General features: G+C 74.5%; 51 protein-coding genes (2 of these 51 only partly in view). 30 read left to right on the top strand and 21 right to left on the bottom strand.

Features of this window, described 5'->3' with window-relative positions:
- Both OP18_RS25010 and OP18_RS25005 read left to right on the top strand, forming a co-directional pair.
- Positions 1-41: the final stretch of a condensation domain-containing protein gene (locus tag OP18_RS25010; RefSeq protein WP_033361425.1), read on the top strand. 1,306 nt of this gene lie to the left of the window's left edge; the window shows 41 of its 1,347 coding nt (coding positions 1,307-1,347); the start codon falls outside the window, past its left edge; it ends in the stop codon at positions 39-41.
- Between the two features lie 3 nt (positions 42-44).
- On the top strand, positions 45-1,388 hold the full coding sequence (locus tag OP18_RS25005) for a condensation domain-containing protein (RefSeq protein ID WP_033361424.1): 1,344 nt from the start codon (positions 45-47) through the stop codon (positions 1,386-1,388).
- 60 nt (positions 1,389-1,448) lie between these two features.
- On the opposite strand, the gene OP18_RS25000 is transcribed toward OP18_RS25005, so the two are convergent.
- The 3 genes from OP18_RS25000 to OP18_RS24990 form a co-directional block, all read right to left on the bottom strand.
- The gene (locus OP18_RS25000) at positions 1,449-2,849 is read right to left on the bottom strand and encodes an FAD-binding oxidoreductase (protein ID WP_081971071.1); all 1,401 of its coding nucleotides are present in this window, start codon (positions 2,847-2,849) and stop codon (positions 1,449-1,451) included.
- 12 nt (positions 2,850-2,861) lie between these two features.
- The gene (locus OP18_RS24995; protein WP_033361523.1) at positions 2,862-3,839 is read right to left on the bottom strand and encodes a DNA topoisomerase IB; all 978 of its coding nucleotides are present in this window, start codon (positions 3,837-3,839) and stop codon (positions 2,862-2,864) included.
- 71 nt (positions 3,840-3,910) lie between these two features.
- Positions 3,911-5,488 carry a CYTH and CHAD domain-containing protein gene (locus tag OP18_RS24990; protein ID WP_033361422.1) on the bottom strand — a complete coding sequence of 526 codons (1,578 nt, stop codon included), beginning with the start codon at positions 5,486-5,488 and terminating at the stop codon, positions 3,911-3,913.
- Positions 5,489-5,874: 386 nt separating this feature from the next.
- On the opposite strand from OP18_RS24990, the gene OP18_RS24985 reads away from it, so the two are divergent.
- A complete protein-coding gene (locus OP18_RS24985; RefSeq protein WP_063745578.1) occupies positions 5,875-8,103 on the top strand; it encodes an alkaline phosphatase family protein in 2,229 nt (742 codons plus the stop codon).
- A 26-nt stretch (positions 8,104-8,129) separates the two neighbouring features.
- Here OP18_RS24985 and OP18_RS24980 read toward each other — a convergent pair whose 3' ends face one another.
- Both OP18_RS24980 and OP18_RS24975 read right to left on the bottom strand, forming a co-directional pair.
- Positions 8,130-8,741, bottom strand: a complete 612-nt coding sequence (locus tag OP18_RS24980; protein ID WP_052387265.1) for a DedA family protein — start codon at positions 8,739-8,741, stop codon at positions 8,130-8,132.
- Complete coding sequence (locus OP18_RS24975; RefSeq protein ID WP_033361421.1) at positions 8,738-9,490, bottom strand: MBL fold metallo-hydrolase; 753 nt, start codon at positions 9,488-9,490, stop codon at positions 8,738-8,740. The genes OP18_RS24980 and OP18_RS24975 overlap by 4 nt, the downstream gene beginning before the upstream one ends.
- 100 nt (positions 9,491-9,590) lie before the next feature.
- Here OP18_RS24975 and OP18_RS24970 point away from each other — a divergent pair, with 100 nt between their 5' ends.
- A complete protein-coding gene (locus OP18_RS24970) occupies positions 9,591-10,370 on the top strand; it encodes a class I SAM-dependent methyltransferase (RefSeq protein ID WP_033361420.1) in 780 nt (259 codons plus the stop codon).
- On the opposite strand, the gene OP18_RS24965 is transcribed toward OP18_RS24970, so the two are convergent.
- Complete coding sequence (locus OP18_RS24965) at positions 10,349-11,788, bottom strand: condensation domain-containing protein (protein WP_033361419.1); 1,440 nt, start codon at positions 11,786-11,788, stop codon at positions 10,349-10,351. The two genes, OP18_RS24970 and OP18_RS24965, sit on opposite strands and share 22 nt — an antisense overlap.
- Before the next feature lie 433 nt (positions 11,789-12,221).
- Here OP18_RS24965 and ileS point away from each other — a divergent pair, with 433 nt between their 5' ends.
- From ileS to OP18_RS24940, 5 genes are all read left to right on the top strand, one after another.
- Positions 12,222-15,341 carry an isoleucine--tRNA ligase gene (gene ileS, locus OP18_RS24960; protein WP_033361418.1) on the top strand — a complete coding sequence of 1,040 codons (3,120 nt, stop codon included), beginning with the start codon at positions 12,222-12,224 and terminating at the stop codon, positions 15,339-15,341.
- A 363-nt stretch (positions 15,342-15,704) separates the two neighbouring features.
- On the top strand, positions 15,705-16,160 hold the full coding sequence (locus tag OP18_RS24955; RefSeq protein ID WP_033361417.1) for a hypothetical protein: 456 nt from the start codon (positions 15,705-15,707) through the stop codon (positions 16,158-16,160).
- A gap of 78 nt (positions 16,161-16,238) precedes the next feature.
- Positions 16,239-17,639 (top strand): ferredoxin reductase family protein, encoded by a 1,401-nt coding sequence (locus OP18_RS24950; RefSeq protein ID WP_033361416.1) that lies wholly within the window; start codon positions 16,239-16,241, stop codon positions 17,637-17,639.
- A 14-nt stretch (positions 17,640-17,653) separates the two neighbouring features.
- The gene (locus OP18_RS24945; RefSeq protein ID WP_033361415.1) at positions 17,654-18,148 is read left to right on the top strand and encodes an FMN-binding protein; all 495 of its coding nucleotides are present in this window, start codon (positions 17,654-17,656) and stop codon (positions 18,146-18,148) included.
- Positions 18,145-18,972 carry an FAD:protein FMN transferase gene (locus OP18_RS24940; RefSeq protein WP_156089749.1) on the top strand — a complete coding sequence of 276 codons (828 nt, stop codon included), beginning with the start codon at positions 18,145-18,147 and terminating at the stop codon, positions 18,970-18,972. Before OP18_RS24945 ends, OP18_RS24940 begins: the two co-directional genes overlap by 4 nt.
- Here OP18_RS24940 and OP18_RS24935 read toward each other — a convergent pair.
- Complete coding sequence (locus OP18_RS24935) at positions 18,947-19,894, bottom strand: Lrp/AsnC family transcriptional regulator (protein ID WP_156089748.1); 948 nt, start codon at positions 19,892-19,894, stop codon at positions 18,947-18,949. The two genes, OP18_RS24940 and OP18_RS24935, sit on opposite strands and share 26 nt — an antisense overlap.
- 85 nt (positions 19,895-19,979) lie before the next feature.
- Between OP18_RS24935 and OP18_RS24930 the strand changes: the two genes are divergently transcribed.
- Positions 19,980-21,404 carry an MFS transporter gene (locus OP18_RS24930; RefSeq protein ID WP_052387288.1) on the top strand — a complete coding sequence of 475 codons (1,425 nt, stop codon included), beginning with the start codon at positions 19,980-19,982 and terminating at the stop codon, positions 21,402-21,404.
- On the opposite strand, the gene OP18_RS24925 is transcribed toward OP18_RS24930, so the two are convergent.
- Genes OP18_RS24925 through OP18_RS24910 form a run of 4 tightly spaced genes read right to left on the bottom strand, consistent with a single transcriptional unit; the run spans position 21,345 to position 23,393 of the window.
- Entirely contained in the window at positions 21,345-21,743 is a 399-nt protein-coding gene (locus OP18_RS24925; RefSeq protein WP_033361413.1) for a hypothetical protein, read from the bottom strand. The two genes, OP18_RS24930 and OP18_RS24925, sit on opposite strands and share 60 nt — an antisense overlap.
- On the bottom strand, positions 21,740-22,141 hold the full coding sequence (locus OP18_RS61935; protein WP_033361412.1) for a MarR family winged helix-turn-helix transcriptional regulator: 402 nt from the start codon (positions 22,139-22,141) through the stop codon (positions 21,740-21,742). The genes OP18_RS24925 and OP18_RS61935 overlap by 4 nt, the downstream gene beginning before the upstream one ends.
- Positions 22,142-22,179: 38 nt before the next feature.
- The gene (locus OP18_RS24915; RefSeq protein ID WP_033361411.1) at positions 22,180-23,079 is read right to left on the bottom strand and encodes a hypothetical protein; all 900 of its coding nucleotides are present in this window, start codon (positions 23,077-23,079) and stop codon (positions 22,180-22,182) included.
- Complete coding sequence (locus OP18_RS24910) at positions 23,076-23,393, bottom strand: PadR family transcriptional regulator (RefSeq protein ID WP_033361410.1); 318 nt, start codon at positions 23,391-23,393, stop codon at positions 23,076-23,078. Before OP18_RS24910 ends, OP18_RS24915 begins: the two co-directional genes overlap by 4 nt.
- 103 nt (positions 23,394-23,496) lie before the next feature.
- On the opposite strand from OP18_RS24910, the gene OP18_RS24905 reads away from it, so the two are divergent.
- Entirely contained in the window at positions 23,497-24,747 is a 1,251-nt protein-coding gene (locus OP18_RS24905) for an endo-1,4-beta-xylanase (protein WP_033361409.1), read from the top strand.
- 243 nt (positions 24,748-24,990) lie between these two features.
- Here OP18_RS24905 and OP18_RS24900 read toward each other — a convergent pair whose 3' ends face one another.
- The 3 genes from OP18_RS24900 to OP18_RS24885 all read right to left on the bottom strand — a co-directional run bounded on the left by OP18_RS24900 (position 24,991) and on the right by OP18_RS24885 (position 28,414).
- Positions 24,991-26,019, bottom strand: a complete 1,029-nt coding sequence (locus OP18_RS24900; RefSeq protein WP_033361408.1) for a hypothetical protein — start codon at positions 26,017-26,019, stop codon at positions 24,991-24,993.
- 380 nt (positions 26,020-26,399) lie between these two features.
- A complete protein-coding gene (locus OP18_RS24890) occupies positions 26,400-27,752 on the bottom strand; it encodes a sensor histidine kinase (protein WP_052387264.1) in 1,353 nt (450 codons plus the stop codon).
- A complete protein-coding gene (locus tag OP18_RS24885; protein ID WP_279327160.1) occupies positions 27,752-28,414 on the bottom strand; it encodes a response regulator transcription factor in 663 nt (220 codons plus the stop codon). Before OP18_RS24885 ends, OP18_RS24890 begins: the two co-directional genes overlap by 1 nt.
- Positions 28,415-28,618: 204 nt before the next feature.
- Here OP18_RS24885 and OP18_RS24880 point away from each other — a divergent pair, with 204 nt between their 5' ends.
- From OP18_RS24880 to OP18_RS24865, 4 genes are read left to right on the top strand one after another with little or no spacing between them, the layout of a single operon-like run.
- Positions 28,619-29,053 carry a hypothetical protein gene (locus tag OP18_RS24880; RefSeq protein ID WP_033361406.1) on the top strand — a complete coding sequence of 145 codons (435 nt, stop codon included), beginning with the start codon at positions 28,619-28,621 and terminating at the stop codon, positions 29,051-29,053.
- A 26-nt stretch (positions 29,054-29,079) separates the two neighbouring features.
- The gene (locus OP18_RS52975; protein ID WP_156089747.1) at positions 29,080-29,820 is read left to right on the top strand and encodes an SMI1/KNR4 family protein; all 741 of its coding nucleotides are present in this window, start codon (positions 29,080-29,082) and stop codon (positions 29,818-29,820) included.
- 29 nt (positions 29,821-29,849) lie between these two features.
- Positions 29,850-30,254 carry a hypothetical protein gene (locus OP18_RS52970; protein WP_052387262.1) on the top strand — a complete coding sequence of 135 codons (405 nt, stop codon included), beginning with the start codon at positions 29,850-29,852 and terminating at the stop codon, positions 30,252-30,254.
- Between the two features lie 46 nt (positions 30,255-30,300).
- A complete protein-coding gene (locus OP18_RS24865) occupies positions 30,301-31,155 on the top strand; it encodes a DUF4253 domain-containing protein (RefSeq protein ID WP_033361405.1) in 855 nt (284 codons plus the stop codon).
- A gap of 8 nt (positions 31,156-31,163) precedes the next feature.
- Here OP18_RS24865 and OP18_RS61930 read toward each other — a convergent pair whose 3' ends face one another.
- From OP18_RS61930 to OP18_RS24845, 4 genes are all read right to left on the bottom strand, one after another.
- A complete protein-coding gene (locus tag OP18_RS61930; RefSeq protein ID WP_052387261.1) occupies positions 31,164-33,539 on the bottom strand; it encodes an Hsp70 family protein in 2,376 nt (791 codons plus the stop codon).
- Positions 33,536-34,648, bottom strand: coding sequence for a glycoside hydrolase family 26 protein (locus tag OP18_RS24855; protein ID WP_033361404.1), 1,113 nt, complete (start codon positions 34,646-34,648; stop codon positions 33,536-33,538). The genes OP18_RS61930 and OP18_RS24855 overlap by 4 nt, the downstream gene beginning before the upstream one ends.
- Complete coding sequence (locus OP18_RS24850) at positions 34,645-36,648, bottom strand: glycosyltransferase family 2 protein (RefSeq protein ID WP_245635511.1); 2,004 nt, start codon at positions 36,646-36,648, stop codon at positions 34,645-34,647. Before OP18_RS24850 ends, OP18_RS24855 begins: the two co-directional genes overlap by 4 nt.
- A gap of 228 nt (positions 36,649-36,876) precedes the next feature.
- Positions 36,877-38,103 carry an MFS transporter gene (locus tag OP18_RS24845; RefSeq protein WP_052387259.1) on the bottom strand — a complete coding sequence of 409 codons (1,227 nt, stop codon included), beginning with the start codon at positions 38,101-38,103 and terminating at the stop codon, positions 36,877-36,879.
- Positions 38,104-38,136: 33 nt separating this feature from the next.
- Here OP18_RS24845 and OP18_RS24840 point away from each other — a divergent pair, with 33 nt between their 5' ends.
- Positions 38,137-38,907 carry an alpha/beta hydrolase gene (locus OP18_RS24840; RefSeq protein ID WP_033361403.1) on the top strand — a complete coding sequence of 257 codons (771 nt, stop codon included), beginning with the start codon at positions 38,137-38,139 and terminating at the stop codon, positions 38,905-38,907.
- Between the two features lie 25 nt (positions 38,908-38,932).
- On the opposite strand, the gene OP18_RS24835 is transcribed toward OP18_RS24840, so the two are convergent.
- Positions 38,933-39,511, bottom strand: a complete 579-nt coding sequence (locus OP18_RS24835; RefSeq protein ID WP_033361402.1) for a hypothetical protein — start codon at positions 39,509-39,511, stop codon at positions 38,933-38,935.
- Between the two features lie 149 nt (positions 39,512-39,660).
- On the opposite strand from OP18_RS24835, the gene OP18_RS52960 reads away from it, so the two are divergent.
- The 12 genes from OP18_RS52960 (at position 39,661) to OP18_RS24775 (ending at position 54,065) form a co-directional block, all read left to right on the top strand.
- On the top strand, positions 39,661-40,590 hold the full coding sequence (locus OP18_RS52960) for an AMIN-like domain-containing (lipo)protein (protein WP_052387258.1): 930 nt from the start codon (positions 39,661-39,663) through the stop codon (positions 40,588-40,590).
- A 198-nt stretch (positions 40,591-40,788) separates the two neighbouring features.
- A complete protein-coding gene (locus OP18_RS24825) occupies positions 40,789-42,147 on the top strand; it encodes a cytochrome P450 (protein WP_033361401.1) in 1,359 nt (452 codons plus the stop codon).
- Positions 42,144-43,811 carry a prenyltransferase/squalene oxidase repeat-containing protein gene (locus OP18_RS24820; protein ID WP_063745576.1) on the top strand — a complete coding sequence of 556 codons (1,668 nt, stop codon included), beginning with the start codon at positions 42,144-42,146 and terminating at the stop codon, positions 43,809-43,811. Before OP18_RS24825 ends, OP18_RS24820 begins: the two co-directional genes overlap by 4 nt.
- Before the next feature lie 188 nt (positions 43,812-43,999).
- Positions 44,000-46,585 carry a sensor histidine kinase gene (locus OP18_RS51415; protein ID WP_081971068.1) on the top strand — a complete coding sequence of 862 codons (2,586 nt, stop codon included), beginning with the start codon at positions 44,000-44,002 and terminating at the stop codon, positions 46,583-46,585.
- 33 nt (positions 46,586-46,618) lie between these two features.
- Positions 46,619-47,038, top strand: a complete 420-nt coding sequence (locus OP18_RS24810; RefSeq protein WP_033361400.1) for a roadblock/LC7 domain-containing protein — start codon at positions 46,619-46,621, stop codon at positions 47,036-47,038.
- Positions 47,035-47,415, top strand: coding sequence for a DUF742 domain-containing protein (locus tag OP18_RS24805; RefSeq protein WP_033361399.1), 381 nt, complete (start codon positions 47,035-47,037; stop codon positions 47,413-47,415). The genes OP18_RS24810 and OP18_RS24805 overlap by 4 nt, the downstream gene beginning before the upstream one ends.
- Positions 47,396-47,995 carry a GTP-binding protein gene (locus OP18_RS24800; RefSeq protein ID WP_033361398.1) on the top strand — a complete coding sequence of 200 codons (600 nt, stop codon included), beginning with the start codon at positions 47,396-47,398 and terminating at the stop codon, positions 47,993-47,995. Before OP18_RS24805 ends, OP18_RS24800 begins: the two co-directional genes overlap by 20 nt.
- Before the next feature lie 15 nt (positions 47,996-48,010).
- Positions 48,011-48,886 (top strand): terpene synthase family protein, encoded by an 876-nt coding sequence (locus tag OP18_RS24795; protein WP_033361397.1) that lies wholly within the window; start codon positions 48,011-48,013, stop codon positions 48,884-48,886.
- A gap of 89 nt (positions 48,887-48,975) precedes the next feature.
- Entirely contained in the window at positions 48,976-49,473 is a 498-nt protein-coding gene (locus OP18_RS24790) for an RNA polymerase sigma factor (RefSeq protein ID WP_052387256.1), read from the top strand.
- A 2-nt stretch (positions 49,474-49,475) separates the two neighbouring features.
- Positions 49,476-50,003 carry a hypothetical protein gene (locus OP18_RS24785; protein WP_156089744.1) on the top strand — a complete coding sequence of 176 codons (528 nt, stop codon included), beginning with the start codon at positions 49,476-49,478 and terminating at the stop codon, positions 50,001-50,003.
- Entirely contained in the window at positions 49,993-53,118 is a 3,126-nt protein-coding gene (locus OP18_RS24780) for a CHAT domain-containing protein (protein ID WP_033361395.1), read from the top strand. The genes OP18_RS24785 and OP18_RS24780 overlap by 11 nt, the downstream gene beginning before the upstream one ends.
- Positions 53,119-53,228: 110 nt before the next feature.
- Entirely contained in the window at positions 53,229-54,065 is an 837-nt protein-coding gene (locus OP18_RS24775; protein WP_052387255.1) for a PrsW family glutamic-type intramembrane protease, read from the top strand.
- 43 nt (positions 54,066-54,108) lie between these two features.
- On the opposite strand, the gene OP18_RS24770 is transcribed toward OP18_RS24775, so the two are convergent.
- A complete protein-coding gene (locus tag OP18_RS24770) occupies positions 54,109-54,846 on the bottom strand; it encodes a carbohydrate-binding protein (protein WP_033361394.1) in 738 nt (245 codons plus the stop codon).
- 352 nt (positions 54,847-55,198) lie between these two features.
- Between OP18_RS24770 and OP18_RS24765 the strand changes: the two genes are divergently transcribed.
- Both OP18_RS24765 and OP18_RS24760 read left to right on the top strand, forming a co-directional pair.
- Entirely contained in the window at positions 55,199-56,251 is a 1,053-nt protein-coding gene (locus tag OP18_RS24765; RefSeq protein ID WP_245635510.1) for a spore photoproduct lyase family protein, read from the top strand.
- Position 56,252: 1 nt separating this feature from the next.
- Complete coding sequence (locus OP18_RS24760; RefSeq protein ID WP_033361392.1) at positions 56,253-56,723, top strand: 2'-5' RNA ligase family protein; 471 nt, start codon at positions 56,253-56,255, stop codon at positions 56,721-56,723.
- 13 nt (positions 56,724-56,736) lie between these two features.
- Here the strand turns inward: OP18_RS24760 and OP18_RS24755 are convergent, their stop codons facing one another.
- Positions 56,737-57,671, bottom strand: partial view of an MFS transporter gene (locus OP18_RS24755; RefSeq protein ID WP_033361391.1) — the 3' portion only. Its footprint extends 238 nt past the window's final position; the window shows 935 of its 1,173 coding nt (coding positions 239-1,173); its start codon lies beyond the right edge, outside the window; the stop codon is at positions 56,737-56,739.

Here is a 57,671-nt window from a genome sequence, read left to right as displayed (position 1 = left end):
GGATCGAGGAACTGGTGGTCGCCGCCGCGCTCCAGGAGTAGCCGATGCATGTCGCCACGTCCCACCTCGCCGTGCCGTTCCTCGGCGACGACACCGGCACCGGCGACCCGACGGGCCCGCTGACGTGGGGGCAGGCGGAGATCTGGCGGACGATGCGGCGCACCGGCCGGACGATGAACATCGGCGGCACCGTCGCGCTCGCGCCGGGCGCCACCGTCACCCAGCTCGCCGCGACCCTGGGCGCACTGGTCGGCCGGCACCAGGCGCTGCGCACCCGCTTCGACCTCACCGCCGACCCGCCCCGGCAGACCGTGTCCACCGCGGGCACCGTCACCCTGGAGATCGTCGCGTCCCGCGCCGGCGACGCCGAGGCCGACGCCGAGACGCTGCGCCGGCGGTACGAGCTCACCCCGTTCGACCCCGCCGCGGAGTTTCCGGTCCGGTGGGGCGTGGTCACCACCGGCGACACGCCCAGCCACCTCGTCGTGCAGTACTCCCACCTCGCCGTCGACGGGTTCGGCATCGAGGCGATCGTGCGGGACCTGCCGCTGCTGGGCTCAGGTGCCCCGCCGGCCGCCGCGGTCCAGCCCCTGCAGCTGGCCCGCCGCCAGGCGCAGCCGGCCGAGCGCCGGCACAGCGCGAAGTCGCTGCGGCACTGGCAGGCGACGCTGCGGGACCTGCCGGCCGAGCGGTTCGGCGTCTCCGACGACCCGCGCACCCCACGCTTCTGGGAGCTGGTCTGCCGCTCCCCGGCGCTGCACCTCGCCCTGCAGGTCGTCGCCGCCCGCGGCGCCGTGGAGACCGGGCACGTGCTGCTCGCGGCCTACGGCGTCGCCCTGGCCCGGGTCACCGGGCGCCGGCCGAGCGTCGCGCAGGTGCTGGTCAGCAACCGCTTCCGGCCCGGCTTCGCCGACGCCGTGTGCCATCTGACCCAGCCCGGCATCTGCGTCATCGACCCGGACGGGGACCTCGACACCGTCGCGAAACGGGTCTGGCGGGCCGCGACGACCGCCTACCTGCACGGCTACTTCGACCCGGCCGACCACCGGGCGATGCTCGACCGGCTCGCCGCCGAGCGTGGCGTGCCGATCGACATCTCCTGCTTCGTCAACGACCGGCGCGGCGCGGCCGCCGCGCTGCCCGCGGTGCCGCCCACCGCCGAGCAGGTCCGCGCGGCGCGGCCACGCACGACGCTGCGCTGGGACCGGACCCTGCCGACCTACGACGGCACCTTCTACCTGCAGGTCGACGCCGTCGGCGGCCCCGAGCCGGCGGTCGAACTGGCGATCTGGGCCGACACGCACCGGCTGTCCCCGGCGCAGGTCGAGGCGTGCGCCCGCGGCATCGAGGCCGCCGCCGTCGACGCGGCGCTCACTGCGGGCGGGTGAGCGCCGCGACCCGGTCCGTCGGTCACGACCCGCGGCGAGCGCCGCCGTGACCGCCGCCCGCTACGGCAGCCGGACCGACTGCGGGGTGTGGAACACGTCCTGCGGGTCGTAGCGCTGCTTCACCTGCTGCAGGCGGGGGTAGTTCGCGCCGTAGTACGCGCCGGCCCAGTCGGTCAGGTCCCGGCTGGCGTAGTTCTGGTACACCTCGCCGGTCAGGTGCGGGGCGAGCCGCTCGACGAAGTCGTCGACCCAGGCGACGTTGCGGTCGGTCTCCTCGTCGCCCTGCCACTGCGCGATCACCGAGATGTAGTGCAGCGGCGCCCGGTGCACGAACGCGGTCGCGTCCGGGGCGACCCGGCCGATCGCGCCGCCGCCGAGCAGGTCGAACCGGACCATGGAGTACCCCGACGGCATCCGCCGGAAGCTGTCCAGGATCGTGGCGAACGCCGGCTCGTCGAAGCCGTCCGGGGTGAAGTAGCCACCGAGCCACTTCGACTGCAGCCCGTACACGATCTCCTCGCCCATGCCCTGCATGAGGTCGAAGTACGAGGTCTCGCCGATCGAGCTGAACAGCGGCTCGCCGAGCGCCTCGATCGGCTTGAGCGCCTCGGCCGCCTCCCCGGGAGGGCCGACGTAGAGGCCGTACATGACCACGACCTGCTCCCCGTCCGGGTACGGCTCCGTGGTCAGCAGCAGGCAGAACGCGAGCCGCTCGTCGGTGCGGCCGTCGTACAGGTCGCGGTAGGCGCGGAAGACCTCCTCGGCCCGGGCGACGGGCCACGCGATCACGCCGCCGACCACGGTCTTCGGCAGCGGGTTGAGCCGGTACGTCAGCGACGTCACCACCCCGAACCCGGCGCCGCCGGCCCCGCGCAGCGCCCAGAACAGGTCCGGGTGCTCGTCCTGGCTCACCGTGAGGACCGTGCCGTCGGCGTCGACGACCTCCGCGGCGACGATGTGGTCGCAACCCAGCCCATAGGTGCGGCCGAGCGGGCCGTAGCCGCCGCCGAGGCTGTAGCCGGCGTTGCTCACCGTCGGGCACTCGCCGCCGGGGCCGGCCAGCCCGTACTCCAGGCCGTCGTCGCCGGTGAACGAGTGCGCGACGTAGGTCACCTTGTCGATGTCGCGCCAGCCGACGCCGGGCCCGACCGTCACCGTGCGTGCCTGCGCATCCAGGCTGATCGACCGCAGACCGCCGACGTCGACCACGACGCCGCCCTCGACCAGGGACAGCCCGGCCGCGTGGTGCCCGCCGCCGCGGACCGCGAGCGGCAACCCGGCCGCGCGGGCGAACCCGATCGCGGCCGCCACGTCGGCGGTGTCGGCGCACTGGGCGATCAGGGCCGGGCGGGTCCGCACCCGGGTGTTGAACAGCACCCGGGCCGCCTCGTAACCGGGGTCGTACGGGGTCACCAGGGTGCCGTGGAACGTGTCACGAAGACCGGCAAGATCGAGTCGCACCCGCAGATACTGTCACCGACCCGAGGTGTCGGCAAGCAGCTCCAGCACCGCCGCCTCGCTGCGCTCACGGGTCGCCGTCGCGGCCTTCGGGATCGTGACGCCGCCGCTGTACAGGTCGACCACCCGCGGGTCCACATAGGACGCCCTGGCGACCGCGGGGGTGTTGCCGAGGAACTCCGACACCTCCCGCATGACCCGCGGCACGGCCCGTTTCGTGACCCGCGGCTCCCGCGCCAGCAGCCGGGCCGCCAGGACGGTGCCGTGCCAGGTGCGGAAGTCCTTCGCCGAGATCTCGATGCCGCCGACGTCGCGCAGGTACGCGTTGATGTCGCCGCTGCGCACGTCGGCCCAGCGCCGTCCGTCGCGGTACACCAGCAGCTCCTCCTGCCCGGTGTCCTGCCGCAGCAGCTTCCGCAGCACGGCGCCCACGTCGGGGTCGGTGACGTCGACGGACCGCTCGATGCCGCCCTTCGCCGGGTAGCAGAACCGGACCGTGCCGCGGGGCACCGCGACGTGCTCGCGCTGCAGCGTCGCCAGCCCGAACGTGCCCTCCTCGCCGGCCGCGTACGCCTCCCCGCCGATCCGGAAGCACCCGACGTCCAGCAGCCGCACCGCGACGGCCAGGATCCGGTCCCGGCCGAAGCCCCGGGTGTGCAGGTCGGCGTCGACCTGCTTGCGGATGTGCGGCAGCCGCTCGCCGACCTCCAGGACGTGGTCGAACTTCGCCGCGTCGCGCTTGACCCGCCACACGTCGTGGTAGCGGTACTGGCGCCGCCCGGCCGCGTCGGTGCCGACGGCCTGGATGTGGCCGCGGGGATCGTCGCTGATCCACACGTCACGCCAGGCGGGCGGGATGACCAGGGCCTTGATCCGGTCCAGCTCCGCCCGGTCGGTCACCGCCGCGCCGTCGGCGTGGTGGTAGCTGAAGCCCCTGCCCCGCCCCTTGCGCCGGTAGCCGCCCTTGCCTGGTGTGCTGCGCCGCAACCGCATGGCGTCACCCATTCCCAGACGCCGCTGCCCCAATCAATCGTCTTCGCCGCCGCCGGTGGACCCGCCCCGCCTCACCACAGCCAGCGGCGGACCTTCTGGCGGGTGGCGCGGCGGCGGGCCCGGGGCAGGCCGGCGAGGGCCACCCGGCCGTGCTCGGCCTGACGGGCGTGCAGCAGCCCGTAGGTGAACGCGTTCTCCCCTTCGGCGAACGCCCGCATCCCCTGCTCGCGCAGCAGCTCGGCGGTGACGATGGCGTCCTGGTGCGCGCCGAGCACGTCCTGCAGGTCCTTGAGCCGGTCGGCGAGCTTCGCCGCGGGCGTGCCGGCGACGGGGGCGGCGAGCTCGGCGGCATACCGGGCCCGCTTGTACGCCTTGCGCGCCTCGTGCAACGCGACGTCGGTGCCGGCGGTGCCGCCGGCGGGGGTGCCGGCCGTCACCGGCTCCGGCCGCGCGGTCGCGGCGGCCAGGCGGCGGTCGGCGCGGCGGACCGCCCGGCGGGCGAGACGGCGCATCCGCCCCTTGCCGGCCGGGCCGCCGGCGGCGGCCGCCGCGACCAGCGCGTCGATGTCGTTGAGCAGGGCGATGTACCGGTCGCTGTCCAGTCCCTCGATCAGCCGCTCACGGGCGGCCTGGGTGCGGGCGGCGAGCAGCTCCGAGACCCGCGCGGCGACCGGACCGACGACCAGCTCCGGCGGCTCGGCGGCCAGCAGGTCGGCGAGGCGCAGGGCCATGACGTCGCCGTCGCGGACCTCGCCGAGCAGGCCCGTCAGCCACTTGATCTCGTCGTGCAGGCGGTCGAGGTCGCCCTCGTACGCCGACAGCAGCGGGGCGAAGGTCCGCAGCGTCGAACGCAGCCGCCGGGTCGCCACCCGCATGTCGTGCACCGCCTCGACGTCGCCGGCGCGGGCCTGCGGGTCGTGGGCGACGACGGCGTCACGCTGCTCGGTGACGTACGCGACGAGCGCCCGCCGGCCCGCGTCCCGCTTGCCGTCGCCGGGCTTGGCCGGCCCGGTGGTGCCGCCGTCCCCGGCGGCCTTCGCGGCGGCGGCCGGGTGGTCGGGGCCGAGGGCCCGGGACAGCTTCGACGGCGAGGCCGACGGGCGGGCGCCGGCGGCGCGCAGCGCCTCGTCGATGAGGGTGAGGTCGTCGGGGGAGCCGTCGACCAGCTCGACCTCCAGCTCCCGCCAGCGCTGCGCGACGCGGGCGCCGATCAGCGACTCGGTCTCGACGGTGTCGTCGGCGACGAGCGCGACCGTGGCGCCGGCCGCGTCCTGCAGCCCCCGCTCGACGCGGTGGGTGCGGATGAGGGCGACCGGGTGCAGCGGCTCGCCGCGGGTCACCGCCCGGACCTGGGTGGTGATCCGCGGCGGCGGTGCCTGCTCGTCGTCCCCGGCCGGCACCTGCAGCTCGCTGCGCTCGCCGCCGGAGGGCCGTTTGAGGTGCCAGCCGGCGTCGTGTCCGCCGCTGCGGCGGCGCAGCGTCATCCGGCCGGAAGTGAGGCGCAGCCCTGCGGTGTCGTAGTAGGTCGCGTCCAGGTGTTGGTCATCGGGCTCTGTAACCCTGACCACATCAGCGATTCCGATCATCGAGGGCATCGTGAAGTCGTCGGGCAGCTCGTACTTCCGTTCCACCTCAAGCTTTTCGGCCATGTCGATACCTTACCGAGCGAACGCCCGGACGCGAAAAGGTAAACAGGAGCCCAAGAAAAGGTGAGTGATCCTCTGTCGCTCGGCGTGTCGTGAGGCTACGGTGTTGACAGCGCAACGATTCGAGCCCTGTTCGAGGGTCCGAAAGTCGCACCGTTCCCTGGGAAGGGGAGGCACCGATGGCGAAGAAGTCGAAGAAGGGCAAGAAGGACAAGAAGGACAAGAAGGGCAAGAAGAAGTAGCTCTGCCCGCTCTGTGTCGCCCCCGCGCCGTTCCGGTGCGGGGGCGACAGTGCGTCGGGGCGCGGGTCACCCTCCAGGATGAGCCTACGGTTTCCGGGGTGTTTCATTCGGAAATCCACGTGATCGGCGGGACGTAACCTTGGTCAGGTGAGCTGGCTGGTGCGCGTCGTGACCTCGTCCGTGATCGGGCAGCGGGTCCGGTTCGCCGCGCGGATGCTGCGCGACTGGCGGCTCACCGTCGCGTGGGGCAAGTCGCTGCTGCGCAGCGGCGTCACGTCCGTGGTGGTCCTCGCCGTCACCTTCTGGCTGCTGCCGGGCGTCACCGCCACCGGCGGCCCGGCCGCGCTGGTCGAGCTGGCCGTCCTGCTCGCCCTCATCGGCACCCTCATGCGCCTGGTGCTGTTCGGCGTGGCCGTCGTCATCGGCGGCCTCGGGGTCCTGCTCGTCGGGGTGCTGCTGCAGACCGGCGTCATGTTCACCGCACTGCGCGTCGCCGAGGGCGTCTCCGTCGGCAGCGTCCTGGACGCGTGGGTCGCCAGCTGGACCGCGGCCGTGCTCACCGCCCTGGTCAACTGGCTCGCCGACGCCGGCAGCGACGACGTGTTCCTCGGCCAGACGCTGCGGCAGATGGTCCGCCGCAACCACGAGCGGCCCGCGACCGAGCCGGGCGTGCTGTTCGTGCAGATCGACGGCCTGTCCGCGCCCCTGCTGTCGTGGGCGGTGAAGGCCGGCAACCTGCCCAACCTCGGCAAGTGGCTGCGCACCGGCACCCACGCGCTGGTGCCCTGGCACACCGGCATGCCCGCCACGACCCCGGCCAGCCAGGCCGGCATCCTGCACGGCAGCGAGTCGGAGGTGCCGGCGTTCCGCTGGTACGAGAAGGCGACGGACCGTCTCGTCGTCACCAACCGGCCGCGGGACGCCGCCGAGGTCGAGGCCCGCATCTCGACGGGGCGGGGGCTGCTCGCCGACGGTGGCGCCAGCATCAGCAACGTCTTCTCCGGCGACGCCCCGACCAGCCTGCTCACCTTCAGCAACGCCGGCCTGCCGGGCCGCACCGCCCGCGGCTACCTGGCGTTCGTCGCCAGCCCCTACGGCTTCGCCCGCGCGATCGTGCTGTCGGTCGGCGAGATGCTCAAGGAGATCCAGCAGGCCCGCCGGCAGCGCTTCCGCAACGTGTACCCGCGGGTGCCCCGCACCGCCGCGTACGTGGCCCTGCGGGCCGTCACCAACGTGCTGCTGCGCGACCTCAACGTCTCCCTCATCGCGGAGCAGATGACCCGCGGCGCACCCGCCATCTTCTGCGACTTCGTCGACTACGACGAGGTCGCCCACCACGCCGGCCCGTTGCGCCCCGAGGCCCTGCAGACCCTCGAGGGCCTCGACCGGGTCCTCGGCACCCTGCACCGCATCGCCCAGGTCGCCGGCCGCCGCTACGAGATCGTGGTGCTCTCCGACCACGGCCAGAGCCAGGGCGCGACGTTCTCCCAGCGGTACGGCCAGACCGTCGAGCAGGTCGTCGCCTCGATCGCCGGTCACGTGGCCGCCGCCACCCCGGACCCGAACGACGACGAGCGCGCCCGCGCCCACAACCTCCTCCTCGCCGTCGCCGGCCGCCCCGACCGCGCGAAACCGACCGCCGCACCGGCCCCGGTGGTCACGGTCGCCTCGGGCAACCTGGCGATGCTGTACCTGACCGAGCATCCCGGCCGCGCGACCGTCGAGGAGATCGGCGTGGCCCGGCCCGCCCTCATCCAGGGCCTCGCCGAGCATCCCGGCATCGGTCTCGTCGTCGGCCTGTCCTCCGTCGACGGCCCCGTCGCCTTCGGCCCGGCCGGCCGGCACCGCCTCCGCGACGGGCAGGTCGACGGCGAGGACCCGCTGCTGCCGTACGGTCCCCGCGCCGCCCGGGACCTCCTCGCCCACCAAGCCGTGGCCAACGTGGGCGACCTGGTCCTGGTCAGCCGGGTCGACCCGGGCACGGACGAGGTCGCCGCGTTCGAGGAGCTGGTCGGTTCGCACGGCGGCATCGGCGGCTGGCAGACCGAGGCGGTGCTGGTCTACCCGGCCGGCTGGCGGTGCCTGGACCGCACCCCGGTCGGCCCGGCCGCGGTGCACCGCCAGCTGGTCCAGTGGCTCGCCGACCTGGGCCTGCGCGACGACGCCGCGGACAGCCCGCCGGCCGCGGGAAGCCTGCCGGCCGCGCAGTGCCTGCCCACCGCCGCCGGCGCGGTCGCGGCGGACGCTGCGGTGGCGGCCGACGGTGTGGTGGCGACGGACGGTGTGGTCGCGGCCGACGGGAACGGTCCGGGCACGGACCTGCCCGAACCCCGCGAACCCGGGCGGCCGCTGTTACCGGCCGACAGCCCGCACTGACGCACCGGTTGGCGGGCCCACAGCGCTCAGGCGGTCTCCGACGGGGCGTGGCCCGTGGCGCGCCGGTCGCGGCGCTCCCGGCGGTGGCGCAGCCAACTGGCCAGCTGGGTGGCGCCGAGGGCGATCACCAGCGCCGCCACGACGCCCTGCCACGGCTGGGGGAAGACCGAGCGGCCGAGCAGGCCGATCGCCGCGTACGTCGAGGACCACAGCGCGCAGGCGGCCACGTTGGCGGTGGCGAAACGACGCCAGGACAGCCCGACGATCGCGGCGGTCAGCAGGACCGGGATGCGGCCGCCGGGGACGAGCCGGGACACCAGCAGGGCGCTGACCGGCCGGGCGGTCAGGCGGCGCTGGACGGCTTCGGCGAGCTGCAGCGGCTGGCGCAGCAACCGCAGCCGCCGGGTGAGGGCCTCGCCGCCGGCCCGGCAGATCGCGTAGGTGACCGCGTCGCCGCAGTACGCGCCGGCCGCGCCGGCGGCCACCACGGCGAGCAGGGCGAGCGGGCTGCGGTGCGCGGCGACGACCGCGGTCGCGCTCACGGCGGCGCCGGTGGGCAGGATCGGCACGGTGGAGCCGACGGCGACGACGGCGAAGAGCCCGGCGATCGCGGCCAGCAACGCCCCGAAGGTGGTCACGCGGCCACCGTGAGGGATTCGCCGGGCGCCAGGACCCGCACGTCGGTCTTGGGCGCTGCGGCGGCGGTCAGGTCGGCGAACTCGTCGCCGGGGCGGTGGAAGCGGTCGGGCCGGACCCGCCGGCAGCCGACCGGCCACAGGGTGCCCCAGTGGATGGGGACGGCCTGCGCGGGGTTGACGAGGCGCATCGCCTCGGCGGCACCCGCCGGGTCGAGGTGGCCGGCGCCGAGCGTCCAGCCCCACCCCCACACCGGTACCAGCGCCAGATCCAGCGGGCCGAGGGAGCGCATCTCGTCGAAGAGGCCGGTGTCGCCGCCGAACCAGGCCGAGCGGGTGCCCTCGATGACGTAGCCGAGCGCGACGGCCCGGATGCGGGACTTCGGGTTGCGGCGGCCGTCGTGGTTGGCGTGCACCGCCCGGACGCGCAGCTCGCCGACGTCGACGCAGTCGCCCGCGGCGACCTCGACGATGTCCCGGCCGGCGCCGAGGCGGGAGCGCAGGAACGCGCCGCCGCCGCGCGGCACGAGCAGGCGGGTGGACGGCGGCAGGGTCCGCAGCGACGGCAGGTCGCAGTGGTCGCCGTGCAGGTGGGAGATGACCACGGCGTCCGGCGCGGCGGCCAGGACCGGGCGCGGGCCGCGGCGGCGGTGCAGGTGCGCCAGCCGGTCGCGCAGCACCGGGTCGGTCAGGATCGTGGTGCCACGGTCGGCCACGGCCACCGTCGCATGCCCCCACCAGGTGATGTTCATGAGCCAATACTGCCCGACGGGCTGTCACGCTCCGCTCCTTGTGGGCCACTGCACGACATGTTTAGATCAATCAACTTTTCCGTGGAAGGACCGCCCAACGATGTCCACCGATGCAGCGGGTTTAGCCTGGGACTGGGAAGACCCGCAGGGGATCGAGGCGGTGGTCGACTCGTTCACCGCCGACCTCGGCAAGTGCGAGAAGCTGGAGCTGCTGCTCAGCACCGATCTCATCACCCGTGAGCAGCTCGACCAGCTGGGGATCACCGGTATCGAGTTCGCCGCGTTCAAGACCGACCACCCGCAGGCGCTCGGCACCGACCTGGTGTCGGTCAGCAGCCCGGAGCTCACCTCCGAGCGGGGGCACATCTACCGCGTCGACGGGTCGGCGTTCTTCGCCGAGATGGACATCTCCCAGCCGCTGCCGATCGTCGACGACGCCGTGGACTGGGTGTACGCGGAGCACCTCATCGAGCACGTGTCGATGAAGGTCGGCATCGCGTGGCTCAAGGAGGTCAAGCGGGTCCTCAAGCCGGGCGGATTCGTGCGGATCACCACGCCCGACCTGAAGATCTACGCGCAGAGCTACGTCAACGGCGACGGCTTCTTCGGCAAGCACCGCCGCCGGGTCGACCGGGCGCTGACCGGTGTCGCGCCGAAGATGCCGCCGCGCGGCGCCTTCATGTTCAACCAGCTGTTCTACGTGTACGGCCACCGCTGGATCTACGACCTGGAAGAGCTGCGGCACGTGCTCACCACCGCCGGGTTCGACCCCGACGGCATCGCGGTGCGGGCCTACCGGGAGGGCGCCCGGCAGGACGTGGCCGACCTCGACCAGGTCCTGCGCAACGACGAGAGCATCTACATCGAGGCCACGGCCTGAGGGGCCGGCGACGCCGCGCCCGCGGCGGCACCCGGGTCGGCGTCCGGAGCCGCCTGGTCCAGTGACCGGGCGGCTCCGACCGTGAAGGCCTCCATCGCCGCCAGCAGCCGGTGCAGGTCCCCGATCGCCAGGTGGTGCGTGTCCACCTCGACGGTGAGCTGCACGGTGCCGACCACGTCGTCGACGTTCACCATGAGCTTCTCGTTGAAGTACGGCATCGGCGTGTCGGACACCAGCTCGGTCAGCGGCAGCGCCGCCTCGATCTCCCCGGCGGTCGGCATCGTGTCCAGCGGGCCGTGCGCCTCGATCACCCCGACCCGCCGGTCGTTGTAGAACACCGCCAGGTCGACCGGCTCGCCGTGCTCGGCGCCGATCCGGTCGATCAGCGCGAGCCGGGCCGCCGGGTCGTAGTACGCGTGCTTCGAGGCGTTCATCGACGCGCGGCGGGCCCGGTCGACCGCCTCGCCGGCGGTGACGCCGTGCAGGTCGACGACGACGAGGCCGTTCTGCGCGAGCGGGGTGACGACGTCGGCGAGGCCCGGCCGGAAGCGGTTGCTGACGATGACCTGCGTGGCGAACGGCGCCGTCTGCCCGGTGACGGCGTTGAACGCGGTGCCGTACGCGGCCAGCAGCACCGGCGCGGTGTCGATGCCGAGCCCCGCCGCGACCCGCTCCGCGGCCAGCAGCAGCGCCGTGGACCGCCACACCACCCGCCGCCACCGCGGCTCACCCCGGTCCACGGTGGCGGGGAAACGCCGCGGCCGGACCGCGCGCAGCTGCGCCTCCCAGTAGCGCAGCGCGGTGTCGGTCTGCCGTTTCGAGGTCCGCTGCGCCTCGACGAGCGCGAGGGGCTGCATCGCCGTGTACGGCCCGCGCGGCTGCCGCGTCACCGGGTCCCGCTCGGCGAGTTCGCGGATCATCGTGCCGAGGCCGCTGCCGTCGGCGGCGAGGTGACACACGAGCACGACGACGTGGGTGACCGCGCCGCGGTGCCGCACCACGGCCTCCCGGATCGGCCACTCGCCGGTGTAGTCGAAGTCGCGGGCCTTCCACGCGGCGAACAGCGCGGCGGCGACCGCGGCCGGGTCCTCGTCGTCGGCGGCGTCGTGGACCTCCAGGACCGCCTCGCCCCGCCCGGCGATCTCCTGCCGCACCAGATGGCACGCGTCGACGGAGGTGGCGTGCCACGGCTCGGCGAAGACCAGGCGGGAGCGCAGCGCCGCGAACCGGCTCATCAGGAACCGCAGCTCCTCGACGAAGTCGGGCACGACACGGCCGTCGGTGACCGGCACGACCCCGCCCATGCTCATCGACGCGCCGACCTCGACGATCGCCCGCCACACCTGCTGCTGGCCCCAGGTGAGGCCGCCGACGCCGGCCCCGTCACCTTCGAAGGGCACGACGATCCGCTCCACCATTGCTCGAACCTCCACACGCTCGCAGGCCTGGATCGTTGCACAGTGATCGACGCGGGTCGTATCGACGAACGGTCCGCGTTGCGGCCCGTGACGGCGGATCGCGCCGCCGGGTGCCCGAAATGTCCCGAGCGGGCCCGGCCGCCCGCGGCATATGCCTCGACCGGGCGGGTACCATGGTGCACGCAAGGCGTTGATGGGGACGAGTAGCGCCGCACGCAGCCCGTAGCGAGCCGGGGACGGTGGAAGCCCGGCGGTGTGCGCGGCGTGAAGATCACCCCGGAGCCGCCGGAGGAAAGGCGTCCGCGCCGAGTAGAACCGGCCGCAACCCTGTCGAGGGGGCCGCGCTCGCCGCGGTCAAGGAGGGTGGTACCGCGGGGCAGTCCGCCTCGTCCCTCCGTTGGAGTGCCGCACCGCGTCCGACGGAGGAACCAGCATGTACCGCCCCGTGCCCGCCCAGGTCGACCTGCCCGCCCTGGACCACGACGTCCTGCGCTTCTGGCGCGACCGCGACGTCTTCGCCCGCAGCCTGGAGCAGTCCCGCGGCCGGCCCGAGTGGGTGTTCTACGAGGGTCCGCCGACCGCCAACGGCATGCCCGGCGCCCACCACATCGAGGCCCGGGTGTTCAAGGACGTCTTCCCCCGGTACCGGACGATGAAGGGCTACCACGTCGAGCGCAAGGCGGGCTGGGACTGCCACGGACTGCCGGTCGAGCTGGCGGTGGAGAAGGAGCTCGGCTTCACCGGCAAGCACGACATCGAGGACTACGGCATCGCCGCGTTCAACGCGAAGTGCCGCGAGTCGGTGACCCGGCACACCGACGCGTTCGCCGAGCTCACCCACCGCATGGGCTACTGGGTCGACATGGACGACGCGTACCGCACGATGGACCCGCCCTACATCGAGTCCGTCTGGTGGTCGCTCAAGCAGATCTTCGACAAGGGTCTGCTCGTCGAGGACTTCCGGGTCGCGCCCTGGTGCCCGCGGGACCAGACGGCCCTGTCGGACCACGAGCTGGCGCAGGGGTACGAGACCGACGTCGACCCGTCCGTGTTCGTCCGGTTCCCGCTCACCTCCGGCCCGCTCGCCGGGCGGGTCGCGATGCTGGTGTGGACGACCACCCCGTGGACCCTCGTGGCCAACACCGCCGTGGCCGTCAACCCCGACGTCACGTACGTCGTGGCCACCGACGGCACCGAGCAGCTGCTGCTGGCCGAGCCGCTGGTCGGCGCCGTGCTGGGCGACGGCTGGACGCTGACCGGCGAGTCGTTCCCAGGCAAGGACCTCGAACGGTGGACCTACCGGCCGCCGTTCGACCTCGTCGACGTGCCCGGCGCGCACATCGTCATCCTCGCCTCCTACGTCACCACCGACAGCGGCACCGGCCTGGTCCACCAGGCACCGGCGTTCGGCGCCGACGACCTCGCCAGCTGCCGCGCGTACGGGCTGCCGATGATCAACCCGGTGCGCCGCGACGGCACGTTCGAACCGGACATCGCGCTGGTCGGCGGGGTGTTCTTCCGCGACGCCAACCCCGCGCTGGTCGCGGACCTGCAGGCGCGGGGGCTGCTGTTCCGGCACGTGCCCTACGAGCACAGCTACCCGCACTGCTGGCGCTGCCACACCGCGCTCATCTACTACGCGCAGCCGTCCTGGTACGTGCGGACCACCGCGATCCGCGACGACCTGCTGCGCGAGAACGAGCGCACCACCTGGCAGCCGGAGAGCGTCAAGCACGGCCGGTACGGCGACTGGCTGGTCAACAACGTCGACTGGGCGCTGTCCCGGCAACGGTACTGGGGCACGCCGCTGCCCATCTGGCGCTGCCCCGGCGAGCACCTGACCTGCGTCGGGTCCCTCGCCGAGCTCGGCGAGCGCACCGGGCGGGACCTGTCCGGGCTCGACCCGCACCGGCCGTTCATCGACGAGATCACCTTCCCCTGCCACTGCGGCGAGACCGCGACCCGGGTCCCCGACGTCATCGACGCCTGGTACGACTCGGGCGCCATGCCGTTCGCGCAGTTCGGGTACCCGTACCGCAACGCCGAGGTGTTCGAGCGGCGCTTCCCGGCCCAGTTCATCTCCGAGGCGATCGACCAGACCCGCGGCTGGTTCTACACGCTGATGGCGGTCAGCACCCTCGTCTTCGGCCGGTCCAGCTACGAGACCGTGGTCTGCCTCGGGCACATCCTCGCCGAGGACGGCCGCAAGATGTCCAAGCACCTCGGCAACATCCTGGAGCCGATCCCGCTGCTGGACCGGCACGGCGCCGACGCGGTCCGCTGGTTCATGGCCGCGGTCGGCTCGCCCTGGTCGGCGCGGCGGGTCGGGCACACCACCCTGCAGGAGGTGGTCCGCAAGACGCTGCTGACGTACTGGAACACGGTCGCGTTCCAGGCGCTGTACGGCCGCACCGCCGGCTGGACCCCGTCACCGGCGGACCCCGCGGTCGCCGACCGGCCCGTCATGGACCGCTGGGTGCTGTCGGAGCTGCACACCCTCGTCGGCCGGGTCGACGCCGCCATGGACGTCTTCGACACCCACGAGACCGGCAAGCTGCTGGCCGCCTTCGTCGACGACCTGTCCAACTGGTACGTGCGCCGCAGCCGCCGCCGCTTCTGGCGCGGCGACCCGGCCGCCCTCGCCACCCTGCACGAGGTCGTGTCGACGGTGACGTTGCTGCTCGCCCCGATCGTGCCGTTCATCACCGAACGGGTCTGGCAGGACATCGTGGTGCCCTCGTCGCCGGACGCGGCCCCGTCGGTGCACCTCGCCGCGTACCCGCTCCTCGACGCGGCCCTGGTCGACCCGGCGCTGTCGGCGCAGATGGCCCTCGCCCGCCGCCTCGTCGAGCTGGGCCGGGCGGCGCGCGCCGACTCCGGCATCCGGGTCCGCCAGCCGCTGTCGCGGGCGCTCGCCTCGGCGGCCGGCTTCGAGCAGCTGCCCGCCGACCTGCTCGCGGAGATCGCGGCGGAGCTGAACGTGGCCACCGTCGTCCCCGTCGACGCGGCCGGCTCCTCGCTCGTCGACGCGACCGCCAAGGCGAACTTCCGCGCCCTCGGCAAGCGGTTCGGCAAGGGCGTGCAGGACGTCGCGAAGGCGATCGCCGCCGCCGACGCCCTCGCGCTGCGGGACGCGCTGCGCGCCGGCACCGCCACGGTCGTCGTCGACGGCGCCGCGGTGCAGTTGTCCCCGGACGAGGTGTTCATCACCGAGACCCCGCGGGAGGGCTGGACCGTCGCCGCGGACTCCGGCGCGACCCTCGCCCTGGACCTGCGGCTCACCCCGGAGCTGGAGCGCGCCGGCCTGGCCCGCGACGCCGTCCGGCAGATCCAGGAGGCCCGCAAGTCCAGTGGCCTGGACGTGGTGGACCGCATCGAGCTGCGGTACACCACCACCCGCGACGACACGGCGCTGGCCCTGACCGAGCACCGCGACCTGGTCACCGACGACGTGCTGGCCACCGCCTACGCCGAGGGCGAGCCGGCGTGGCCGGACGCGGTGCCGTTCACCGACGAGTCGCTCGGCCTCACCTTCTGGCTGCGCAAGGCCTGACCGCCACCGGACGCCGGCGTCGATTTGCGACCATCGACGCATGACGACGCCGGCGTGGCGGGTCTGACGGCGGCGCTCGCCGTCAGGTGGTGGTCCCCGAGCGCGGCCGAGCGGCGGGCGTGGGCGCAGCCGCCGGACGTGGAGCGATCCGTTCCACGCGCTGACCATCGCCCACCAGTACACGGGCGCGATGAACCGCGCCGCCGTCGCCACCCTCCTGCACGACGGCCTGGTCACGATCGACGCCGACGGCATGCTGACCGTGACCGGCGGCTTCTGACCCTGGCCGCCGCCGATCCTGACCGGTCCCGGCGGCCGGCCGGCGGTGTTTGCGGGCGGACCGGCGGCGGGCATGCGGTCGGCATGGTGCGACGTGGGACGCCGGCGCGGCGGCGGACGCGGGACCCGCTCCGGTGGTGCCGCGCCCGCCTGGCCACCGGGGCGGTCGCGGCGGCCGTCGTCCTGGGCGGGATCAGCATCGCGCTGCTGCTCGTCGCCGGTGGTGCCGGCGGTGCCGGGCTGGGGTACGGCCTCGGCGGGCTCGGCGTCTCGGTGATCCTGTTCGGCCTCGGCTGGCGGGCCGGCCTCCGCCGGCAGGTCGCGGCCGACCCGGCGGTGCGGCGGCCGGCGTTCCTGCTGCAGGCGGCCCAGCTGTACGGCGCGCTCGCGGTGTGCACGGGCGTCCGGTTGCTGTTCGGCGGCCAGACGGCCGGCCGGGCCGCCGTGGGCCTCGGCGTCGCCGTGGCCGGCGGCGCGCTGACGGCGTGGGCCTTCCGCGCCGGCCGGCGGAAGAAGGGCGCGCGCCAGGACCCGCCGTGACGGCGGGCCGGGTGGTTCTGAGCAACTCCGCAACCCGCTCACGGGCAATTCCCAGGTTCCGCCCCGAACGTTGAGCCCGTGACCGCAACGACCGCCCCGCCCCGTCCCGCACCGCCGCACCGTCAGGCCGTCTCCGCGGCGCCCGCCGCCGACGTCGGCGCCGGGGCGGCGTTCGTCAGCCTGCTGGTCGTCGTGGCGCTGTGGGTCGCCAACGGCGGGGTGGGGCAGCTCGGGGACGGCGCCGGTGCGGCGACGAGCGCGCTCGGGCGGCTCACCGGGCTGGTCGCCGCCGACCTGCTGCTGCTGCAGGTGCTGCTGATGGCGCGGGTACCCCTGATCGAGCGGGCGTTCGGTCAGGACCGGCTGGCCCGGTGGCACCGCTGGACGGGGTTCAGCTCGTTCCACCTGATGGTGGCGCACATCGTGCTGATCACCGTGGGGTACGCGCTCGACGAGCGGGTCGACGTCGTGCGGGAGCTGTGGGTCCTGACCGTCGACTACCCGGGGATGCTGCTCGCCGCGGCCGGCACGGTGCTGCTGCTGATGGTCGTGGTGACGTCGATGCGGGCGGCGCGGCGGCGGTTGCGGTACGAGTCGTGGCACCTGCTGCACCTGTACGCGTACCTCGGCGTCGGGCTGGCGCTGCCGCACCAGATCTGGACCGGGGCGGACTTCATCGCCTCGGCGTGGTCGCGGGCGTACTGGTGGACGCTGTACGCGGCGGCCGCCGGGGCCGTGCTCGCCTACCGGGTGGGGCTGCCCGCGTGGCGGACCTGGCGGCACCGGCTCGTCGTCGACCGGGTCGTGGCGGAAGGGCCGGGGCTGACCTCGGTGTACCTGAGCGGGCGGCACCTGCCCGAGCTGCCGGTGCGGGCCGGGCAGTTCTTCCAGTGGCGGTTCCTGGACGGGCCGGGCTGGTCGCGGGCGCACCCGTACTCGCTGTCGGCGACGCCGCACACCGGGGTCCTGCGCATCACGGTGAAGGACCTCGGCGACGGCAGCGCCCGCGTCGCCGGGCTGCGGCCGGGGACCAGGGCGGTGATCGAGGGACCGTACGGCAGGCTCACCGGCGAGTCGTACACCGGCGGTCCGGTCGTCATGCTGGCCTGCGGCATCGGGGTCACGCCGCTGCTGGCGCTGCTCGGGGAGCTGCCGTACGGGCCGGGACAGGCGACGCTGGTGTACCGGGCACGCACCGAGGCCGAGGTCGCGTTCCGCGGCGAGCTGGAGTGGCTGGCCCGCCGGCGCGGGGTCCGGGTCGTCTACCTGCTCGGCCCGCGGGCCACCCGCCCGTCATGGCTGCCGGCGTCGGCCGCGGGGCTCAGCGACGCCGAGACGCTGCGGCGGTGCGCGCCGGACGTCGCCGCCGCCGACGTGTACATCTGCGGGCCCGACGCGTGGACCGCCGCCGCCCGCGCCGCGGCCGTGGCCGCCGGGGTCGCCCCGCGGCGCGTGCACACCGAACAGTTCGCCTGGTGAACGAGGAGTCTTCGATGCGTCGGATCACGTTGTGGCTGCTGTCCACGGTCGCCGCGGTGGTGCTGCTGTTCAGCTACCGCACCAGCCTCGGCGACGCCGCCCCGAGCACCGCGGCCGCCCAGGGCGCCGGCGACACGGGCGGCAGCGGCGGCACCGTCGACGGCAGCGGCGGCACCACCGGCGGTGGCAACGGCGGCGGCAGCGGTACCGGCGGCAGCGACACCAGTGGCGGCACCACCTACGACGGTTCGGTCGCGGCCACCCGGTGGGGTGACGTGCAGGTCAGGATCACCGTGTCCGGGGGGAAGATCACCGCGGTGACGGTGCCGGTCTACCCGACCGCCAACGGCAAGGACCGGCAGATCAACGCCCGGGCCCTGCCGGTGCTCATCCAGGAGACCCTGGCCGCGCAGAGCGCCGACATCGACACCGTCTCCGGCGCCACCGTCACCAGCGACGGCTACCGGGAGTCGCTGCAGGCCGCCCTCGACGCGGCGCACCTGTCATGAACCGGCGCGCCTGGGTCGAGCAGGTCATGGGCCTGCCGGTCAGCGTCCACGTCCGCGGCACCGGCACCGACCCCGGCTCCGCCGAGGCGGCCCGTGCGGTCGCGGCGGTCTTCGCCGAGCTGCGGCACGCCGACGCGGTGTTCAGCCCGTACCGCGCCGACAGCGACCTGTCCCGCTGGGAACGCGGGGAGCTGACCGCCGGCGCCGCCGACCCGCTGCTCGCCGACGTCCTGCGGCTGTGCGAGGAGGCCCGGGCGCGCACCGGCGGCTGGTTCGACCCGCGGGAGCTGCCCGACCCGCGCACCGGCACCCCCCGGTTCGACCCGTCCGGCCTGGTCAAGGGGTGGGCGGTGCAGCGGGCCGCGGCGCACCTGCGCCGGCTGCCGGGCCACTCGTGGTGCCTGAACGCCGGCGGGGACCTGATCGTGCACGCCGCGCCCGGGGATCCCGCGTGGCGGGTCGGCATCGAGGACCCGGCCCGTCCCGGCACGGTCCTGGCCGTGCTCGAACGGCGCGGCGGGGCGGTCGCCACCTCCGGCACCGCGCACCGGGGCGGGCACATCGTCAACCCGCGCACCCGCCGGCCGGCGACCGGGGTGCACGCCGTCACCGTCGCCGGGCCGGACCTGCTGTGGGCCGACGTCTACGCGACCGCCGCCGCGGCCCGCGGACCCGGGTCCCTGCGCTGGCTGGAGACCCTGGACGGGCACGACGCGCTGCTGGTCTCGGCGTCGGGGCTGCGGCAGGTGACGCCCGGCTGGCCGGTGCCGGGCAGCGCACCGGCCGGCGCGCCGCGGCTCAGCGCACCGCGCCGACCTGCTTGACGTGCCGCAGCGCCGGTGCCGTCTCGACCCGTTCGACGCCGGGCAGCGGACCGACCCGGCGGGTGAGGTACTCGTACAGGCCGGCCATGTCGGGGCAGATGACGGTGGCGACGAGGTTCGTCTCGCCGGTCGTGGCCGCCGCGAACACCACCTCCGGGTGGCCGCACAGGGCCCGCCCGACGATCTCCAGGTGCGCGGGCGCCACGGACATCCACAGCAGGATCCGGGCGGTGTACCCGAACAGCACCGGGTTCACCTCGACGTCGAAGAACAGCGCGCCGGTGCCCAGCAGGTGCTCGAGCCGGCGCCGGACGGTGGACTCCGACCAGCCGGTCGCGGCGGCCAGCTCCGGCAGGCCGGTGCGGCCGTCCCGGGCGAGCGCGGCGACCAGCGGCTGGTCGGTGTCGAGCAGCACGGCCGGGCCCTCGGCGGCCGGCGGGAGCACCGCCGCGCCCTGCTCCGGGGTGAGCGCGGTCGGCCCGGCCGCGTCGACCGCGCCGCCGGCGAAGTAGTGGATGAGGCAGTGCGCCCGCACCGACACCAGGCGCGGCGTGTTCGGCAGCTTCTGCAGCAGCAGCGCCTCCCGGTCGGCGGTGCCCGGGTTCTGCACGATGCAGGTGACCTCGGTGCCGCCGGACGCGATCGTCACCCACGTGGTGTCGGGCCGGCGGGCGAGCGCCTCGGCGACCGCGGACGCCCCGCCGGGGGTGCTCTGCACCCGGATCATCCACTTGTCGTAGCCGAGCCGGATCCCGTTGGGCAGGCCGACGACGCGCACCCCCGCCTCCGCGCGCAGCCGCCGGTACCGGCGGGCCACCGTCTGGTCGGAGACACCGAGGACCTCGGCGATCCGGCTGAACCCGGCCCGCCCGTCGACCCGCAACGCGTCCACGATCTGCCGGTCCAGGGTGTCGATTTCCACCACGGAACCGTAACGCATGTCGGATTCCGTCATGATCGGCGTGCTGGCTTCGCCGCGCGGTCAGCGGTGCCGCAGAGTCGTCGGCATGCGGAAATGGTCCCCTCTGCTCGCCGTGTCCATCGGCACGTTCATGCTCCTCGTCGACGTCACGATCGTGACCGTGGCGCTGCCGGCCGTCGCCGGTGATCTGCACGCCTCGCTCGACGGGCTGCAGTGGGTCCTCGACGGCTACGCCCTGGCGCTCGCCGCGCTGCTGCTCGGCGCCGGCGCCCTCGCCGACCGGCACGGCCGGCGCCGCATGTACCTCGCCGGCACGGTGGTGTTCGCCGCGGCGTCGCTGCTGTGCGCGGTCGCCGACGACGCCGGGCTCCTCGTCGCGGCCCGCTTCCTGCAGGGTGTCGGCGGCGCGGCCATGTTCGCCACCACCGTGGCGCTGCTCGGCGTCACGTACCAGGGCAAGGACCGCGGGATCGCCTTCGGCGTCTGGGGCGCGGTCAACGGCGCCGCCGCCGCGGCCGGTCCGATCGTCGGCGGGCTGCTCACCGAGCACCTCGGCTGGCGCTGGATCTTCCTGGTCAACCTGCCCGTCAGCCTCCTCGCGGTGTGGTTCACCGTCCGCGGCGTCACCGAGTCCAAGGGCCGCACCGACGCCCGGTTCGACGTGCCCGGCACGGTCGCGTTCACGATCGGCGCGGCCGCGGTCACCTACGGCCTCATCCGCGGCGGCGAGGCCGGCTGGACCGCCGCGTCGACGCTGACCGCGTTCGGGGTCTGCGCGGCCGCGCTGGTCGTGTTCCTGCTCGTCGAACGCTCCGCCGCCCAGCCGATGCTGGACCTGCGGCTGTTCCGCAGCGCGTCGTTCAGCACGCTCATGGTCGCCGCGGTGCTGGCCCAGGCGGCGGCGTTCGCGTACCTGCCGTTCGCGACGGTCTGGCTGCAGGAGTTCCTCGGCAAGGGCCCGGTCGACGCCGGCCTGCTCGGCGCGCTGCCGATGAGCGTCGCGTCGTTCGTCGTCGCCGCGTTCGGCGGCCGGCTGCTGCAGCGGGTCGCGCCGCGGTGGACGATCGGCGCGGGGCTGCTCCTCGTCGGCGCCGGCGACCTGCTCCAGGCGCGGCTCACCGCGGCCAGCCCGGCGACCGCGCTGATCCCCGGGCTGGTCGTGGCCGGTGTCGGGGTGGCCATGGTGCTGCCGGTGCTGGCGTCGGCGGCCCTGGCCGCGGCGCCGCCGGAGCGCAGCGGCATGGCCAGCGGCGCGGTGAACACGTTCCGCCAGCTCGGCTTCGCCCTCGGCGTGGCCGTGTTCGGCGCCGTGTTCAGCCACCGCCTGGCCGGGCACCGCGACCCGCGGGCCGGGGTGGCCGACGCGCTCGACCACACCCTCGTGGTCGCGGGTGCGCTGGCCCTCGCCGCGGGCGTGCTGGTGCTGCTGTTCGTGCGCCGCCCGGCGCCCTCAGTGCGCGGGGATGGGCCGCAGGTCCGGCTCGACCCAGCCGTTCCTGGCGGCCACTGACGCGAGCGTGGCGCTGCGGTAGAAGCGGGTCAGCAGCCGCTTGTCGAGCAGGTCGGGGTACCGGGCGAGGAACGCGTCGAAGTCGTCCTCGCCCGGTTCGTCGTGGCAGGCGACGAGCTCGACCCAGGCGCGGCTGACCGTCACGTGGTACTTCTGCGGCACGCCCGCATACCTGGCCGTGCGCCGGATGCCGTCGCTGATCACGCCGACGGCCGCGGCGGTGCCGTAGCGGCGCACGGCCAGCCAGGTGACGTGCACGTGCTCGCGGTGCCCGAACCGGCCGGTGTCGCCGACGGCCTCGGCGTACAGCGCGGCGAACGGACTGTCGTGGGTGCTCACCGGCCCGCCTCCGTGAGGGCGCGCAGCACCGCGAGGGCGCCGTCGACCGTGGCGGCGGGGAGCCCGGCGAGGGCGTCGGCCTCCAGGTCGGCGATGGCCCGGGTGATGACCGCCGCGGTGGCGGCGCCGTCGTCGGTGAGGGTGATGAGCACGGCCCGCCGGTCACCGGGCCGCGCGCCGCGGGCGATGAGGCCGCGCCGCTCGAGGCGGTCGAGGACGCCGGTGAGCGTGGTGGGCCGGCTGCCGACGGCGGCGCCGAGCTCCGAGACGGTCCGTCCGGCCCCGTCGGCGAGGTTGCCGAGGGCGTTGAGCTCCGACGGGCTCAGGTCCAGGTCGACCAGGCGCGCCGACAGCACCTGCAGGGTCGCGTGCGTGGCACGCTGCAGCTCAAGTATCACGGTTTCGGATTATACGGATCCGTAGTATCCGCGCAACCTCAGCCGCTCGTGCGGACGGAGCGGCGGCGGTGCCACGGCCAGCCGGCCGCGGCCACGATGGCGAGCGTCAGGACGCCGACGACCACCCAGTAGGCGACGCCCAGCGGGCTCGGGTCGAGCCACCGGTTGTACCGCAGCCAGACCAGGTCGGGCGCGAAGAACACCACCGCGGCGAGCGCCCACCGGCCGTCCCGGGTGATCACGGTCCAGCCCAGGGCGAGGCTCAGCAGGGCGACCTGCCCGATCGCCACGGCGGCCACCCACCTCGCCGACTCGGGGACGGCGACCATGGTCCGCTGGGCCAGGAACGCGCCGGCCGGCACCGCGAGCCACCACCACGACCGCCGGCGCAGCTTCCGGCGCCAGGACAGCGTGCCCAGTGCCACCACCGCGACGAGCAGGGTCAGGCAGGGCGCGAGCTCCGCCGGCGTGGCCAGTTGCGGCGAGAACGGCGGCAGCTCGTCCAGCGACGGCCACACCTCGCGCAGCTGCAGGCGGCTGAAGCCGAAGACCTCGGCGAGCGCGAAGGGCAGGGCGAGCCAGGGCCGGCCGATCAGCAGCGCGACGAACACCGCGGCGAGCAGCAGGGGCCAGGCGGCATACACGCCGGAGAACCACGACTGGCCCAGGGCCGTGGCGAACGTGCCCAGCGCGAGCAGGAACGCCGCCATGTGCAGCCCGTCGAGCCACCACACGGGGCGGCCGGCGACGGCACCGGCCGCGCGCAGCCTCGTCGCCTCGACGGCGAGGGCCACGACCTCGCGCGCGTCGGGCCGGCGCTGGCCGGGCCGGGCCACGGCGAGCAGCGTGGCGACGATCTCGTCGCCGTGGCTGGCCCGGTAGTCGCGCGGGTACATCCGGATGAGCCGGCCGTAGCGGCGGGCGAGCGCCTCGTTCATGCCGTCGCCGGCCGCACGGCGGTGTGCCGCAGCACCAGGCGGGCGGCCTTCTGCATGCGCGCGGCCTCGGCCACGACCGCCTGCCGGCCGTCGCCGGTGAGCCGGAAGTAGCGGCGCGGCCGTCCGGCGACGATCTCCTCGTGGTCCAGCTCGATCAGGTCCTGGTCGGCCAGCCGGTCGAGCGAGCCGTACAGCGTGCCGACCGGCAGCTTGACCCGTCCGCCGGACAGCTCGAATGCGTGCTTGATGATCGCGTACCCGTGCCGCGGCCCGTCGAGCAGCGCGGCGAGCACGTAGTACGTCTGCTCCGTCATGGCCGGACCATACTTCGTCGCTCGAAGTATCACAACTCCACCCTCGGCACCGGTCTAGGCTGGTCCCCGACCCGTACCCCGATCACGGAGGTCCGCCGAGCCCATGGACCGCACGCTCATGCACCGCACCGGCGAGGTGACGCTGACCGTCCGCACGCCCGACGGCCGGCCCGCCGCCGGCCGCACCGTCACCGTGGCGCAGCGGCGGCACGCGTTCGCGTTCGGCAACATCGGCTTCGACTTCGTGCCGCTCGTCGCCGGCCCCGGGCCGGCCGGCGCCGGGGACGTCGAGACGTTCGGCCAGGCCGGCGGCCTCGACCTGGAGCGGGCCGAGGCGCTGTGGTGCAACCTGTTCAACACCGCGACCCTGCCGTTCTACTGGGGCGGCTACGAGCCGCGCCGCGGCGCGCCGGACACCGCGCGGCTGACCGCGACCGCCCGCTGGTTCGCCGGGCGCGGCGTCACCGTCAAGGGGCACCCCCTCGTCTGGCACACCGTGCAGCCGCCGTGGCTGCTGGGCCTGGACCTGGACGAGGTGGAGCGGCTGCTGCGGGCCCGCATCCGCGACCTCGCCGGCGGCTTCGCCGGCCTGATCGACACCTGGGACGCCATCAACGAGGCCGTCATCATGCCGGTGTTCGCCAACGGGGACAACGCCGTCACGCCGCTGGCTCGGGCCCGGGGCCGCATCCACATGGTGCGGATGGCGTTCGAGGAGGCCCGCGCCGCCAACCCGGCCGCGACCCTGATCCTCAACGACTTCGACCTGTCCTCCGCCTACGAGTGCCTGATCGAGGGCGTGCTGGAGGCGGGCGTGCGGGTCGACGCGATCGGCCTGCAGACGCACATGCACCAGGGGTACCGCGGCGAGGAGTACACCGCCGGCGTCCTGGACCGCTTCGCCAGGTACGGGCTGCCGCTGCACCTGACGGAGACGACGCTGGTGTCGGGGCACCTGATGCCGGCCGGCATCGACGACCTCAACGACTACCGGATCCCGCACTGGCCGAGCACCCCCGAGGGCGAGGCGCGCCAGGCCGACGACGTGGTCCGCCACTACCGGACGCTGTTCGCGCACCCGGCGGTGCGGTCGGTCACCTACTGGGGGCTCACCGACGACGGGGCGTGGCTCGGCGCCCCGGCCGGCCTGGTCCGCGCGGACGGCACCCGCAAGCCGTCGTACGACGCCCTGGAGTCGCTCATCAAGGGCGAGTGGTGGCTGCCACCGACCAGCATGCACACGTCCGCGGACGGGACGCTCACCGTCCGCGGCTTCCTCGGCGACTACACCGCCGACGGTGTCCCGTTCACCGTCACCGCGGGCCGCGCCGCGCAGGAGGTCACCCTCACCTGAACGGACCCCGCCACCACCGGGCGGGCCGCCGCCGGGTCACCGGCGGAAGCCTCCGCGCGGGGTGGCGAGGCCGGATCGTTCGGCATCTCACATCATCGCCGAGTATCCCGAGACGCTTCCCGGCCCGGCAGGCGCTCGGCGTCGAAGCCGCGGGCAGCCGGTTCGCCGCGCACCTGGCGGCTCAGCGAGCACACCGTGCTGGACAGCGGGGCGCTGTTCCTCACGTACACCCGCGCCGAACAGCTACGGCTGGGCCCGGATCCAGGCCTCGATCCAGGCGTCGTCGAGGTGCGTGGCGTACGCACCGCCCGGCGGGTCCACGACCCACACGTGGATCATCTCCGGCAGCGTCGTGGCGAACGTGAGCCCCGGGCACGAGCCGAACGGCGACACCGCCCCGAAGCCCGGCGGCAGCAGGCTCACGCACACGTCGTGGGCGTGCCAGCGGGTGCCGGCGTCGCCGATCGCGGGGCCGGCCGCGCCGGCGACCGGGACCTGGAACACCACGCCGAGCAGCCGGGCCCGGTCGCCGCGCACGGCGTAGACGAGCTGCTCGGGCGCGGCCGGGTCGAGCACCCGGCCGTCCCGCTGGTGGCCCTTGTGCTCGAAATGGACCTGCAGGCCGGTCCTGGGGCCGGTGGCCCGGTACCCGTCGGCCTCGGCGGCGGCGAGGTCCGCGTACCGGGCGGTCGCCGCGCGGACCTGCGCGGCGAGGTCCCGCGCCGCGGCCCGCTCGACCGCCGTGGCCGCCGGGCCGGCCGGGCGCTGGATCGTGCCGGCCTGGATGCGGTCCACGCCGTCGTGGTCGTGCCCGGCGAGCGAGACGACCCACATGGCGGTGCCGAACACGAGCACCAGCGCGACCGTGCCCACCCGCGACAGCGCCCGCCGGCACGAGATCGACAGCAGCGCCAGCTCCAGGGCCGCGACCGTCAGGCCGACCTGATCGGCGGTCGCCGGCCGTACACCTGACACCGCGACGAAGAGCAGCAGCAGCGCGGTGACCAGCAAGCCGCTCTGCACCCGCCACGACCGGCCCGCCAGGCAGCGCACGGCCAGCCACCCGAACAGGCCCGCCGACAGCACGGACCCGGACGTCCACGGCAGCCCCAGGTGGACCAGCGCGAGCGTGCCGAGCAGCCCCGAGCACCAGCGCACCTCGCCGGTCGCGGCGCGCCAGGCGCGGAGCTGGACGAGCAGCAGCGGCGCGGCGAGCAGGCACAGCAGGCCGACGCGGTGGTCGGGGGCGATGCCGAGCCAGAAGTCACGCACGGTCGGTCACCCGCCGCGCACAGCACCAGCACCGTCACCGGCAGGGCGAGGGTGGTGAGCAGGCCGGTGAGGTTGACCGTGAAGTCCAGCTGCGGCAGCAGCCCGAGCAGCAGCTGCCACTGCCAGCCCGCGACGGCGAGGACCTCCGCCACGATCGCGGCGACGAGCGCCCACCGGCGCCGCTCCAGCAGCGCGGCGAGCGTCATGAGCAGCGCGGCGTGCGCGACGGGCACGATCGCGTACACCGGGTCGAACCCCATCAGCGTGACGACGCCGAGGGTGCCCGTCAGCCCGAACGCACCCTGCAGCACGAGCAGTCCCCGCACCACGGCCATGCCGCGAAGCCTCGCCCCGCGGCATGAGCCGACGATGAGCGGCGGTTAAGAAGACGATGAGAGCGGCAGGTCGGCGACGAACGACGCGCCGCCGGCGGCGTTGTTCGCCGCGACGATCGTGCCGCCGTGACCGTCCACGATGGACAGCGCGATGGCCAGGCCGAGCCCGGCGCCGGGGCCGGTGCGCGCCTCGTCGCCGCGGTGGAACCGCTCGAAGATCCGCCGCTGCGCGCCCGGCGGGATGCCGGTGCCGTCGTCGGTGACGTTGAGCTGCGCCCGGTCGCCGCGCTGGGTGACGGTGACCCACACGTTGCCGCCGGGCGCGGAGTACTTCACCGCGTTGTCCAGCAGGATCCACACCAGCTGGGTGAGCGCGTCGGCCGACCCGTGCACCGGCGGCGCCGGCGTGATCGCCCGGTGGAACGTCCGGTCCGGGTGCTGCGCCTCCGCCTGCCGGCACACGTCGGCGACCAGCGCACCCAGGTCGACCGGCGCGAGGTCCAGCCCCGCCGGCCCCGCCGCGTCGGACCGGGCCAGGACCAGCAGGTGCTCGACGAGCCGGCTCATCCGCGCGCTCTCCCCGGCGATGTCGCGCACCGCCGCCGCCACGTCCTCCGGCGCCGCGTCGGGGTGCCGCTGCAGGAACCCGGCGTTGTTGCGGATCGTGGTGAGCGGCGTGCGCAGCTCGTGCGACGCGTCGGCGACGAACCGCCGCTGCGCGGCGTAGCTGCCCTGCAACCGCTCCATCATCGTGTTGAACGCCGCGGTCAGCCGGCCCACGTCGTCGCGGACCGGCACCGGCGGCAGCCGCCGGGTGAAGTCCTGCTCCCGCCCGATCCGCTCGACGTGCCCGGTCAGCTGCCGCAGCGGCCGCAGCGCCCGGCCGGTGACGAGCCACGTCGCGCCGGCCGCCGCGGCGAGCGCCAGCACCGCGTACACGCACACCAGCACGAACAGTCCCCGCCGGTCGTCGGTCACCTTCCGGGTCGGCTGCGCCGCGACCACGTGCCCACCGCCGGCCGCCGGGCGCACCGCGACCCGCACCGGCACCCCGATGTCCACAGTGGACTTCGCGGCGGTCGTCGCCGTCGTGGGTACGGTGGGGAAACGGCCGTCCAGCGCGCCGGTGCTGAACAGCACACGCCCCCGCTCGTCGAGCACCATGACGAAGATGTCAGGACTGGTCCGCACGTCCACGGCGGCCGGTGCGGGCCCGGCCGCGGCCGCCGGCAGCGCCGGCAGCGACGCCGCGACCGCGTCGGCCCGGGCCGCCAGGGCGGTGTCCTGCCCGGCCGCCGCCCCGGCGGCGAGCAGCAGGTACACCGCGGCGCAGAACAGCCCGAGCACGGCCCCGGCGACGCCGAGCCCGAACAGCGTGATCCGCAGCCGGATCGACATCAGCCGCCGCCGGCCCGCAGGACGTAGCCGACGCCGCGGACGGTGTGCAGCAGCCGCGGCTCGCCGAGCTTCGCGCGCAGGTAGCCGACGTACACGTCGACCACGTTGCTGGCGGTGGCGAAGCCGATGCCCCATACCGCGTCCAGCAGCTGCGCCCGGGTCAGCACCTGCCGCGGGTGCGCCAGGAAGTGCTCCAGCAGCTTGAACTCCAGCGCCGTCAGCTCCACGGTCAGCTCCCCGCGCCGGCACTCGTGCGCGACCGGGTCGAGCCGCAGATCCTGGAACTGCAGCCCCTGCGGCCGGGCCCGCCGCAGCAGCGCCCGCACCCGGGCGAGGAGCTCGTCGTACTCGAACGGCTTGACGAGGTAGTCGTCCGCGCCGGCGTCGAGCCCTTCGACCCGGTCGGCGGTCGCGTCGCGGGCGGTGAGCATGAGCACCGGCAGGTCCCGGTCGGTCGCCCGCAGCCGCCGGCACACCCCGACCCCGTCCAGCCCCGGCAGCAGCCGGTCCAGCACCACCAGGTCCGGCCGCTCCACGGCGACGGCGTCGAGCGCGGCGGGCCCGGTCGCCGCCACGGTCACCCGGTACCCGCCGTAGACCAGCGCCCGGCGCAACGAGTCCGCCAGCGGCGGGTCGTCGTCGACCACCAGCACGTGCACCACGGCTCGCATCCTACGACCGCCCCGCCCTGCCGCTGTCCTGGAGCACTGGAGCGCCAGCACCCTTCCGGTGGGCTACGGCAGATCTGCGGGGACGGCGTTCTTCTACAACGAGCTGGTGGAATCCACGTCCGAGGGTGACCGCGTCCGGGAATGGTGGCTGACCGCTGACCGTCTGACGCGGACCAACGTGGGCGCGGCGCGGCGGTGACGCGGACGGCCTTCCTCCACGAACACGCGGCGAAGAAGGGCTGGTCGTGGGCGCACACGCAGATCACGGAGGGCGTCGCCGCCAAGGCTGAGCAGGTACGGGCCGTCGGTGCGCAACCGTGTCCGGCGTACGCCCTGGGTCACGTCGTGCGGGAGCTGGGCGCGCCCGGCGAGGCGCGGCCGCTGGCCATCGCCACCTCCACGGTCGCTCGGGACCCTGACGGCGTGGTGCGCCGGCGGGGGTCGCTGCGCGACGGGTTCGCGGGTGGTCCCGTCCTCGGCACCGAGCGGAACGGTCGGAAGTTCGTCCTGCGCTGCCTGGGGCTGCTGGCGTCGGCCGGCCGGAACCCGGACCTGGTGACCCTCGACGCCATCCGCTCGCTGATCGAAGGGCTCGTGCGACCGAAACGCCGGTTCTTCAGGCGCCGCTAGAAGGGGGCTCCGGCAGAATGGATGGCGTGCCCGAGCAGGATCACGACGACGGTGGAAGGGCCGGCACGGTCGTGTTGTGGCGGGCAGTGGGGCAGGCGGAGCTTGACCTGGTCGCGGCGGCCGGGTGGAGGGCGTGGCCGGCTGGTCCCGGCTTCGCCGCCGTGCCCGAGCGCCGGCGGGCCGCGCAGCTCAGCCGGGAGCGGTTCGTGCCCGCGGACGGGGTCGGCTACGTCGTCCGGTTCGAGGTCGAGCGGGCGTACCTGGAGCGTTTCGCGGCGCACCGCGAACACGGGTACGTGATCCCGGCGAAGGAGATCGCCGGGCTCAACGCCCACCTCGTCGGGGCGATCACGGAAGAGGCCGACTACCGGGGTCCGGTGAGTGACCGGGAGTTCGCCGAGGCCGAGCGGGCGCTGGGGCGGCCGCTGCCGGCGGTGTGGCGCAGCTACCTGCAGGGCGCGTCGTGGTTCCGGCGGGGTTGGCTGGCCAGCGGGGCGTACGTGTGGCTCAACCCGCCACGCGAGATGCTGCGGCTGCACGAGGCGTGGGACGGCGGCACCGCGGCGCATCCGGGGATCGCCGTCATCGGCGGTGACGGCGCACGGGAGCACCTCGCGCTCGACCTGCGCGGCGACCCGGCACCGGTGCTGCTGGTCGACATCACCAGCGCCGGCTGGGAGAGCGGCATCCGGCAGGCCGACGACGTGGGTGCCTTCATCCGGCGCGTCGAGGACGGCGGCTTCGAGTTCGAGTTCGGGGACGGGTGAACGACGGGGTGGCCGGAGGTGCGACGGGTGTGGCCGAGCTGACCGCCCGGTGCGGCGACTGCGGCGGGTCCGTGCGGGTGGAGATCTCCCAGTCCGTGATCCACGGCGGGATCGAATGGTCGATCCATCGCGCGTGCGGCGGGTGCGGGCGGGAGGCGTACGAGTGCGGCCGCGGCGACCTGCCCGAGGGCGCGCGGGCGGCGCTGGTCGAGCAGTGCGGGCTGACCCGGGTGCGGGCCGGCGGTGGCGTGCCGGGGGCGGCGCGGCTGAAGGTGATGCGGGTGTTCCGGGACGGCGGCGCCGGGCTGGCCGAGGCGGCCGGCGCGGTCGAGCGCCTCGCCGGTGAGGGCCTCACCGGGACGCGGGCCGAGATGGAGCTGCTGGCCGGGCGGCTGCGCGCCGCCGGGGCGCCCGTCAGCCTCGGGCCGGCCTGAGCCCGTGGGCAGGAATCGTCGCCGGGGATGGGAGACACTGGCTGCCGTGCTGAGCGACCCCGATCAGATCGAAGCGGCATTCGTCGGTACGGCCCTGGCCGGCCTGCCGGTCGGGTACGGCCCGGCGGGCACGGTCCTCGTCGTCGGCGTCGACCCCGGCGGGCTGCACGAGGCGTGGCAGGCCGCCGAGGCGCTGGTGCCGGTCACCGGGCGGCGGCCCGTCATGGTCACGGACGAGTACGACGACGCGATGGCGGTGCTGCCCGAGCCCGAGCCCGGGCCGGCGGCTGCGGAGCTGGACGGGTTCGCCGAGGCCGCCAGGGCGAGTGAGCCGTGGCTGAGGTACCGCCACTACGGCGAGGACGACGAGGTCGAGGAGGGCGAGCGCGGGTACCACGCGCGCGGCGTCGCCGGCGTCGACCTCACGGACCTGGTGGCGGACGTGCCGCTGCCGGCGCCGCGGCCGGTGCTGGAACGGGCGATCTACGACCGGGTGCTCGCCGACGCCGCCCTGCACGCGCGGGTGCTGGACAGCGTGCGGTTCGTGACGCGCACCGACTACTGGTACACGCCCGACGTCGTGCTGCTCATGCTGGTGCCCACCGGCGACGTGCGGCGCTCGGGGTACTGGGTGGACTTCTACGGCGCGATCGACGAGGAGGAGCAGGCCGGGCTCGCCGAGGTGCTGGCGCGGTGGCGCGACCGGTGGGACGCCCGGCTGGTCGCGTCGTGGGGCACCATGCTGCAGTTCCAGGTGGGGCGCCGCCCGGTGGCCGGGGACGACGCGTGGGCCGCGGCCGGGCAGCTCAAGGCGCTCGCCCCGAACCTCGAACTGAGCCGGTGGGAGGTCGCCGTCGCCGTGGCCGACGGCGACGCGTGGTTCGTGCACAACCGGCCCTGACGCGAAGGTCAGGACTCCTCGGCGGTGAAGCGCTCCGCGTCGGTGCTGCCGTTGGACTTGTTCACGGTGTTGTAGCCGCCGACGGCGTAGACGGTGTTGCCGGTGGTGGTGACGGCCATGCCGGCGCGGGGGACGGCGAGCGCCGGCAGGCGGTCCGCGACGCCGTCCTTGTCGCACCACCACTGGTACATCCGCTCGCCGTCGTGGCCGCCGAGGACGCACAGGCCGTAGCCCTCCAGGACGACGGCGGAGGGCGCCTCGCGGGGCTGGGGGAGCCTCAGCGACGGGGGTTTCACCTCGCCCTGGACGACGGTGTCGATGTCGGCGTACGTGGTGCCGTCGCCGTTGCCGCCGATGAACCACGCGGTGCCGGCGCCGTCGGTGCCGGCGGTGAGCTTCGTGCGGGGGTGCTGCAGCCGGCCGGTCAGCTGGGTCCAGGCGGTGCCGTCCGGGTTGAGCTTCCAGATGGTGTCCCTCGCCCTGCCGTCGCTGCCGGTGCCGCCGGCGAAGATCGTGGTAGTGCCGTCGTGGACGGCCGCGCCGGCCAGACGGGGCTCGGGCAGCGGGGTGCCGGCGCTCCAGCGGTCGCCGTCCAGGACGTACGTGTTGGCGGTGGCGCCGCGCCCGGTGTAGCCGCCGAGGATCTTCAGCTGGTTGCCGGGGGTCACCACGACGGCCATCTGGGTCGTCGCCTGCTGCAGCTCCGGCCCGGGTCTCCACCTGCCGTCACCGGGGTTGAAGATCCAGACGGAGGTGAGCTGCGTGCGGGGGTTGGCGGCGGTCATGCCGCCGATGACGTACAGCTCGCCGTTGAAGAACGCGGCGCCGGCGCCCTCGATCTCGGCCGGGACGCCCTTGTCCACGACGGGGACCTTCGGCAGGGTCTCCCAGGAGCCGAGCGGATCGGGACGGGTGAGGTACCAGCCGGCGGCCCCGGCGAGCACGGCGGCGGCGACCGCGCCGGCGACGAGGGCGAGACGACGCCGCCGTCGGGGGGCCGGCGGTGGCGCGGCGGGAGCGCCCGACACGGACACCGGCGGCGAGGACACCGGCGGCGAGGACACCGGCACACCCGACACGGGCGCGCCGGACATGGGCGGCGAGGACACCGGCACACCCGACACGGGCGCGCCGGACACCGGCAGGCCCGACGCGGGCACCGCCGACACCGGGGCGACCGGCGGCGACACCGGCACCGCGGCGGCGGTCTGCGAGCCGTACACCACGCCGCTGTGCGAGGTCAGCTGCTGCGCCGGGTACCCCTGCGTCTGGTACGGCACGCCCACCGACGCGGTGCCGGTGGCGGGCGCACCGGCCAGCTCGGCGGGGTGGACCACGGCGCCCTCGGCGACCGGCAGCTCCGGCTGCTCCAGGACGGTCGGCACCACGCCGAGGGAGCGGTGCAGCATGCGGGCGACCAGCGGTACCCGCGACGAGCCGCCGACGAGCATGATCCCGGCGAGCCGGTCGGGGGCGAGCCGGCAGCCGGCGACGACCCGGGCGGTCTCCGCGACGGTCTGCCGCAGCATCGGCTCGACCAGCGACTCCAGCTCGTCGCGGGTGAGGTGCAGGGCGGCCTCGACGCCGGGGACGGAGACCGGGGCGGTGGCGGTGCGCGACAGCATCTCCTTCGCGCCGCGGACGTCCTCCCAGAACAGGCGCCGGTCGCGGCGGTCCTGCGCGGTCGCCGGCTGCTGCAGGCGCTGCCAGGCGACCGGGTCGGTACGGCGCAGCAGGCCGCCGACGTGCTCGACCAGGGTGGCGTCGAGGTCGAGGCCGCCGACGTCCTCGAGGCCGCCGGCGCCGATGACGGTGAAGCCCGCCTCGTCGTGGCGCACGACGGCGATGTCGACGGTGCCGCCGCCGAAGTCGTAGACGACCATGGCGGCGCCGCGCGGCAGCGGGTGGTTGAGGGCGCTGATGAAGTAGCGGGCGGCCGCGACGGGCTCGGGGACGAGGGTCACCTGCCGCCAGCCGGCCCGGGTGGCCGCCTCCTGCAGCAGGGTCCGGCGGGTGTACGCCCACGACGCCGGATACGTGAGCACGACCGGCGGCGGGGTGCGGGTGACCTCGGCGACGCCGGCGGCGACGGCGCCGAGCACCGCGGCGAGCATCTCCCGGGTCGGGACCTCGGTGTTGCCGAGCAGGACGGTGGGCTCGTCGATGCGCCGCTTCGGGTTCGGCTCGTAGCGGGCCGGGTCGAGCTGGGCGAGGCGTTGCGCGTCGCGGCCGACCGCGAGCTGCCCGTTGTCCTGCAGGTACACCGCGGACGGCATGAGCGGCGCGCCGTCGAACAGCACCGGGCGGCGCCGGCCGTCGGGGGAGCGGATGACCGCGACGGTGTTGGAGGTGCCCAGGTCGATGCCGACGACGTGTCCCGTCATGATGCGCTCCTAGCGGCGGTGCGGGGCACCATGTCGGGGGAGTAGGTGGCGGTGAAGTACGGCTGGGCGATGCCGGCGGCGAACGCCTTCGACGCCGCCGGGGTGGCCGCGATGCGCCAGTCGGTCTCCTTGACCGACTCGTACCAGAGGAAGCCGATGATCTCGGGGTGCTTCGGCAGCGTCCGGAGCAGGTCGGTGATCCACTCCGCCTTGCGGCCGGCCGCGTCGGTGGCGGCGACCTCGGTGACGACGACGGGCCGCTTCGAGATCGCCGCGACGGACGTGAGGGTTCTGCGGTAGATCTGGTCGAAGGTCTGGTACTGCTCGAGGCCGTCGGTGCCGTAGTACCCGGACAGGCCGACCCAGTCGACGTAGGCGTCGCCGGGGTACAGCTGCTGCAGCGGGGTGGAGCCGTCGTAGGCGACGTTGGGGCTCCACACCCAGATGACGTTGCCGGCGCCGGCGGCCTCGAACAGGTCGTGCATGTGCCGCCAGGCGGCGACGTAGTCGCCCTTGCGGTTGCCGTTGGCCGACTCGCACCACGGGTACCAGTAGCCGTTCATCTCGTGCGCGAAGCGGATCGCGACCGGGTAGCCGAGGCTCTTCACGCCGGCCGCCCAGGCCTTGACGTAGTCGTCGTAGGCGCCGCCGGTGATCCGCGACAGCCGGTAGTCGGGCTGGTCGCCGCGCTGCCGGTCCTGCTTGGACTCCGACCGGAAGTTCCACGGCTCCCAGGCGAGCATCGGCAGCATGCCGCGGTTCGCGATGCGGTCGAACGGCTGCCGGTCGAACGTCTTCGCCACCGCCCAGCCCTGCGCGAACATCATCACCTGCGGCGGCTTGCCGGCGGCGGCGACGAACCCGTCGTACTCGGTGAGGTCGGCCGGGCCGCGGGAGGTGAACACGCCGAAGAACGCCTTGCCCGCCGGCGGGAAGGGCTTGCGCTGCCCGGTGCCCGGGCCGGGGGTGAACGTCGGGCGCGGCTCGGTCCGTTTCGTCTCCCACCGCACGGACGGGCCGGTGCCGGCGGCGACCTGCGGCGCGATGACGAACGTGTAGCCGGCGACGAGCAGCAGCACGGCGAGCATGAGCCGGGGCAGCGTGATCACACCGGCTCCTTCGAGGACGACCCGGCGGGCGACACGGCCGGCCCGGCGGGCGACACGGCCGGCCCGGCGGGCGACGTCGCGGGTGCGGCGGGCCGCGCGCCGGGCACGACGATGTCGAGGCCGGGCACGTGCGGCAGGTCCGACAGCCGGATCGTGGACGTGCTGGTGATCGACTCGCGGACCACGGCGGCCTTGCCGCGCACTGTCATGACCAGCGGGCCGGTCTGCTGGGTGAGGTCGGCCTCCTGCTCGGTGATGCGGCGGTTGCGCAGCCGGGTGACCCACGCGATGAGCGGCGGGCTGATCCCGGCGACGACGCTCAGCGCCGACCAGAACCGCAGCGCGTCGGAGTGGTGCCCCAGCCACCAGCTGCCCCCGAGCAGCGCCGCGGACAGTCCGGCCCACACCGCGTGCAGGCGGAACGCCCTGGGCCCGTCGGCGCTGGCGAGGCGGCCCTTCGCGGTCACCGCGTACGCGAGGGGACGGCGCAGCAGCGCGGCGACGCCCGCGGCCACGTACACCGGCACCGCGAACAACGCCAGCAGCATGCCGTGCACGCCCAGCTCGCGCCGCTCGTGCTCGGCGAGGTTGAACCGGCGCAGCCACAGCCACAGCAGCGCCCAGCTGCCCATGCTCGCCGACCACAGCAGCAGCCACAGCTGCCATTCCACGCGCACGGCACCGATGCCGAAGCCCAGGTACGCGGCGGTGGCGACGGTGCCGGACACCGCGGACAGCGCGACGCTCGGGTAGTAGGACTGCACGAGGCCGTAGCAGAGCCGCTGCGAGGCGCTCAGCCGCCGCAGGAACGGCCGGGCCCGCAGCAGGATCTCCCACACCCCGTACGCCCAGCGTTTCTGCTGGTTGAAGTAGTCGGTCCAGGTGGTCGGGCCCTCGCCGACGGCGATGACGTCCGGGGTGTACACGCCCTTCCAGCGCCGGTCGGTGAGCGGGTTCGTCGCGCCCATCACCACCATCGAGGTGAGGTGGTCCTCGATGATGCTGTCCTGGTAGCCGTCGATCAGCGCCCAGGCGAGGGGCCGGTAGAGGTGGTTGGTGCCGATGAGCAGGGGCGCGCCGAGCCCGTTGGCGCCGCGCTCGATGAGGCCGCTGAACAGGTACTGCTGCACCGACGCGCCGTGCACGACCCAGCCGCCGTACATGTTGCCGTACACCTGTGGGGCGACGACGAACGCGACGTCGGGGTCGCGGAAGTAGCCCACGGTGCGCTCCAGGAAGCTGGGCAGCGGCACGTGGTCCGGGTCCATCTGCGCGACCACGTCGTAGACGTGCTCGTGGGTGAAGCGCCACGCGTTGTGGTTGCCGGCCTTCGTCTTGGCCCGGAACGGCCCGTCGGGCTGGTTGAACTCGGGCCGGCCGCGGCGGCTGAAGTGCTGCACGCCGAGCTTCTTCGCCATCGCCTTGACCCGCGGGTCGTTGCCCTCGTCGAGGATCCAGATGTCGACCTGGCCGGGGTAGCGGACCTTCTGCATCGCCTTGAGCGAGCGCTCCACGACGTCGAGCGGCTCCTTCGCCGGCACGATCGTGGTGAGCATCGCGATGCGCAGCCCCGGCTCGGGCACCATCGGCACCGGGTCGGCGGCCTTCCAGGCGAACACCCACACGGCGAGGTTCTGCAGCAGCCGTACCAGCTCGACGAGCAGCACGAAGCAGAACGCGACCCGGGCCACCACCACGTGCCAGTCCAGGACGCCGGACGCCACGCCGGGGATGTGCCGGGGCAGGGCGAGCCAGCCGATGAAGACGATCGCGGTGAGGAGGTTCAGCGAAATGAGGGCGCTGAGCATGAACCGTTGCGCCGGGCGGGCCGTGCTTCTGTACACGACCGGCAGATGGGGACCGGCGGGGGTGGTCAGGGGGCCGGTGAGGGTGTTGCAGGCCGCGTAGGCGCGGTGGGTGTCGGCGTCGCGGAGGCGCCGCGCCAGCGCTCGTTTCTCGGCGGGCGTGGTGCGGACGGTCGCGGCGTGCTCGTCCGCCACGTGCCTGCCTCCCTCACCGGTCGCCTGCACTGATGCGCAGAGCATCGCCTCGACCAGCCCGATCGTAGGTGAGTCCGCCCATCGCGCCGAGCAGGTTCCCGATCGTTTATGCATTGAAAGCAGTAAATGTCTGACATTCCATTCGCGCTGGTGGAGGAGGTTCAGTCGGCGTCGCCGGTGCGATTCGACGGCTGATACAAATTGCCGATGTAGAAGATCCGACAGCGGTCACCCGTTCGGATTACCGGACTTTTCCGGACACGCGGCGGCCGTGAGCGGCTCGTGCCGCCGCCCCGGCGTCCTGGACGGCTCCCGCCGCGGCAGGAACGGGTCGAGCAGCAGCGCCGCCAGCGCCGCGGCGATGAGCACGGCCGCGGCGAGCGCGACCGCCCGCACGCTCACGTCCTCGATGATCACGCCGCCGACGAACGAGCCGGCCGCGATGCCGATGTTGAACGAGGAGCTGCTGCCGGCCGATGCCATGTCGGTGCTGCCCGGCGCGACCTGCAGCACCCGGTTCTGCACCGCGGCCGCGAACGCCGCGTACGCCGCGCCGCTCGTCGCCAGGGCCACGATCGCCGGCACGCGCACGGTGCCGCCGGCGTACAGCACGACCGCCGCCGCGCACAGCAGGGCCATCGGCACGGCGAGGGCCGGCCACGGGTGCCGGTCCAGGAACCTGCCGACCACCAGCGTCCCGGCGATCCCGCCGGCGCCGGAGACCAGCAGCAGCGGCCCGAGCGACGCCGCGGCGAAGTGCGTCACGTCCAGCAGGAACGGCGTCACGTACGTCTGCGCCGTCATCGCCCCGGCCACCCCGAGCGTGGTGACCAGGAGCAGCAGCAGGTACCGCCGCCGGTCCGGCGCGACGGCCCGCGCGGACGCGGCACCGGACGGCAGCGACGCCGGCAGCAGCACCACCACCGCGACGCAGGTCGCCGCGCCGATCACGGCCATCACCCCGAACGCGGCCCGCCACCCCAGCTGCTGGCCGAGCCAGGTGCCGGCCGGCACGCCGAGCACCGGGGCGAGCGCCGCCCCGATCGACATGCGCGCCACGGTGCGGCCCCGCTGTGACGGCGGGAACATCGCCGTGGCGGTCGAGCCGACGATCGACCAGAACAGCGCCTGCGTCGAGGCGACCACGAGCCGCGCCCCGAGCAGCATCGCGTAGCCCTGCGCGACCGCCGACACCGCCGTGGCGGCCGCGGACAGGCCGAGCGTCGCGCCGAGCAGCAGCCGCCGCGGCACCCTGCGGGTCACCGCCGCCATCGGCACCGACAGCAGCACCACGACCGCCGCATACCCGGTGAGCAGCATCCCCACCTCGGCCCGGCTGCGCCCCAGGTCGTCGGCGATCAGCGTCAGCAGCCCGATCGGCAGCACCTCGACAGTGACGAAGATGAACGTCGCCACCGCCAACGCGGCGAGGGCGGCGTCGGCGCGGCGTTCCACACCGCCCACCTTAAAGCGTGTTTAGGGTGGTCCATGGCCCTCATGCGCTGTGATTTCTTCTCCGACGTCCTCGGCTTCAGCACCTCGATGACCGTGGTGCTGCCCCAGCGCACGAGCGGGCAGATCGGCATGTCCGGCAGCGGCCGCGACGGCGACCTGCCCACCCTCTACCTGCTGCACGGCCTCAGCGACGACGACACCACCTGGACCCGCCGCACCTCGATCGAGCGGTACGTCGCCGACCTCGGCATCGCCGTCGTCATGCCCCAGGCGCACCGCAGCTTCTACACCGACGAGGTGTGGGGCCGCCCGTACGGGACGTTCGTCGCCGACGAGCTGCCGGCGATCGCGCGCAGCTTCTTCCGGCTCTCCGCCCGCCCCTCGGAGACATACGTGGCGGGCCTGTCGATGGGCGGCTACGGCGCGTTCAAGCTCGCCCTGCGCCACCCGGACCGCTACGCCGCCGCCGCCAGCCTCTCCGGCGTCCTCGACCTCGGCGAACGCGTGCGCACCCAGGACTTCGACGTCGACCCGATGATGTGGCGCCGCGTGTTCGGCGACACCCCGTTCGACGGTGGCGACAACGACCTGTTCGCCCTACTCGACAAGGTCACCGACCCGCCGCCGCTGTTCCAGTGGTGCGGCACCGAGGACGTCCTGTACGAGGGCAACGTCCGCTTCCGCGACGCCTGCACCGCCCGCGGTGTGCCGCTGACCTCCCAGTTCGGTCCCGGCACCCACGAGTGGTCGCACTGGGACGACAAGATCCGCGACGTCCTCGCCTGGCTCCCGCTGCCGTCCTGACCCGCCCGCCGGCACTGGCCGCGGCTCAGAGCTGCACGGCGAGATCCGCGCGGACGGTGGGGCTGTGCCCGCGGGCGACCTCGAAGGCGAGCTCCTCCGACTCGTCGCCGTCCGCCACGGGGAACCGCTCGCTCGTCCAGGCGCACTCGCAGCGCGCCTGGTAGTAGTCGGGTTCGTCGCCGGTACGGCCGGACAGCAGCCACACGCTGACCCGGTGACCGGGCTCGAACCGGTAGTTGCCGTGCATCCACAGCGCGAGCACGACCTCGCTGACCAGCAGCTGACCGGCGACGTACCCGCCGCCGAAGCCGACCACGTGGGCCGGTGTGGCGCCGTTGACCAGGTCGCCGAAGACGTTCACGGCGATGTCGGCGACGATCGCCGCGGCCGCCGCCGTCGCCGTGACACTGGTCCGCACCCGCCGCGCCCACACGACGGTGGCCGCGACCCCGGCGAGCAGCCCGGCGCTGATCGTCGCCCAGCCGAGCTGGGCGTGGGCCGCGGCGCCGGCGGCCTGCCACAGGAAGATCCCCGCCGCCGGCGGCAGCAGCGCCAGCAGCGCGTAGTGACCGGCGTGCGGCACGTGCGGCGAGTCGTCGGCCATGCCCGCCATCGTGGCAGCCGCCCGTGACGTCCGTCCATCGGCTCGACGGGTGTCGAATCGAAGGCCCGGCCGCCGGCGGCGGTCAACCGGCGCGGCGGCCCGGGCGTCTGGGTCGTGTCATCGATCGCCACCCCCGGAAGGCCACCGCCATGTGGACGACCACGCTCCGAACCCTGTCCGCCGCCCTCGTCCTCGCCCCGGTCCTCGTGGTGCCGGGCGCCGCGGCCGCGGCGGGGGACCTGCCCGCCCCGACGGGCGTCGCGCCGGTCGCCGGCGCCGCGACCGTGCCGCCCTGGGACCCGCACCCGCCGACCCTGGTCGGGGTCCGCACCGGCCGGCACGAGCACTACGACCGCACCGTCTTCGACTTCACCGGCGGCACCCCCGGATACCGGGTCGAGTACGGCCCGCTGCCCGCCGAGGGCACCGGCGTCCCGGTCCCGGTGGACGGCGCGGCCACGCTGCGGGTCGTCTTCGACGGGGCGTACCCGTACGACGTCGCCACCGGCGCGGCCACGATCGACCTCGGCCGGGTCTACGACCCGCGGCTGCCGATCCTGCGGCAGATCCGCTCCGGCGGCGCTGCCGAGGGGTACGTCAGCTTCGGCCTCGGGGTCGCCGACCGGGTCGGCTTCCGGGTGCTGCGGCTCACCGGCCCGCCGCGGATCGCGGTCGACGTCGCGCACCAGCCCGGCCTGCCGTTCACCACCGAACGGTTCCAGGGCGGCGCCGGCACCGCGGCGCAGGTCCAGGTCGCGGGCGTGCGGGCGGCCGCACACCCCGGCTACGACCGGGTCGTGCTCGACCTGGGCACGGCGGACACCCCGCTGGTCAGCGTCAGCTACACCGGGCCCGCGCCGGCGACGATCCACGTCGGTCTCACCGCCGCCACCACCCGGCCCGGCACCGTGACCGGCCCGAACCCCGTGCCGATCGGGCTCACCCAGGCGCGGTCCGTGGCGTTCACCCGGTACGACAACGGCACCGTCTCGGCGTTCATCACCACGCACCACCGCACCGGGTACCGGGTGCTGCTGCTGGCCGACCCGACCCGCGTCGTGGTCGACATCGCCCACTGAGGCGCGCGACATGGTGGTTCTGCCACAAACGACATCGTCGATCTTCACCCCGTATGCGGGCAGTCCGGGCGGGTGGGAGCGGGCTCACGGGCACGATCCCACCCGCCCGGCATTCCGTTGCCGTAAGTGATCACGTAGGTTCGTGCACGGGGGCATCGGCGAGCAGTGATGTGTGCCCGCGCGCAAAGGGGGTGGGACATGCGGTCGGACACCCTCCGGCAGCAGTCGCGGGACCCGGCCTCGGTGGCCGTCTACCGCGCACCGGTCAGGTTCGCCCGCGACCCGCTCGCCGAGCTCGAGGCGGTCTCCGGCCGCACCGGGGGCCAGATCGTGCGGCTCAACCTCGGGTTCCTGCGGCCGTACCTGGTCACCCGGCCCGACGACGTGCAGCACGTGCTGAGCGCCAACGCCGAGCGGTACGTGCGCGAGGGCATGATGTGGCAGCCGGTGCGCCGGCTGACCGGCAACGGCATCTCCGGCGACGGCCCGCCGTGGCGGGCCAGCCGCGAGGTGCTGCGCCCCATGTTCGCCGCCCGGCACGTCGCCGCCCTGACCGACCTGCTCGCCGCCACCGTCAACGAGGCGGTCGACGCCCTCGACGGGCACGCGGCGACCGGCCGGCCGTTCGACGTGGCCGAGGCGATGACCCGCGTCGCCGACCTCGCGCTCGGCCGGGCGTTCTTCGGCGGCGGCATCGCGGCGGCCGACGGCGACCGGCTCGGCCAGGCCGTCGCGACCGCGTTCACCTCCCTGACCGCCCGGATGCTGCTGCCGTTCGCGCCCCGGTGGCTGCCGCTGCCCGGCGACCGCGCGTTCCGGCGGGCGGTGCGCACCGTCGACGACGTCATGTACCCGCTCGTGGCGCAGCGGCGCCGGCAACCCGACGCCGACGACGTCGTGGCGCTGCTCTGCCAGGCCCGCGACGGCGACGGGCGGCCGCTGGACGACCGGCGCATCCGCGACGACGTCGTCGGCATGTACGTCGCCGGCACCGAGACCACCGCGATGGCCCTCACCTGGCTGTGGGTCGCGCTGGACGCCAACCCCGACGTCGCCCGGCGGCTGCGCGCCGAGGTCGAGGAGGTCGTCGGCGACGAGCGCCCGGCCGCCGCGCACCTGCCGCGGCTGCGGTACACCCGCATGGTCGTCCAGGAGGTGCTGCGGCTGTACCCGTCGGGCTGGTTCCTGCCCCGCACCGCGCTCGCCGACGACGTGGTCGGCGGGGTACGGATCCCGGCCGGCAGCACGGTCGTGATGAGCCCGTACCTCACCCACCGCATGCCGTCACTGTGGGACCGGCCAGACACGTTCGACCCCGAACGCTTCGGCGCCGAGCGGGCGGGCCGGCACCGCTTCGCGTACCTGCCGTTCGCCGGCGGCCCGCACCAGTGCCTCGGCAGCCAGCTGTTCATGGTCGAGGCGCAGCTGGTGGTGGCGGCGATGCTCAGCCGCTTCCGGCCGCGGCTGCGCGACGACGGCCCGGTCCACCCGCGGGCCGCGGTCACCCTGCGTCCCAGCCGCCGGCTGGCCATGACCATCACCCGGCGCGAGCCGTGACCGGCGTGGACGGCGCCGCACCGGCGGGCGCCTCCCCGGTGGGCTTCGCCCCGGCCGGGCCGGGGCCGCTGCGGGCCGCGGCGGCCGAGATCGTGGACGAGGTCGCCACCACCCGGTGGGGCCGCATCTCCCCGTCGGTGTACGAGACCGGCCGCCTCGTCTCGATCGCGCCCTGGCTGGTCGACCACGCCGCCCGCGTCGCGTTCCTGCGCGCCACCCAGCGCCCCGACGGCGGCTGGGGCCAGCCCGGCGGCTACGCGCTCGTGCCGACCCTCAGCGCCACCGAGGCGCTGCTGGCCACCGCCCGCCACGGCGACCCGTCCGCCGCGGAGCCCGCCGGGCAGGGCCTCGACCGGCTCATCGGCTGGCTGACCGGACCCGCGCCGCTGCGCGTCGCCGACGTGCCGGACACCCCGGCGATCGAGCTGATCGTGCCGGCCATGGTCGACCTCGTGAACGCGCACCTCGACGCCCTCACCGACCGGCCGGTGCCCGGCCTGGACCGGTTCGCCGGCGTCCGGCTCGCGACGCCGCCCGGCATGGACGACCGGCCGCTGCGGGCGATCCGCGCGGCCCTCGGCGCCGGCGCGCCGGTGCCGGACAAGCTGCTGCACTCCCTGGAGGTGGTCGGGCCGCTCGCCGGCGAGCAGCAGGTGCACCCGCCGCCGCTCGGCGGGATCGGCGCGTCGCCCGCCGCCTCCGCCGCGTGGCTGGCCGGGCACCCGTCCGGCCCCACCTCGGCGACGCTGCGCTACCTGGAGGCGGTCACCGGTCGCCACGGCGGGCCCGTGTCCAGCGTCGTGCCGATCGCGCCGTTCGAGCGGGCCTGGGTGCTCAGCCTGCTGATCGGCGCCGGGTTCCGGCTCGACCGCCCCGACCGGCTCACCACCGCCCTGGCCGCGCCGCTCGGCCCGGGCGGGCTGGCCGGCGGCGAGGGCCTGCCCCTGGACGCCGACACCACCTCGGTCACCCTGCTGACCCTCGCGCAGCTCGGCGCGGCACCGCCGGTCGACAGCCTGTGGCCGTTCGAGGTCGACACCCACTTCAGCACGTGGCTCGGCGAGCGGACCCCGTCGACGACCACGAACGCGCACGTGCTGGAGCTGTTCGGCCACCACGCCGCCGGGCCCGCCACGCCCGCCCGGGTGGCCGGGCGGGACCGCCTCGTCGTCGCCAAGCTCACCGCGTGGCTGTGCGCGCAGCAACTGCCCGACGGCAGCTGGACCGACAAGTGGCACGCGTCGCCGTACTACGCGACGTTCTGCTGCGTCACCGCGCTGCACCGCTACGGCCGCCCCGCCGGCGGTGGTGACGGCGGCGGGCCGGCCGCCGCGATCCACCGGGCCGTGCGGTGGATCGTCGCGACCCAGGGCGCCGACGGCTCCTGGGGGCGCTGGCAGGGCACGGCCGAGGAGACGGCGTACGCGGTGCAGACCCTGCTGCTCACCGCCCTGGACGAGCCCGGGGTGCACACCGCCGCGGCCGGTGGACTGGCCTACCTCACCGAGACGTTCGGGCAGCAGCCGGACCCGCCGTTGTGGCACGACAAAGATCTCTACGTGCCGCCGCGCATTGTGCGGGCCGCGGTTCTCGCCGCATTCCGGCTGGCCGGATCGGACAATGCAATGCGCCACGGAATGTCGTCCCCGGCCGTGACGGATTAGTTTCGGCACCGAACGTTTACACCCCGGTCACCAGGCAACTTGAGCGGTCGTACGCGCGCTGCTACGGTGCCCGTTGTCGAATGACCGTGACCGCACCACTGCTAGTCCAACATCAACAGCGCATCCCCGTGATCAGGGTAAATCCCAGGTCGATCCGTTGGGCGCGTGGGCTTTCGGGAGACAATGTCATGAGATCCGGCAGCTCACACGTGCGGGTGAAGATCGTCGCCCTGCTGGCGTCGCTCGTCGCGCTCTGGGGCTTCGCCGCGTTCGTGACCCTGCGCGAGGGCCTCAACCTGCTGACCGTCACGACGCTCGACAAGACCGTCGGCCGGCCGGCGGAATCCCTCGTGGACGCGCTGCAGCAGGAGCGGCGCCTCACCGTCGTCTACATCGCCAACCCGACCTCCGAGCGCCGGCAGGCCCTCGCCGACCAGCGCGCCCGCACCGACACCGCGCGCCAGACCTTCGAGCGGCTGGCCCGTGGCGAGGATGCCAGGGATGCCGGCAGTGACACGCTCGACCGGCGAATCGAGAATGTCGTCGGAAAGCTCGGCCGGCTCGGTGAAACCCGCGCCGGTGTCGACGCCCGCACCGCCGACCGGGCACAGACCGCGGCATTCCTCAGCGACATTGTTTCCGACACGTTACTGGTATTCGGTGCACTGTCCTCGCTCGATGACCCGGCAATCATCAACGACGGCCGGACCCTCGTCGAGGCCAGCTACGCCCGGGAGATCCTGTCCCAGGAGGACGCGCTGCTCGCCGGTGTCCTGGCCGCGGGCCGGTTCACCGTGGCCGAGCACACCCAGTTCGTCAAGCTCGTCGGCGCGCAGCGGGTGCGGTACGCGGAGGTCGCCGCCGCGCTGCCCGACGCCGACCGGGCCGCCTACGACGACCTCGTCGGCGGCGACACGTTCAACAAGCTGCGCGCGGCCGAGGACCTGATCGTCGACAAGGGCCGGGTCAACGGGCCGCCACCGATCGACCTGGCGACCTGGCAGAGCACCGTGGAGCCGGTCTTCGTCCAGCTGCGCGAGCTGGTGCTGCGGGCCGCCGACCACCTCATCGACCGCGCCGGCTCCGCCGCGATCGGCGTCATCGTGCGCATCTCGCTCGCCGGTGGCCTCGGCCTGATCGCGGTCGTCGCCTCGATCGTCATCTCGATCACCACCGCCCGGTCCCTGATCCGGCAGCTGGAGCGGCTGCGCACCGCGGCGTTCACCCTCGCCAACGAGCGGCTGCCCGGGGTCGTCGACCGTATCCGGCGCGGCGAGACGGTCGACGTCGCGGCCGAGGCGCCGCCGCTGGCGTTCGGCCGGGACGAGGTCGGGCAGCTCGGCACCGCGTTCAACCAGGTGCAGGAGACCGCGATCCGCACCGCCGTCGAGCAGGCCGAGATGCGCCGCAGCGTCCGCGACGTGTACCTGAGCCTGGCCCGCCGTACCCAGGGCCTGGTGCACCGGCAGCTGACCCTGCTGGACGACATGGAGCGCCGGGAGAACGACCCGGACAACCTCGACGGCCTGTTCCGCCTCGACCACCTCGCCACCCGCATGCGCCGCAACGCCGAGAACCTCATCGTGCTCGCCGGCGCCACCGCCGGGCGGACCTGGCGCCGGCCGGTGCCGGTCATCGACGTCATCCGCGCCGCGGTCGCCGAGGTCGAGGACTACACCCGGGTCACCGTCCCGCCGCCGAACCCGGCCGGCGTCGCCGGTATCGCCGCCGGTGACACCGCCCACCTGCTCGCCGAGCTGATCGAGAACGCGACCGCCTTCTCCCCGCCGCACACCCAGGTGCAGGTGACCGGGCAGCTGGTCACCAACGGCTACGTGGTGGAGGTCGAGGACCGCGGGCTCGGCATGAGCGAGGAGGACCTCGCCGCCGCCAACGCCGAGCTGAAGGCGCCGCCGGAGTTCGTGCTGTCCAGCACCGTCCGGCTGGGGCTGTTCGTCGTCGGCCGGCTCGCGGTGCGGCACGGCATCCGGGTCGAGCTGCGCAGCTCGCCGTACGGTGGGACGACCGCCATCGTGCTGATCCCGGCGGCGCTCGTCGTGGCCACCGAACCGCTGGGGGCGCCGCAGGCGGAGCCCGCGGTGGCGGCGCAGCCGGAGCTGGCGGCCGCCGACCAGGGCGCCCCGGTCACGGCGATGCACGCGACCGCGCGCACCGGTGGCCTGCTGGTCGCCGCGGCCCCGGTGCGGACGGCCGCACCGGCCGCCCGGCCGCCGGCGCTGGTCCCCGCACCGGCCGCCCCGGCGCCGACGGCTTCCCCGGCCCCTTCCTCGGCCCCGGTCGCCGTGAGTCAGGCGGCGCCGCCCGCGCCCGCCGCGCCCACCGCGCCTCCGGTGCCGTCCGTGCCCGCGTCGTCCGTGCCCGCCACGCCGTCCGTGCCCGCCATGTCGTCCGTGCCCGCCACGCCGTCCGTGTCTGCCGGGTCCTCCGTGCCCGCGGCGCCGGCCGTGCCCGCCGCTCCCGCCGCGCCGGTGCCGGTCGCGCTGCCGCCGACGCCGAACGGCCTGCCCCGCCGGGTCCGCCAGACCGGGTCGAACGGCGCGGCGCAGGACACCACCAACGGGGCGGCCGGCAACGCGCCCCTGAGCCCCGAGGAGACCCGCCACCGCTGGGCCAGCTACCAGCAGCAGACGGTCCGCGGCCGGGAGCAGGCCGAGCAGGCCGAGCAGGCCGGGCAGGCCGGGCAGGTGGTGCAGGCGTCCGACGGCACCGGTGAGCCGGGCGACCGGCCGGAAACCGACGGCGAGAACCGGTAAGTGCGGCGGGACCTGGTAGAAGGAGACAGTTCGGTGCAGCAGAAACATCCGGTCGCTGAGTTGCAGTGGTTGCTCAACGATCTCGTCAAACGCGTCGGGCACCTGCAGCAGGCGGTGGTGCTGTCGGCCGACGGGCTGCTGCTCGCCGCGTCCGACGGGCTCACCAAGGACGACGCGGACCACTTCGCCGCCATCGCCTCCGGCCTGCAGAGCATCGCCCGCGGCGCGGGCCGCCGCTTCGGCACGGGCGCCGTGCGGCAGACGATCGTCGAGATGGAATCCGGGTTCATGCTGGTGACGGCCGCCGGGCACGGCGCCTTCCTGGCGGTCCTGACCGGCTCCGACGCCGACATCGGCCTCATCACGTACGAGATGGCCATGCTGGTCGCCCGGGTCGGCAAGTACCTGGCCACCGCCGAGCGAACCCCCGCGGACGCGGTTGACGCGACGTGAACGGGCAGACCGACGGGCCCGCCTGGGCTGACGACGAGGCCGGACCGTTCGTCCGGCCGTACGCGATGACACAGGGACGCACCCGTCCGTCCGAAGGCGAGTTCGATCTCATCGCGGTGGTCGTCGCGACGCAGCCGGCCGGCGCGGCCCGCGCCGACCTGCACCCGGAGCAGGCCGCGATCCTCAATCTGTGCCAGCGGCCGCTGTCCGTGGCCGAGGTGTCGGCGCACCTGCACCTGCCGCTCGGCACCGTCCGGGTGCTGCTCGGCGACCTGCTCAGCGCCGGGCAGATCCTGACCAGCGGGCCCCGGTCGACCGCGCAGCCGCAACGCCACCATTTACTCAAGGCGGTCATCAATGGTCTCAACGCTCTCTGAACCGGCCGGCGGTGGCGGGCCGCTGCCCTCCACCGTGAAGATCCTGATCGCCGGCGGGTTCGGCGCCGGCAAGACCACGTTCGTCGGTGCGGTCAGCGAGATCGAGCCGCTGACCACCGAGGAGCGGCTCACCGAGGTCGGCATCGGCATCGACGACACCTCCGGCGTCGACGCGAAGACCACCACCACCGTGGCCATGGACTTCGGCCGGATCACCATCACCGCCGACCTCGTGCTGTACCTGTTCGGCACCCCGGGCCAGGACCGGTTCTCGTACCTGTGGGACGAGCTGGCCCTGGGCGCGATCGGCGCGGTCGTGCTCGCCGACACCCGCCGGCTCGCCGACTGTTTTCCGTCGGTCGACTACTTCGAGCGCCACGGCACGCCGTTCATCGTGGCGGTCAACTGCTTCGACGGCGCCCCGGTCTACGACGCCGAGGAGGTGCGGCTGGCGCTCGACCTCGATCCGCAGGTCCCGCTGGTCCTGTGCGACGCGCGCAACCGCAAGAGCGCCAAGCAGGGGCTGATCAGCCTGGTGGAGCACGTCATGGCCATGGAGGAGCCCGTCCCGGTCGGCTGACCGTATGATCATGAAGTGACCGCGATCGCTGACCTGCTCGCCCCGCGGGAGGCCGGCGCGGTCTGCGCCGTCGCCAGCCACGTCCAGCGCGACCTGATCGCCTGCGCCGGCGCATATCCGGACCTGTTTCCCGCCAAGCCCTTCGACGGCCCGTTCTTCAGCACGATCGCCCTGGCGAACACGTTCTGCGCGCCGTGGCTGAGCGCGGGGCAGCTCCGCCCCGCCAACCGCATCACAATGTGGATCTTCGCGGTGGACCGGCTGATGGACCTGCTCGCCACCACCCAGGCGGAGATCGACGACATCGTGGCCCGGTGCCTCGCCGTCGTCGACGGCACCCCGGCCCCGGCCGGTGACCAGCTCGCCGGCCTCCTCGCCGAGATCCGCGCCGAGCTCGCCACCTCGCCCGCGTTCCCCGCGCTCGCCGGGATCTGGCAGGACGACGTACGCCGGATGCTCGAGTCGATGGCGCGCGACTGGCGGTGGAAGTCCGACCCCGCCCGGGCGCTGCCCACATTGGACGAATACCTGGCCGGCGCCGAGTTCGGCTACTCGCTGGTGTTCCTGTCGCACTGGATCGCCACGACCGCCGCACCGGTCACCGACGTCGACGCGCTGGTCGACGCGGGCCGGCTGGTCCAGCGGATCATCCGGATCCTGAACGACTACGGCACGTACGAGCGCGACGTCACCTGGGGCGACGTCAACGCCCTGCTGCTCGGCGTCGACCGGGAGACCGTCGACGCGCGGCTGGCCGAGCTGATCGCGCAGGCCGGCGAGCAGCTCGCGCCGCTGATGGCGACGAACCGCCCGCTGGCGGTGTTCCTCGCCCGGCACATCACCTTCAACCAGGGCTTCTACGGCCTCGCCGACTACTGGGGCAGCCGCTGAGGAGCGGACCGGAGAAGTTCGCCGGTCCGGCATTGCACGGCGGCGTCCGTCAGATGCACTGCGCTACCGAAGAAGGGAGTGCACCGCTGATGGACGAGCCGGAGTTCGACACGTTCTTCCGCACCACGATGCCGATGCTGCTGGGCTATCTCATCAAGTCCAGCTGGAACCTGGAGCAGGCCAAGGACGCCGCCACCGAGGCGATGATCGACGCGTACAAGCAGTGGGACACGATCGAGCACCCGAAGGCCTGGGTGTACAAGGTGGCGGCCCGGCACCTGCACCGCATCCGCGGCCGGGAACGCGACCACGACCACGCCGACGTCGTCCAGACGGACCCCGCCGACCCGGACGGCGTCGCCGCCCTCGACCTCGGCGAGGAGCACCGGCGGGTGATGGCGGCGCTGCGGAGCCTGCCGCCGAACCAGCGGAAGGTGTTCGCGCTGCACTACGACGGCTGGAAGCACACCGAGATCGCGGACCACCTCGGCATGACCGAGGGCACGGTCCGGTCGCACCTGCGGCACGCCCGGGAAAATCTGAAACGACGCCTCGATGCAGACACCGCGACGCGGGATGAGGAGTGATCATGGACGAGCAGATCCGCGACGACGAGTTCCGTGCGGTGCAGGAGCGGTACCGGCGGGCCGACGAGGAGCTCCTCGCCCGCATCGGCGAGCGTGTCGACCTCGACGACCTGCTGCTGCGGGTGAAGAACAGCGAACGGTTCACCCACGAGGAGCTCACCGAGGTCGTCGCCACCTGGCAGGCGCAGCTGGCCGCGGGCGTGCGCGGCGGTCAGGCCGCCTACATCACCCCGGTGGACGACCGCGCCGTGTTCACGGCCCTGGTCGGGCGGGCCCCGGAGCGGCTCGAGGCGTGGCCGGAGCTGCACGCCGGGCTGCACGACGGGGCGTGGACGGTGTCGCTGTGGCTGCCGGCGTTCGCCGGCCCCGGCGTGCGCGCCGTCGCGTTCATGGTCGAGGGGCCGGCCTCGGCGAGTGTCGAGCTGACGGTCTCGCCCGACGACGACGGCGTCGAGCTCACCGGGTCCATGCCGGCCGCCGGGCTGACCGGCAACCCGGTCATCGGTGTGCGGGTGACCGGTGTCCGGTGACGGTGTCGTCCCGGCCGGGTCGTGGGAGGAGGTGCTCGCCGCGGCCGAGGCGACCACGGACCCGGCGCAGCGGCAGTCGCTGCTGGCGATCGTGTGCCTGTCCGCCGACTCGCAGACCCGCGAGCCACGCGCCGGCGGCGCGACGGACGGACCCGCGAAGCGGCCGGGCCGGCCGAACCCGGCCGTCGTCCGTGTCGCCGCCGAACGGCTGCTCGCCCACACCGGTGACGCCCCCGCCGACCGGTTCGCCGCGTACGGCCGGGTCGTCGGGCTCGTCAGCGCGTACGCGTCCGCGCAGCCGCCCAGGCCCGGCGAGCCGCACCACGACGACCTCGAGACCCGGGTGGCGTACCAGCGCCGGGCGGTCGAGCTGGCTCGTGACCTCGACGACCCGCTCCTGCTCGGCTGGTGCATGACGCGCCTCGGCCGTTCGCTGCAGGCGGTGCGGCAGTGGACCGCCGCCGTCGACCTGCTGCGCGAGGCCGCCGAACAGGTGCTCACCGAGGCGCCGGACGCGCCCGGCCCGTTCGCCGCGACGCTGGTCACCTGGCCGGAACCGCGCGACGAGCTGGTCCGGGCGATCGCCATCAGGTCGCTGAAGTGGCTGACCCTCACCGCGGAGAACCTCGGTGACATCGAGCTGGTCGACCGGTACGTGGGCCGGCTGCTGCCGCTCGCCGACCCGATCCGGGACACCCGGCCGTCGCTGGCGCTCGAGGCGTACACCAGGCTCGCGGCCGTGGCCCGCAAACGCGGCGACCGGGACACGTTCCGCCGGGTCGAGCAGGAGGTCCGGCGCTGGGCCGAGACGTCCGGCAACGAGCTGGTCAACCGGCGGGCGCTGTCGATCGCCGCGTACAACGCCGCCCACCTCGGCGACCGTGACCTGGCCTACGACCTGTTCGTCCAGCGGGTCGAGCTGAGCGTGGCCGGCACCCCCGGCGCCCCGGCCGCCGGCGCCCCGCCGGAGGCGTACCTGCCCGTGGCCGCGGCACTCGAAACGGCGGGCATCCGGGGCCGCCGCCTGTCGCTCGGCAACGCCGCCTACGACGCGGCCGACCAGCTGTGGCGGTCCGGCCGCACCGGGGGGTCGGAGGCGGACCGGCGGCTCGCCAACGGCTGGCTCGACGTCGCCGCCGCCGCGTACCGCCTGGATGGGCACAACGGCCTGATCGCGACCGACCTCATGCGGGCCCGGCTGCAGGCCGACGAGGGCGAGCCGGCGCAGCGGCTGGCGGCGGCCCGGACCGCGGTGCGGGCGAGCCGGGAAGGGCTGCGGGCCGGGCTGCGGATCAACGCCGCGGTCGACGCCGCGCGGTGGTGCGCGCCCGGCGACCCCGACGTGCTCGGCCAGCTCGACGAGCTGCTCGCCCAGGCGCTGCCCGTCCACCGGGGCAAGCTGCTGGCGGCGCGGGCCGACTGGTGGCGCCGCACCGCCGAGCATGCCGACGCGGCCGGGACGGGGTCCGGCGACGCGTGGGCCAGGGCCGAGCGGGACGCGCTCGACGCGACCGGGCTCCTCGCCGTCGACGGCGTGTCCCTGGACACCACGGCGCTGGTCAGCGCCTGGCAGATCGCGGCGCAGGCGTGCGGCCGGCCCGGCACGGCCGACGCCCGCCGCCTGAGCCGCCTGCTGTCCGCGGTACAAGGGGTCGCCGGGCTGTTCGTCACCGTCTCCACGCCGGCCGGGCGGGAACGCCTGACCGTGCGGTACCGGACCCTGTTCCGCGAGGCGGCCGACCTCGCCCTCGCCCTGGCCGACCCCGCCGCCGCGGACCTGATCATGGAGGCCGTCCGCCGGGACCGGGTCGGGATCATGCTCACCGAGCTGGCCGGCCGCCCCGACATCACCGCCGAGATCAGGACGGTGGCCGAGCGGATCATCGCGGCCAACAACGCGGTCCCGACGCTGGCCGAGGACCAGGACGAGCCGGAGGCGGAGCCGGGCTCCGGCCAGCGGGCGCTGCACCGGGCGAGCGAGGCGATCAGCGCCCGGCGCAAGGCCAGCGTCGCGCAGGCCGACGAGATCCTCGGCATCATCGGCGCCCTGTCCGACGGCCGTTGCGTGCTCCACGCCGACAGCCGGCAGATCGTGCGCCGGGTCGCCGCGTCCGGCACCACCACCGTCCTGCTCCAGCTCATGCCGAGCACGATGAGCATCCTCGACGTGCCCGGCGCGCCCGCCGTGCTGTACCGCCGGCTCACCTGGATCACCGGCGACGGCACCGAGCACGACCTGTTCGACGTGGTGCCACTGCCGGGCCGGGTCAGCCGGCTGTCGCGGTACGACGCCAGGTACTGGCGGACCCTGGAACAGCTGCGTGACGCGCTGCTGCCGCCCGCCCTCCTCGACCTGCTGCGCGGCCGCACCCGGGCCGACCCGCTGCGGATCCTGGTCATCCCCACCGGCCTGTTCGACGTCGCCTTCGACGCCCTGCGGGCCGACGACGACCGCCACCTCCTGGACGTCGCCGTCGTCACCGTCCACGCCTCCCTGACGACGGTGGCCCACCTGCTCGGCACCCAGCGTGCCACCATGGACGCGCACGCGATCGCGGTGTACGACACCGAGGAACTCACCCACACGAAGGCGGAGCTCGACGCGCTCCGGCTGCACCTGCACAATCTGGTGGAGCTCAGCGAGCGCCTGCCGCTGCTGGAGGCGCTGCGCGAGCCCACCGAACCGGCGCCGGCCCTGTTCGCCATGGCCGTGCACGGCGACGACGACCCCGACCACGGCTGGGGCCAGTCCAAACGCCTCCCCGACGGCAACGTCCTCACCGCCGCCGAGGCGCTGGCCCTGCACTTCCCGCCCGTGTGTGTCCTCGCCTCGTGCTACTCCGGCGTCCGCCTCCGCGGCGGCGTCGAGCTGGCCGGCTTCCCGCTCGCCCTGTTCTCCCGCGGCGCGCACGCGGTCGTCGGCAGCCTGTACGCCATCGACGACGAAGCGACCGCCGAGATCATGAGCGCCTTCTGGGCCGCCCTCGCCGGCAACACGGGCGTCGCCGCGGCGCTGCGGACGGCGAAACTCTCCTGGCTCGACGCCCGCCCCGCCAACCGGCTCATCCCACGGACCTGGGCCGGCCTCTTCGTCCTCGGAGGCCTCGACGTCTGAACTCCGGCGCCGGCTGCCGGACGCACCGTGCGGTGCCGGCAGCCGAGGCCTCGCGGCGCGGCCGTCACGGGGGCGTGGCGCGGCGGGGGGACGCCGGGGATACTCGCGCCATGGTTGAGCGCCGGGTGGTCGAGCGTCGGGTGGTGGGGCGGCACGCCTGGGTCGCGGTGCTGCTGGGCGGGCTGGTGTTGAACGTCGCGGTGCTGGTGACCGTCGTCGCGACGGAGAATCCGAACCTCGTCCCGGCGTTGATCCTGCTCGGCTCGGCGTTCGTGCCGGCGACGTTCCTCGCGTTCGCGGCCGGGCGGACCCCGCGGTGGGAGGTGACCGGCGGGCTGCTCGGGTTCATCGCCCTGGTCGGGGGCGTGGTCGGGATCGTGTTCGCGGGATGGTTCGAGTACGACGAGATGCGCGCGCTGCCGTGGCTCGGCGTCGCCGGGGTCGGGCTGATCGAGGAGGCGGCGAAGCTGGTCGTCCCGGTCGCGGTGCTGCTCGTCGCGTGGCGGCGGCGGGGCGGGGCCGCCGACGGGCTGATGATCGGGATGGCGTGCGGGCTCGGGTTCGCGGTGCTGGAGACGATGGGGTACGCCTTCGTGACGCTCATCCAGTCGCGGGGCAGCATCGGGGCGGTCGAGCGGATCCTGCTGGTGCGGGGGTTGCTGTCGCCGGCCGGGCACACGGCATGGGCGGGCCTGACCTGCGCGGCGCTGTGGGCGTTCGTGGTGCGGCCCGCGCTGCGCACGGCGCTCGCGTTCGGCGGGACGTTCGCCGGGGTGGTCATCCTGCACGCGGCGTGGGACGGGTTCAACACGCCGGTCGCGTACGCCGTCCTGGGCGTCATCTCCGTCGGCTGGCTGCTCTGGCGCATCCGCGGGATCCGGCTGACCGGCGAGCCCGCCGGCGCCCCGGCGCCGGTGTCCGCGGTGCCGCTCGCCGCGGGAGGCTGAACGCGCGCCGGGGTCCACGGCCGGTCGTGGTGGAGCCGGGCCGTCAGGGCAGGCTGAGCACGATCCGGTCGACGGACGGGGCGTGGCCGTCGGGGTTGGACACGGTGATGCTGTTGTCGCCCTTGCGGAGCTGGACCTTCAGCGCCGAGCCGGTGCAGCAGGTGGAGCCGCCGGTGAGCGTGACCGGCTGCGGGTCGCGGCCGGCGACGGTGACGACGACGGTGCGGGTGCGCTCGTTGTCGATGTTCACGTGGAACAGCCGCAGCGTGTACGTGCCCGCGACCGGCACGCTGATGTGCTGGAAGCGCAGGAAGCCGTCGCCGTCGCGGCTGTTCCAGTCGCCGATGTTGCGCACGATGGAGCCGCCGGAGGCGCCGGGGTACCGGTCGACCCACGCGGAGCCGCCGAGGGCGTTGCCGGGCGCCTCGGCCTCGAACGTGACCGGGCCGAACGCGACCGCCGGCGAGGAGGAGCGGGGCGGGCCGCTCGTGGTGCGCGACGCCGCGGGCGACGGGGAGGCGGCCGGCGACGCGGAGGAGGGTGCCGGGTCGCTCGGCGCCGGGCCGGGCATGGACACGTCGGTCCAGGAGGGCGCGCCGGCCGGGGGAGCGGCCCGCCGGGCGGGCTCGTCGTCGCCGAAGAGCGCCGCCACGAGCACGATGGACAGCAGCGACAGCGCGGTGGCGACCCCGGCGACGACGAGCCGCGACCGCCACGGCCCGAGCGCGCCGCGCAGCTGGGACGGCTCGTCGGCGGCGTGCCGGCCGTCCCGGTCCGTCACGGCCGGCCAGTCCGTTTCGCCCGGTGCCGGGTCCGCCGGCAGAGACGCGGGTGAGGACGCCGCCGAAGACGGGTCCCCTGGACCGGCGGCAGTGGCGTCCGGCGGGTCCGGGGCCGCGGCAGCGGCGGGACCGGGTTCGCCGGGCGGTGGTCGGACACCCGCGGCGTCCACGGGATCGGGGGACGGCACGGCGCCGGCCAGCCACGGTGGCACCCGCAGCGGTTCGGGGTCTCCGTCGGCAGCCGTCATGGACCACGAAGATAACGACCCCGGTGCCGGTTGGCCAGCCGACAGGTGGACCGGTTCGGGGTCACCGCGAGGTACTGTTGCCGCTGGAATGGATACGAATTCGGTGCTTCTGGACATCCGGCGCATCTACCTTGAACCCGCCGCCGCGGAGCTGCCGCGCGGGCGGGAGGTGCTGGCCCGGTTCCCCGACGCGGAACTGGTCGAGGTGGAGAGCCACCACCGGGTCCCGGAGCTGTACGGCGACGAGACCAACGTGCGCCGGTGGGTGCGGATCAAGCGCGAGGCGCTCGTGCTCGGGGTGAAGAAGTCGCTCACGGCGCGGGTCAACGGGCGCTCCGCCGACTTCATCGCCCCGTCGACGGCGAACGGGTGCGCGATGGCGTGCGCGTACTGCTACGTGCCGCGGCACAAGGGGTACAGCAACCCGGTCACGGTGTTCGCGAACATCGACAAGATCGTCGGCTACGTGCGCCGGCACGCGGGCCGGCAGGGCGTGAAGGCGGCGCCGAACGAGTGCGACCCGCGCGCGTGGGTGTACGACATCGGCGAGAACTCCGACTGCAGCGTCGACGCGCGGCTCAGCGACAACGTGCGGGACCTGGTGGAGCTGTTCCGCCAGTTGCCGAACGCGAAGGCGTCGTTCGCCACCAAACACGTCAACCGGGACCTCCTGGACTGGGATCCGCGGGGGCGCACCCGGATCCGGTTCTCGCTCATGCCGGCCCGCGACGCGAAGCTGCTGGACATTCGCACGTCGCCGGTCGCGGAGCGGATCGCCGCGATCGACGACTTCGTCGCCGCCGGGTACGAGGTGCACGTGAACCTCAGCCCCGTGGTGGTGCGCGACGGCTGGCTGGAGGACTGGGCGGAGCTGCTCGACCAGCTCGACGCCGGCATCGGCGCGGCCGCGAAGGCGCAGCTGGCCGCGGAGGTCATCTTCCTCACCCACAACCGGGACCTGCACGAGGTGAACCTCGGCTGGCACCCGAAGGCCGAGCAGCTGCTGTGGCGGCCGGACCTGCAGCAGGCGAAACGCTCCGAGAACGGGTTCGTCAACGTGCGCTACCGCACCGGCAGCAAGGGCCGCTACGTCGCCGCGCTGCTGGACCTGATCGGGCGGCGCACCCCGTACTGCCACGTCCGGTACGCGTTCTGAGGTGCGTACCGTCGAACTGCTGCCCGACGACCGGCTCGACGCGCACGTCCGGGCGCTGTGGCGGCGGCTGCGGGACGCGGGGCTGCCGAGCCTGGCCGGGCACCCGCACCCGACGAACCGGCCCCATCTCACGGTCGTGACCGCGCCGGCCCTGGACGTCGCGCTGCCGCTGCCGCTGCCGCTGCTGGCGGAGGTCGGGCCGGTCCGGTTCCTCGGTCGGGCGCTGGTACTGGAGGTCGCGGCCACGGACGGGCTGCGAGCCGTGCACGCCGCGTGCTGGTCGGCGCTGGATGACGCGTGGCCGGGGCCGGGGGAGTGGCTGCCGCACGTGAGCCTCGCCCTGAACGTCCGGCCGTCGCAGCGGGACCGGGCGCTGCGGGAGCTCGGCGACGTCCGGCCGGTGCGCGGCCGGTTCACCGCGGCCCGCAGCTACGACACGCGGACCCGCACCGTCACCGGCCTGCCCGGCTGACCGACCCGCACGGTCACCGCGCTGCCCGGCTGACCGGCCGGCGCAGGACCGCGAGGGTGGTCACGGCGAGCCCGGCGGCGACGGCGAGCCCGGCCGGGTAGCCGGTCACCGCGGCGAGGACGCCGAAGCCGGCCGCGCCGGCGCCGAGGCCCGCGTCGTAGGCGACGCTCCACACGGCGGTGACGGTGCCGTACCGGGCCGGCGGCACCGCGTCGAGCATGACGGTCAGGCTCGCGGTCTGCAGCGCGCCGAACCCGGCGCCGAACACCGCGGCGGCGGTCAGGACGGCCGCCGGGTGGGCCGCGACGGCCAGCGCGGCGAGGCCGGCGGCGGTGGCCAGCATCGCGGGCGTGAGGAGCCGCCGCGGGCCGTGCCGGTCGCCGGCCCGGCCGGCCCACCAGCGGGTCACGGTGCCCGCGAGCGCCTGCACCAGCAGCGCGGCGGCGACGAGACCGGCGCCCGCCCGCGGCAGGACGGCCGGCAGGAACGTGGCCACCACACCGGCGAGGGTGGCGGCGGCGCCGAACACGAGCGCGGGCCGGGTCAGCGCCGGCTCCCGCAGCGCCCGGACCATCCCGCCGGCGCCGGCCGGGCCACCGGTGTCGCGGCCGTCGGCGCCGGGCAGCGGCGGTAGCGCCGCCAGGCCCGCCAGGGCGAGCGCCGCCCCCGTCACGAACACGGCCGGATGACCGAAGTGCTGCGCCAGCCACAGTCCCGCCGGCATACCCACCACGGCGGGGATCCCGGCGACGACCCCCACCACGCCCAGGCCCTCGCCGCGGCGGTCCGGCGGGACGAGGTGCGCCGACCACGCGCCGCACACCACGAAGATCGTCGCGACGCCGGCGCCGCGCAGCGCGCACACCACCAGCACTATGGCCAGGTCGGTGGTGACGGTGAGGGCGAGTGCCGGCAGACCCAGCAGCACGAGGCCGGCGGCGACGACGG

Source organism: Dactylosporangium aurantiacum, from assembly GCF_000716715.1.
Taxonomy (GTDB): domain Bacteria; phylum Actinomycetota; class Actinomycetes; order Mycobacteriales; family Micromonosporaceae; genus Dactylosporangium; species Dactylosporangium aurantiacum.
This window is presented reverse-complemented; position numbering and strand designations above follow the sequence as displayed.

Bases quoted from the DNA above. Each gene is read 5' to 3' on its own strand.
- OP18_RS24965 (WP_033361419.1), bottom strand. From the start codon at position 11,788: ATGGTGGAGCGGATCGTCGTGCCCTTCGAAGGTGACGGGGCCGGCGTC.
- OP18_RS24940 (WP_156089749.1), top strand. From the start codon at position 18,145: ATGAACCGGCGCGCCTGGGTCGAGCAGGTCATGGGCCTGCCGGTCAGC.
- OP18_RS24910 (WP_033361410.1), bottom strand. From the start codon at position 23,393: ATGACGGAGCAGACGTACTACGTGCTCGCCGCGCTGCTCGACGGGCCG.
- OP18_RS25005 (WP_033361424.1), top strand. From the start codon at position 45: ATGCATGTCGCCACGTCCCACCTCGCCGTGCCGTTCCTCGGCGACGAC.
- OP18_RS24990 (WP_033361422.1), bottom strand. From the start codon at position 5,488: ATGGCCGAAAAGCTTGAGGTGGAACGGAAGTACGAGCTGCCCGACGAC.
- OP18_RS51415 (WP_081971068.1), top strand. From the start codon at position 44,000: ATGAGATCCGGCAGCTCACACGTGCGGGTGAAGATCGTCGCCCTGCTG.
- OP18_RS24970 (WP_033361420.1), top strand. From the start codon at position 9,591: ATGTCCACCGATGCAGCGGGTTTAGCCTGGGACTGGGAAGACCCGCAG.
- OP18_RS24790 (WP_052387256.1), top strand. From the start codon at position 48,976: ATGGACGAGCCGGAGTTCGACACGTTCTTCCGCACCACGATGCCGATG.
- OP18_RS24930 (WP_052387288.1), top strand. From the start codon at position 19,980: ATGCGGAAATGGTCCCCTCTGCTCGCCGTGTCCATCGGCACGTTCATG.
- OP18_RS52960 (WP_052387258.1), top strand. From the start codon at position 39,661: ATGTGGACGACCACGCTCCGAACCCTGTCCGCCGCCCTCGTCCTCGCC.
- OP18_RS24840 (WP_033361403.1), top strand. From the start codon at position 38,137: ATGGCCCTCATGCGCTGTGATTTCTTCTCCGACGTCCTCGGCTTCAGC.
- OP18_RS24905 (WP_033361409.1), top strand. From the start codon at position 23,497: ATGGACCGCACGCTCATGCACCGCACCGGCGAGGTGACGCTGACCGTC.
- OP18_RS24955 (WP_033361417.1), top strand. From the start codon at position 15,705: ATGGTGCGACGTGGGACGCCGGCGCGGCGGCGGACGCGGGACCCGCTC.
- OP18_RS61930 (WP_052387261.1), bottom strand. From the start codon at position 33,539: ATGACGGGACACGTCGTCGGCATCGACCTGGGCACCTCCAACACCGTC.
- OP18_RS24995 (WP_033361523.1), bottom strand. From the start codon at position 3,839: ATGCGGTTGCGGCGCAGCACACCAGGCAAGGGCGGCTACCGGCGCAAG.
- OP18_RS24775 (WP_052387255.1), top strand. From the start codon at position 53,229: ATGGTTGAGCGCCGGGTGGTCGAGCGTCGGGTGGTGGGGCGGCACGCC.
- OP18_RS24785 (WP_156089744.1), top strand. From the start codon at position 49,476: ATGGACGAGCAGATCCGCGACGACGAGTTCCGTGCGGTGCAGGAGCGG.
- ileS (WP_033361418.1), top strand. From the start codon at position 12,222: ATGTACCGCCCCGTGCCCGCCCAGGTCGACCTGCCCGCCCTGGACCAC.
- OP18_RS24915 (WP_033361411.1), bottom strand. From the start codon at position 23,079: ATGAACGAGGCGCTCGCCCGCCGCTACGGCCGGCTCATCCGGATGTAC.
- OP18_RS24825 (WP_033361401.1), top strand. From the start codon at position 40,789: ATGCGGTCGGACACCCTCCGGCAGCAGTCGCGGGACCCGGCCTCGGTG.
- OP18_RS24800 (WP_033361398.1), top strand. From the start codon at position 47,396: ATGGTCTCAACGCTCTCTGAACCGGCCGGCGGTGGCGGGCCGCTGCCC.
- OP18_RS24890 (WP_052387264.1), bottom strand. From the start codon at position 27,752: ATGTCGATCCGGCTGCGGATCACGCTGTTCGGGCTCGGCGTCGCCGGG.
- OP18_RS24975 (WP_033361421.1), bottom strand. From the start codon at position 9,490: ATGAACATCACCTGGTGGGGGCATGCGACGGTGGCCGTGGCCGACCGT.
- OP18_RS24945 (WP_033361415.1), top strand. From the start codon at position 17,654: ATGCGTCGGATCACGTTGTGGCTGCTGTCCACGGTCGCCGCGGTGGTG.
- OP18_RS24835 (WP_033361402.1), bottom strand. From the start codon at position 39,511: ATGGCCGACGACTCGCCGCACGTGCCGCACGCCGGTCACTACGCGCTG.